This window comes from Aeromicrobium sp. MLTX1 (genome assembly GCF_046452335.1).
Lineage (GTDB): Bacteria > Actinomycetota > Actinomycetes > Propionibacteriales > Nocardioidaceae > Aeromicrobium.
In genome coordinates, this window is the sequence record NZ_JBKFDN010000001.1 from 1 (window position 1) to 57457 (window position 57457).

At 66.6% G+C, this 57457-nt stretch carries 54 protein-coding genes and 1 pseudogene; 6 read left to right on the plus strand and 49 right to left on the minus strand.

What is annotated here, in order from left to right; translation table 11 throughout:
* Positions 1-287, minus strand: a 287-nt coding sequence (locus tag ACK99Q_RS00005) for an SDR family NAD(P)-dependent oxidoreductase (RefSeq protein WP_410184211.1), incomplete at its 3' end; no start/stop codon positions are given.
* 131 nt (positions 288-418) lie between these two features.
* On the opposite strand from ACK99Q_RS00005, the gene ACK99Q_RS00010 reads away from it, so the two are divergent.
* Entirely contained in the window at positions 419-1435 is a 1017-nt protein-coding gene (locus tag ACK99Q_RS00010) for a helix-turn-helix domain-containing protein (protein ID WP_410184212.1), read from the plus strand.
* 371 nt (positions 1436-1806) lie between these two features.
* Here the strand turns inward: ACK99Q_RS00010 and ACK99Q_RS00015 are convergent, their stop codons facing one another.
* The 28 genes from ACK99Q_RS00015 to ACK99Q_RS00150 all read right to left on the minus strand — a co-directional run bounded on the left by ACK99Q_RS00015 (position 1807) and on the right by ACK99Q_RS00150 (position 28770).
* Positions 1807-2574, minus strand: a complete 768-nt coding sequence (locus ACK99Q_RS00015; protein ID WP_410184213.1) for an SDR family NAD(P)-dependent oxidoreductase — start codon at positions 2572-2574, stop codon at positions 1807-1809.
* Positions 2574-3440 carry a 3-hydroxyacyl-CoA dehydrogenase family protein gene (locus ACK99Q_RS00020; protein WP_410184214.1) on the minus strand — a complete coding sequence of 289 codons (867 nt, stop codon included), beginning with the start codon at positions 3438-3440 and terminating at the stop codon, positions 2574-2576. Before ACK99Q_RS00020 ends, ACK99Q_RS00015 begins: the two co-directional genes overlap by 1 nt.
* Positions 3437-4453, minus strand: a complete 1017-nt coding sequence (locus tag ACK99Q_RS00025; RefSeq protein WP_410184215.1) for an acyl-CoA dehydrogenase family protein — start codon at positions 4451-4453, stop codon at positions 3437-3439. Before ACK99Q_RS00025 ends, ACK99Q_RS00020 begins: the two co-directional genes overlap by 4 nt.
* Complete coding sequence (locus tag ACK99Q_RS00030) at positions 4450-5235, minus strand: enoyl-CoA hydratase-related protein (protein WP_410184216.1); 786 nt, start codon at positions 5233-5235, stop codon at positions 4450-4452. The genes ACK99Q_RS00025 and ACK99Q_RS00030 overlap by 4 nt, the downstream gene beginning before the upstream one ends.
* Position 5236: 1 nt before the next feature.
* Complete coding sequence (locus tag ACK99Q_RS00035) at positions 5237-5986, minus strand: 3-hydroxyacyl-CoA dehydrogenase family protein (RefSeq protein ID WP_410184217.1); 750 nt, start codon at positions 5984-5986, stop codon at positions 5237-5239.
* 9 nt (positions 5987-5995) lie between these two features.
* Positions 5996-6874, minus strand: a complete 879-nt coding sequence (locus ACK99Q_RS00040) for a 3-hydroxyacyl-CoA dehydrogenase family protein (protein ID WP_410184218.1) — start codon at positions 6872-6874, stop codon at positions 5996-5998.
* 50 nt (positions 6875-6924) lie between these two features.
* Complete coding sequence (locus ACK99Q_RS00045) at positions 6925-8145, minus strand: acyl-CoA dehydrogenase family protein (protein ID WP_410184219.1); 1221 nt, start codon at positions 8143-8145, stop codon at positions 6925-6927.
* On the minus strand, positions 8142-8945 hold the full coding sequence (locus tag ACK99Q_RS00050) for an enoyl-CoA hydratase/isomerase family protein (RefSeq protein ID WP_410184220.1): 804 nt from the start codon (positions 8943-8945) through the stop codon (positions 8142-8144). Before ACK99Q_RS00050 ends, ACK99Q_RS00045 begins: the two co-directional genes overlap by 4 nt.
* A complete protein-coding gene (locus ACK99Q_RS00055) occupies positions 8942-10201 on the minus strand; it encodes a CaiB/BaiF CoA transferase family protein (RefSeq protein WP_410184221.1) in 1260 nt (419 codons plus the stop codon). Before ACK99Q_RS00055 ends, ACK99Q_RS00050 begins: the two co-directional genes overlap by 4 nt.
* 15 nt (positions 10202-10216) lie before the next feature.
* Positions 10217-10966: a FadR/GntR family transcriptional regulator gene (locus tag ACK99Q_RS00060; RefSeq protein WP_410184222.1), complete on the minus strand. Its 750-nt coding sequence runs from the start codon at positions 10964-10966 to the stop codon at positions 10217-10219.
* Positions 10967-11054: 88 nt separating this feature from the next.
* Positions 11055-12197 (minus strand): acyl-CoA dehydrogenase family protein, encoded by a 1143-nt coding sequence (locus ACK99Q_RS00065; RefSeq protein ID WP_410184223.1) that lies wholly within the window; start codon positions 12195-12197, stop codon positions 11055-11057.
* Complete coding sequence (locus ACK99Q_RS00070; RefSeq protein WP_410184224.1) at positions 12194-12964, minus strand: SDR family NAD(P)-dependent oxidoreductase; 771 nt, start codon at positions 12962-12964, stop codon at positions 12194-12196. The genes ACK99Q_RS00065 and ACK99Q_RS00070 overlap by 4 nt, the downstream gene beginning before the upstream one ends.
* Complete coding sequence (locus ACK99Q_RS00075) at positions 12961-13527, minus strand: carboxymuconolactone decarboxylase family protein (protein ID WP_410184225.1); 567 nt, start codon at positions 13525-13527, stop codon at positions 12961-12963. Before ACK99Q_RS00075 ends, ACK99Q_RS00070 begins: the two co-directional genes overlap by 4 nt.
* Positions 13524-14453 (minus strand): NAD(P)-dependent oxidoreductase, encoded by a 930-nt coding sequence (locus tag ACK99Q_RS00080; protein ID WP_410184226.1) that lies wholly within the window; start codon positions 14451-14453, stop codon positions 13524-13526. Before ACK99Q_RS00080 ends, ACK99Q_RS00075 begins: the two co-directional genes overlap by 4 nt.
* A 22-nt stretch (positions 14454-14475) precedes the next feature.
* Positions 14476-15237 (minus strand): SDR family NAD(P)-dependent oxidoreductase, encoded by a 762-nt coding sequence (locus ACK99Q_RS00085; RefSeq protein ID WP_410184227.1) that lies wholly within the window; start codon positions 15235-15237, stop codon positions 14476-14478.
* Positions 15234-16292, minus strand: a complete 1059-nt coding sequence (locus ACK99Q_RS00090) for a branched-chain amino acid ABC transporter permease (protein ID WP_410184228.1) — start codon at positions 16290-16292, stop codon at positions 15234-15236. Before ACK99Q_RS00090 ends, ACK99Q_RS00085 begins: the two co-directional genes overlap by 4 nt.
* Complete coding sequence (locus ACK99Q_RS00095) at positions 16289-17179, minus strand: branched-chain amino acid ABC transporter permease (protein ID WP_410184229.1); 891 nt, start codon at positions 17177-17179, stop codon at positions 16289-16291. The genes ACK99Q_RS00090 and ACK99Q_RS00095 overlap by 4 nt, the downstream gene beginning before the upstream one ends.
* A gap of 1 nt (position 17180) precedes the next feature.
* Positions 17181-17897, minus strand: coding sequence for an ABC transporter ATP-binding protein (locus tag ACK99Q_RS00100; RefSeq protein ID WP_410184230.1), 717 nt, complete (start codon positions 17895-17897; stop codon positions 17181-17183).
* Positions 17897-18715 carry an ABC transporter ATP-binding protein gene (locus ACK99Q_RS00105; RefSeq protein ID WP_410184231.1) on the minus strand — a complete coding sequence of 273 codons (819 nt, stop codon included), beginning with the start codon at positions 18713-18715 and terminating at the stop codon, positions 17897-17899. The genes ACK99Q_RS00100 and ACK99Q_RS00105 overlap by 1 nt, the downstream gene beginning before the upstream one ends.
* 12 nt (positions 18716-18727) lie before the next feature.
* Positions 18728-19975 (minus strand): ABC transporter substrate-binding protein, encoded by a 1248-nt coding sequence (locus tag ACK99Q_RS00110; RefSeq protein WP_410184232.1) that lies wholly within the window; start codon positions 19973-19975, stop codon positions 18728-18730.
* A gap of 141 nt (positions 19976-20116) precedes the next feature.
* A complete protein-coding gene (locus ACK99Q_RS00115; protein WP_410184233.1) occupies positions 20117-22156 on the minus strand; it encodes an FAD-dependent oxidoreductase in 2040 nt (679 codons plus the stop codon).
* Positions 22153-22953 (minus strand): SDR family NAD(P)-dependent oxidoreductase, encoded by an 801-nt coding sequence (locus ACK99Q_RS00120; protein ID WP_410184234.1) that lies wholly within the window; start codon positions 22951-22953, stop codon positions 22153-22155. The genes ACK99Q_RS00115 and ACK99Q_RS00120 overlap by 4 nt, the downstream gene beginning before the upstream one ends.
* A 40-nt stretch (positions 22954-22993) precedes the next feature.
* Entirely contained in the window at positions 22994-24031 is a 1038-nt protein-coding gene (locus ACK99Q_RS00125) for a zinc-binding dehydrogenase (RefSeq protein WP_410184235.1), read from the minus strand.
* 75 nt (positions 24032-24106) lie between these two features.
* Entirely contained in the window at positions 24107-24847 is a 741-nt protein-coding gene (locus ACK99Q_RS00130) for an alpha/beta fold hydrolase (protein WP_410184236.1), read from the minus strand.
* On the minus strand, positions 24844-25206 hold the full coding sequence (locus ACK99Q_RS00135) for a hypothetical protein (RefSeq protein ID WP_410184237.1): 363 nt from the start codon (positions 25204-25206) through the stop codon (positions 24844-24846). Before ACK99Q_RS00135 ends, ACK99Q_RS00130 begins: the two co-directional genes overlap by 4 nt.
* 29 nt (positions 25207-25235) lie before the next feature.
* Positions 25236-25979, minus strand: coding sequence for a FadR/GntR family transcriptional regulator (locus ACK99Q_RS00140; protein ID WP_410184238.1), 744 nt, complete (start codon positions 25977-25979; stop codon positions 25236-25238).
* A gap of 53 nt (positions 25980-26032) precedes the next feature.
* Positions 26033-27622, minus strand: coding sequence for a long-chain fatty acid--CoA ligase (locus ACK99Q_RS00145; protein WP_410184239.1), 1590 nt, complete (start codon positions 27620-27622; stop codon positions 26033-26035).
* Positions 27623-27627: 5 nt separating this feature from the next.
* Complete coding sequence (locus tag ACK99Q_RS00150; RefSeq protein WP_410184240.1) at positions 27628-28770, minus strand: acetyl-CoA C-acetyltransferase; 1143 nt, start codon at positions 28768-28770, stop codon at positions 27628-27630.
* A 99-nt stretch (positions 28771-28869) separates the two neighbouring features.
* Between ACK99Q_RS00150 and ACK99Q_RS00155 the strand changes: the two genes are divergently transcribed.
* Positions 28870-30057 carry a thiolase family protein gene (locus ACK99Q_RS00155; RefSeq protein ID WP_410184241.1) on the plus strand — a complete coding sequence of 396 codons (1188 nt, stop codon included), beginning with the start codon at positions 28870-28872 and terminating at the stop codon, positions 30055-30057.
* Between the two features lie 835 nt (positions 30058-30892).
* On the opposite strand, the gene ACK99Q_RS00160 is transcribed toward ACK99Q_RS00155, so the two are convergent.
* The 3 genes from ACK99Q_RS00160 to ACK99Q_RS00170 are packed head-to-tail and all read right to left on the minus strand — an operon-like array spanning position 30893 to position 34743.
* Positions 30893-32926, minus strand: coding sequence for an acetoacetate--CoA ligase (locus ACK99Q_RS00160; RefSeq protein WP_410184242.1), 2034 nt, complete (start codon positions 32924-32926; stop codon positions 30893-30895).
* On the minus strand, positions 32923-33864 hold the full coding sequence (locus tag ACK99Q_RS00165; protein ID WP_410184243.1) for a VOC family protein: 942 nt from the start codon (positions 33862-33864) through the stop codon (positions 32923-32925). The genes ACK99Q_RS00160 and ACK99Q_RS00165 overlap by 4 nt, the downstream gene beginning before the upstream one ends.
* Positions 33865-33885: 21 nt before the next feature.
* Positions 33886-34743, minus strand: coding sequence for a fumarylacetoacetate hydrolase family protein (locus ACK99Q_RS00170; RefSeq protein WP_410184244.1), 858 nt, complete (start codon positions 34741-34743; stop codon positions 33886-33888).
* A 162-nt stretch (positions 34744-34905) separates the two neighbouring features.
* Between ACK99Q_RS00170 and ACK99Q_RS00175 the strand changes: the two genes are divergently transcribed.
* Positions 34906-35610: a GntR family transcriptional regulator gene (locus ACK99Q_RS00175; protein WP_410184245.1), complete on the plus strand. Its 705-nt coding sequence runs from the start codon at positions 34906-34908 to the stop codon at positions 35608-35610.
* Here the strand turns inward: ACK99Q_RS00175 and ACK99Q_RS00180 are convergent.
* On the minus strand, positions 35607-36338 hold the full coding sequence (locus ACK99Q_RS00180) for an IclR family transcriptional regulator (RefSeq protein ID WP_410184246.1): 732 nt from the start codon (positions 36336-36338) through the stop codon (positions 35607-35609). The two genes, ACK99Q_RS00175 and ACK99Q_RS00180, sit on opposite strands and share 4 nt — an antisense overlap.
* Positions 36339-36445: 107 nt before the next feature.
* Between ACK99Q_RS00180 and ACK99Q_RS00185 the strand changes: the two genes are divergently transcribed.
* Positions 36446-38041 (plus strand): FAD-dependent monooxygenase, encoded by a 1596-nt coding sequence (locus ACK99Q_RS00185; protein ID WP_410184247.1) that lies wholly within the window; start codon positions 36446-36448, stop codon positions 38039-38041.
* 68 nt (positions 38042-38109) lie between these two features.
* Complete coding sequence (locus ACK99Q_RS00190; protein ID WP_410184248.1) at positions 38110-39060, plus strand: alpha/beta fold hydrolase; 951 nt, start codon at positions 38110-38112, stop codon at positions 39058-39060.
* 81 nt (positions 39061-39141) lie between these two features.
* Here the strand turns inward: ACK99Q_RS00190 and ACK99Q_RS00195 are convergent, their stop codons facing one another.
* From ACK99Q_RS00195 to gabT, 4 genes and pseudogenes are all read right to left on the minus strand, one after another.
* Positions 39142-40302, minus strand: a complete 1161-nt coding sequence (locus ACK99Q_RS00195) for an NAD(P)/FAD-dependent oxidoreductase (RefSeq protein ID WP_410186042.1) — start codon at positions 40300-40302, stop codon at positions 39142-39144.
* A 2-nt stretch (positions 40303-40304) separates the two neighbouring features.
* Positions 40305-40496 (minus strand): ferredoxin, encoded by a 192-nt coding sequence (locus ACK99Q_RS00200; protein ID WP_410184249.1) that lies wholly within the window; start codon positions 40494-40496, stop codon positions 40305-40307.
* Positions 40493-41698, minus strand: a complete 1206-nt coding sequence (locus ACK99Q_RS00205) for a cytochrome P450 (protein WP_410184250.1) — start codon at positions 41696-41698, stop codon at positions 40493-40495. The genes ACK99Q_RS00200 and ACK99Q_RS00205 overlap by 4 nt, the downstream gene beginning before the upstream one ends.
* A 462-nt stretch (positions 41699-42160) precedes the next feature.
* Positions 42161-43497: pseudogene (gene gabT, locus ACK99Q_RS00210) on the minus strand (4-aminobutyrate--2-oxoglutarate transaminase).
* 74 nt (positions 43498-43571) lie between these two features.
* Between gabT and ACK99Q_RS00215 the strand changes: the two are divergent.
* A complete protein-coding gene (locus ACK99Q_RS00215; RefSeq protein WP_410184251.1) occupies positions 43572-44468 on the plus strand; it encodes a LysR family transcriptional regulator in 897 nt (298 codons plus the stop codon).
* 21 nt (positions 44469-44489) lie between these two features.
* Here ACK99Q_RS00215 and ACK99Q_RS00220 read toward each other — a convergent pair whose 3' ends face one another.
* The 12 genes from ACK99Q_RS00220 to ACK99Q_RS00275 form a co-directional block, all read right to left on the minus strand.
* Positions 44490-45428, minus strand: coding sequence for a 3-hydroxybutyryl-CoA dehydrogenase (locus tag ACK99Q_RS00220; protein WP_410184252.1), 939 nt, complete (start codon positions 45426-45428; stop codon positions 44490-44492).
* 71 nt (positions 45429-45499) lie between these two features.
* Positions 45500-45826, minus strand: coding sequence for a YciI family protein (locus ACK99Q_RS00225; RefSeq protein WP_410184253.1), 327 nt, complete (start codon positions 45824-45826; stop codon positions 45500-45502).
* Positions 45827-45886: 60 nt separating this feature from the next.
* Entirely contained in the window at positions 45887-46909 is a 1023-nt protein-coding gene (locus ACK99Q_RS00230; protein WP_410186043.1) for an aldo/keto reductase, read from the minus strand.
* Between the two features lie 8 nt (positions 46910-46917).
* On the minus strand, positions 46918-48054 hold the full coding sequence (locus ACK99Q_RS00235; protein WP_410184254.1) for a flavin reductase family protein: 1137 nt from the start codon (positions 48052-48054) through the stop codon (positions 46918-46920).
* A gap of 92 nt (positions 48055-48146) precedes the next feature.
* Positions 48147-49118, minus strand: coding sequence for a glycerate kinase (locus ACK99Q_RS00240; protein WP_410184255.1), 972 nt, complete (start codon positions 49116-49118; stop codon positions 48147-48149).
* Positions 49115-50098 carry a 2-hydroxyacid dehydrogenase gene (locus tag ACK99Q_RS00245; RefSeq protein ID WP_410184256.1) on the minus strand — a complete coding sequence of 328 codons (984 nt, stop codon included), beginning with the start codon at positions 50096-50098 and terminating at the stop codon, positions 49115-49117. The genes ACK99Q_RS00240 and ACK99Q_RS00245 overlap by 4 nt, the downstream gene beginning before the upstream one ends.
* A 3-nt stretch (positions 50099-50101) precedes the next feature.
* Positions 50102-51046 carry a hypothetical protein gene (locus ACK99Q_RS00250; RefSeq protein ID WP_410184257.1) on the minus strand — a complete coding sequence of 315 codons (945 nt, stop codon included), beginning with the start codon at positions 51044-51046 and terminating at the stop codon, positions 50102-50104.
* Positions 51047-51072: 26 nt separating this feature from the next.
* Complete coding sequence (locus ACK99Q_RS00255) at positions 51073-52686, minus strand: AMP-binding protein (protein ID WP_410184258.1); 1614 nt, start codon at positions 52684-52686, stop codon at positions 51073-51075.
* A 60-nt stretch (positions 52687-52746) separates the two neighbouring features.
* Positions 52747-53460 (minus strand): ABC transporter ATP-binding protein, encoded by a 714-nt coding sequence (locus tag ACK99Q_RS00260; protein WP_410184259.1) that lies wholly within the window; start codon positions 53458-53460, stop codon positions 52747-52749.
* Entirely contained in the window at positions 53453-55216 is a 1764-nt protein-coding gene (locus ACK99Q_RS00265) for an ABC transporter permease subunit (RefSeq protein ID WP_410184260.1), read from the minus strand. Before ACK99Q_RS00265 ends, ACK99Q_RS00260 begins: the two co-directional genes overlap by 8 nt.
* 78 nt (positions 55217-55294) lie before the next feature.
* Positions 55295-56176: a branched-chain amino acid ABC transporter permease gene (locus ACK99Q_RS00270; RefSeq protein WP_410184261.1), complete on the minus strand. Its 882-nt coding sequence runs from the start codon at positions 56174-56176 to the stop codon at positions 55295-55297.
* Between the two features lie 71 nt (positions 56177-56247).
* Positions 56248-57402, minus strand: coding sequence for an ABC transporter substrate-binding protein (locus tag ACK99Q_RS00275; protein ID WP_410184262.1), 1155 nt, complete (start codon positions 57400-57402; stop codon positions 56248-56250).
* Positions 57403-57457: the final 55 nt, after the last annotated feature.

Genomic DNA, 57457 nt, shown 5'->3' on the forward strand with positions numbered 1-57457 from the left:
ATGGGGACGTCCTCCAGGGCGCCGTAGGAGCCGTAGCCCGCGTTGTTGACCAGGACATCGAGGCGTCCGGCCTCGCTGATGATCTGGTCCACTCCGGCGACGAGGCTGACGTCGTCCGTCACGTCCATGCCGATCGGTCGGATGCCCGAGGTCTTGAGGTGCTCCATCCGCTCGACGCGGCGCGCAGCGGCGTACACGGTGTAACCGGCCGCGGCGAGCTCGAGTGCGGTCGCTTCGCCGATGCCGGAGGAGGCTCCGGTGACCAGTGCGATCTGGGTGTGGGTCATGAGTGCTGCCTTTGCCGATCGGTTCGAATGCTCGGTGATCCCACGCTAGGGGGCGGACGGCCCCGTGGCACTGGCTCAAGGCGCCGACCTACTTGCGATTCCCGCCAGGGCTCTCTCCGTAGGATGGCGTCGTGGCTGGCGATCGCTTCGACCTCGAGCCGAGCATGAAAGCGCTCCTGCGCGACCTGGACGTCCCGGTGTCGCGGGTGCTGCGGCGTGCTCAGCTGCCGGCGGACCTGTTCTCCCACCGACCCATCGAGCTCAGCGTGTCGGAGTACTACCGCTTCTGGGAGGCGCTCGACACCGAAGCCATGAGCGCCGGTCATCCCGACGTGGCGGTCGTCATCGGGCAGGCGATCTCGGTGGACCTGTTCTCCCCGCCGATCTTCGCCGCCCTGTGCAGTCCAGATCTGGCGACGGCAGCCGCGCGCCTGGCGGCCCACAAGCCGCTCATCGGGCCCATCCGGGTCGACGTCACCTCTGACGACCTGGGCCGTCTCGTCATCGACTACCGGTGGCCGGACGGTCCTCAGCCCCCACCCCTCCTGGCAACCGCCGAGCTCCTGTTCTGGGTCGTGCTGGCACGTATCGGAACGCGCGAGCAGGTCAAGCCGTCGCGCGTGACGGCACCGGACTGGATACGCCGCACCCCGGCACTTCTCGAGCTCCTCGGCGTCCCGGTGGGTCAAGGACAACGCCTCACCCTGGTCTTCAGCGCGCTGGACGCCCACCGCCCCTTCCTCACGGAGAACGACCAGATGTGGCGCGTGTTCGCCCCCGAGCTTCGCCGGCGCCTCTACGACCTCGAGGTGGACGCCACCGTCGCCGACCGGGTTCGCGCGGCTCTCCTGGAGACACTCCCTGCCGGCGACGCCTCGATCGACGCGGTGACCCGCAGCATGGCGGTCAGCGCGCGGACGCTCCAACGGCAGCTGAGGTCCGAGGGCACCTCGTTCCAGTCCGTCCTCGCCGACACCCGCGCTTCCCTGGCCCGCCACTACCTCGGCACCGGCGACCTGAGAACCTCGCAGATCGCCTACCTGCTCGGGTACGCGGACACCAACTCCTTCTACCGCGCCTTCAAGACCTGGACGGGATCCACCCCGGACGCGGTGCGGTCAGAGCTCGCGGCGTCGAGGTCGACGTAGCCGGCGACATCGCGCCCCTGGAGCCAGCGCGTGCAGTGAATGCACAGCGGATCACGTCCCCATAAGGGCGGGCCCGGAAATCCGTTGGATTTCCGGGACCGATTGGTAGCGGGGGCAGGATTTGAACCTGCGACCTCTGGAAGAAATCGGGGCACTTCCCGACGCTTCTCATCGATGCCTGTTCCAACGCATTTCTGCTGGAATGGCTGAAGAATCAGCGCTCTGACTCTGCCCACTGTAGCGCGCGAATCCGCATGTCTACGCATCTCAATCCGTGCAGTAAACGTGCAGTGGCTCGAACGCGCTGATCGTCGCAGGTCGCTTCGTTCCCACGGACGGCGGGCGGGGCGCCAACGTGACTCGCTGTGAGTTCAGAGTTGGTAGCCACCGTCGACGTCGATGCGCTGGCCCGTGACGTAGTGCGCCTCCGCGGCCAGGAAGCAGACCATCGCGGCCACCTCGCTGGCTTGACCAAGGCGCTTCAACGGGATGGCTCGCTCGACCTGTGCCCGCATGCTCGGTGGCACATCTCCCGTGGCCGCGAGCATGACTCCCATGCCGTCTTCCAACACACCGGGCCCGACGGCGTTGGCCCGCACTCCGTGTCGTCCCTCCTCCACGGCGACTGCATGGACGAGCGCCTCGATCCCTCCCTTGGGCACCGACGACAGTGCATCGCGCGCAGGGAAACGGCGCAGCGCCATGGTGGTCACTGCGGTCAGCGAGCCGCGGCTCGCGCGAAGGTGTGGCAGCGTCGCCCGGACCAGCTCGAAGAAGGCTGTGAGCTCCGCATCCACGTGACGGCGGAACTGCTCAGAGGTGAAGGTGCTGACGAACCGCTGATCGACGTACGGACCCGCAGCGTGGATGACCACGTCGATCTTGCCGAACCGCTCGACGACCGACTCGACGAACTCGTCGGTCTGGGCCGGACACGTCAGATCGGGGGCAGCGCTCATCACCGCTACACCCGATGCGGACACCACGTCTGACACCTCGGCAGCACGCTCGGCGTTGCTATGGAAGGTGAACGCCACGTCGTGCCCGCGTGCGGCGAGCTGCTCGCACACAGAACGACCGACACCTCCCGTGCCGCCCGTGACGAGCGCGACGGGTCGGGGCATCTCGGTCATCGTCATCAGCTCCAGTCGTAGAAGCCGTGACCCGACTTCCGGCCGACGCGCCCGGCTGCGACGTGGTCCCTCAGGATCTGAGGCGGCTCGAACCGTGACCCGAGCTCGCGATGCAGGTGCTCGGCGATGGCGAGTCGGACGTCGAGACCGACGACGTCGGTCGTGCGAAGAGGGCCCATCGGGTGCTTGTAGCCCAGCGTCATGGCCAGGTCGATGTCCTCCGCGCTGGCGACGCCCTGCTCGACCATACGCATGGCCTCGAGTGCGATGGCGACGCCCAAGCGCGACGACGCGAACCCAGGCACGTCCCGGACGGTCACCGCTGTCTTGCCCAACGCCTCGACCCACCCCTGGGCCTCGGTCACGAGATCGTCCCGTGTCTTGGCGCCGATAACGATCTCCACCAGCTCGCTGGCCGGAACGGGATTGAAGAAGTGCAGGCCGAGAAACGACTCCGGCCGCTCCAGCACATCCGCCATCGCGTCAATCGACAACGAGCTGGTGTTGGTCGCGAGCACGGCGCTCGGAGCCACGGACGCCACTCGGTTCAGGACCTCGCGCTTCAGCTCGGGGTCCTCCGGGACGGCCTCCACGACGAGACTGCAACCGGCGAGATCGGCGTGCTCGACGGACACCTCGAGGCACGACAGCGCGTCGGCGACGGTACCGTCCAGCACACCACGCGCCGCCGCCTTCTCCACGGACCCCACCACTCGCTGACGCGCCGCCTCGGCCGCGTCGGCGGTGGACTCGATCACCACCACCGGCGCCCCGGAGACCACGAAGGCGTGCGCGATGCCCGCCCCCATGCGTCCGCCGCCGACGACGCCGACCCGCTCGGGAAGGGATGAGGTGTGGTGTTCGGTCATCATCGGCTCTCCTGTGAGGTGGGTCGAAGGTCGCTGGTCACCGCGCGCAGGGAGACCGCATCGCGCAGGTGTCTTTCCGGGGCGTACTCGGTCAGGTAGCCGTAGCCGCCATGCACCTGCAGGGCCGCGGCCGCCGTCTCCACGGCGTGACCCGTCGCTGCTCCCGCGACCGCGGCAGCCGCCGCAGGCGTGTCGGCGCCCAGCAACGCGGCGAGGTCGACGCGCACGCGATCTCGCTGAGCCTCGACCGAAGCCCTCACGGAGGCAAGGTCCAGCAGCGGGCCGCCGAACTGGTGGCGCTCCCCCGCGTAGGTCGCCGCCCCGTCGGCGGCCGCGCCCCCGATTCCGGCGGCGATCGCCGCAGCCCCCTCGAGGAGCACGTGCCGAACCTGGTCGGCGCCCACCCCGAGCGGCGTCGGCGTCCCGTCGACGCCGACCGAGGAGGTCGACGCCCCGTCGAGCCCGGTGGTGCCGATCCGCTCGGTCTCGAGCGAGTCGGGCGTGAGCAACCACACCCGGTCCTCGTGCAGGACCACCAGGTGCGGGCGCTCGTCCGCGGCGTCGATGCGATCTACGGTGCCGCACACCCGGACATCACCGACGTCTAGGTGCACGTGCCGCGCCGATGTGTCGACCACCGCCACGCCAGCCGCGCCACCGTGGAGATCCTCCAGGAGCGAGTCGGCACCGCCGGCCGGCCCCAGCACCGAGGCCACGGCATGTGCCTGGGTCGAGGCCCAGGCCAACGCTGGCCAGTACCGTCCGAGCCGCTCGAGAGCCGCGATCCGCGTCGCGCGATCTGCTCCGCCGCCGCCGAACGCCTCGGGAACGCCCAGCGTCCACACGCCCAGCTCGGCGATCACTGCACGCAGCTCGTGCACCAGCGCGACGTCGTCGCTCAGGACGGTGCCGCGGTCCTGGGCGACGGCGTCGATCAGCGCCACGACCGCCGCGGCGTCCTCGGCGAGCGCGGGGCCGTGCCACGACGGCGGCGCGGCGACCAGAGGTGCGGTCACGACCAGAAGCTCTCCGGTCGGGGCGCTCGGCGCTCGCCGAACGCCTCGGAGACCTCGTGCGCCTCCTTGGTCTGCAGGTAGAGCGTGAGCTGCTGGTCGTGCGCCATGCGAGCCTGACCCGACACGCCGTTGTGCTTCGCGGAGAACGCTCCCTTCAGACCTGCGATGGCCATCGGGCTGCGCGAGGCGATCTCGGTCGCGACCTCGACCGCCCGCTCACGGGCCGTCCCGGTCGGGACGACCTCGTTGACGAGACCCATCGCGAGCGCCTGGTCGGCCGAGTACTTGTTGTTGAGGTACCACATCTCCTTGGCGCGCTTGCGTCCGATGGTGTCCTCGAGGTACCAGCTGCCGTAGCCGGCATCGAAGCTGCCGACCATCGGACCGACCTGGCGGAACACGGCGTTCTCCGCGGCGATCGTGAGGTCACAGACGGTGTGCAGCACGTTGCCGCCACCCACGGCGAACCCATTGACGGCCGCGATGACCGGCTTCGAGATCGTGTCGATCGCCTGGTAGACGTCGATGATGGGGAGCACCTGCGACTGATCGAGGGAGGTCACCGGATCGTGCTCGCCGCCGATGCAGAAAAACTTGTCGCCCACACCGGTGAGCACGGCGGCTCGCAGCTCGGGGTCGAGGCGGAAGCGCTGCAGCGCGTCGAACAGCTCGAGGCAGGTGGTGACCGAGAACTTGTTCCCGGCGTCCGGACGGTTGATCGAGAGGACGAGGACCGGGCCCTCGCGCTCGACGAGGATCTCGGTGTAGTCGGGCGTGCTCATGTCAGTTCTCCTCCTGGGTGCGGAATCCGTGGTGCGCCTGGGCGCCGAGCTCTCCAGCGGCGACCATGCGCGCCAGCAGCGGCGGCGGCGCGTACCGGCCGTCCGCGGTCGATCGGTGGGCGGCCGCGGTGGCGCCGAGGTGCTCGTCGAGGCCGATCGTGTCGAGCAGCTCCAGCGGCCCGACGCGGTATCCGAGGCCGAGCCGCAGCGCGAGGTCGAGGTCCTCGGCGCTGGCCAGGTCCTCGTCGTAGGCCTGGACTACGTCGTTCAGATAGGGCATCAGCAGCGAGTGCAGCAGCCCGCCCGGCCGATCGTCGATGACGACGACGTCCTTGTCGGGGACGAGCTCGACCAGCGTGGTCACCCGCTCCAGGACGGAGGCCGTGCTCTGGCGCCCACGGATCACCTCGACCGTGCGGGCACCGGCGACTGCATGGTGCCAGACGAGGCCGATCACCCGGCCCGGAGAGGGCAGGTCGGCGGCCAGCTCGGTCACCGAGCCACCCGTGGTCGTGGTCGCGACGACCACGTCGGGTCCGACGGCGGCCGTGACGGCCGCGAGGGCCTCGGCCTTCGCACCGTCGCGCTGGGAGACGGCCTCGATCACGAGGTCGACACCCGTCAGCCGACCGGAGTCGACCACTTCGACGACCGCGACGTCCACGCCGGGAACCGTCAATTGCTCTCCGATGACGCGGGCAAGGGCGGTGCCGCCCACCACCACGACGCTGCGGAACATGTGCTCACTCATGACGTCCTCTCACGACCCGAACAGTCGGTTGTCGTCGTACTCGTAGAAGCCACGGCCGGTCTTGCGGCCGAGATCGCCGGCGGCGACCATGCGCTCGACCATCGGCGGCGGGAAGAAGCGGGGGTCACGCAGCTGCTCGTAGAGCCTGGTCGCGACCTGCTGGTGGATGTCCATGCCGACGATGTCGAGGAGCTGGAACGGTCCCATCGGGTGTCCCAACGACCCCTTGACAGCTGCGTCGATCTGGTCGCGCGTGGCGATGCCGTTCTCCAGCGCCGTGATGCAGCTGTTCTCCCACGGGATCAGGAAGCGGTTCACGATGAACCCGGGGCGGTCCTTCGTCACGACCGACTTCTTGCCGAGCCCGGCGAGGAACTCGATCGTCGCCTCGCGGGCGCCGATCGCCGTGTGCCGACCGTCGGCGACCTCCACCAGGCTCATCAGCGGCGCCGGATTGCAGTAGTGCGTGCCGACCACGCGCTCGGGGCGTCGCGAGCCGGACGCGATACCGGTGACCGAGAGCGTCGACGTATTCGTGTGGAACAGCGTCTCGTCCGAGACGATCTCGTCCAGGCGTCCGAACAGCTCCTGCTTGAGCCCGAGGTCCTCCCACACCGCCTCCACGACGACATCGCACGAAGCGAGGTCGGCAAGGTCGGTCGTGCCCACAAGTCCGTCGGTGGCGGCAGCGGCTGCCTCGGCGTCGAGCTTGCCCAGCTTGACGCTGCGCTCGAAGAAGCCGCGTACCGTGCCGAGGCCGCGCTCGAGGTTGTCCGCGTCGACGTCGAAGACGATCGTGCGGTGTCCGGCCCGACTCATCACGGTCGCGATGCCCGAGCCCATGGTCCCGGCGCCCAGCACCGCGACGGTCTTGCGTGTGTGATCCACAGCTTCTCCTCGTGTCCGGCTGCGCTCGCCCGCCGGCGGCGCGTCGATGGTCATGACGATCGCCCGAAGGCGCGCCCGGTCTCGCGCCCGATCAGCAGGCGCTGCACCTCGTTGGTGCCGTCATAGATCTGGGTGACTTTGGCGTCGCGCAGAGCACGCTCGACGCCCAGCGCCGCCAGGTCCCCGTGCGGGCCGAGCAGAGCCGTCGTCTCCACGGCCACCTGCCAGCCCAGGTCGGTACAGGCCTGCTTCATCATCCCGATCTGACCGGGTGTCGTCCCGCCCTCGCTGTCGACCTGGCGAGCGATGGCGTGCAGCAGCAGGCGGCCCTGGAGGATGCGGCTGCGCATGCCGGCGAGCTCGGCACCGACGGTGTCGGGGAGCTTGGGGCCGTGCTGGTGGACCAGGAAGTCCACCGCGCGTCCGTAGGCCGACCGCGCCAGGCCGACGCCCTGAGCCGCGGCGCTGATGCGCGACTTGACCACGGCACCCATGACGATGCCCCAGCCCCGGCCGGTCCGGCCCAGGACGTGGTCACGGGGAATGCGCACGTCCTCGAAGAACAGCTCGGCCGTGCTCGATCCGTGCATGCCCAGCTTGTCGAACGGCCGGCCACGGGTGATCCCGCCCCAGCTCCCGTCGAGCACGAACGCCGTCACGCCGTCACGGCCCAGCGACCGGTCGACCGTGGCGAAGCAGATGATCACGTCGGCTCGATCACCGGTGGTGATGAACGTCTTCTGTCCGCTGAGCGACCATCCCTCGGACGTCCCTCGCGCGGTGGTCGACAGGCCCGAGACGTCGGAGCCGGCATCGGGCTCGGTGATCCCGAGTGAGCCGTATCGCGATCCGTCGAGGAGGCCCGGCACGTAGCTGCGCTGGAGGTCTTCCGAGCCGGCGAGCAAGATCGGGTACGCCGCGTGCATCTGCGTCATGAACACTAAGCTCGTCGACGCGCAGGCCGCGGTGACCTCCTCCATGACGGCCGCGTAGGCGACCGTGCTGTCGCCACTGCCGCCGAGGTGCTCGGGGAACAGCAGACCGCCAAGCCCAGCAGCGGACAGCGCACGAAGCCCGTCGCTCGGGAACACATGACCCTCATCGACCTCGGCGGCTCGGGGCACGAGATGCCGCGCCGCGATGTCGCGGGCGACGCCGCGCAACTCGAGCTCGCGAGGGCTCAGGGCCAGGTCGGCGGCAGGCTCGTCGATGGCGGCGGACACCCGCAGGAAGCCCTCGCTATCGAGCTGTCCGATCACGGGCGCGCTCATCGCGCCGTGCCCTCGACGCGCCGGTCCTCGAACTCCGGAGCGCGGCGTTCGAGGAAGGCCGCGATGCCCTCGCTGGACTCGTCGCCGGCGATCGCCGCCGCGGCGAGCCGGTGTTCGGCGGCGAGCCCGGCCTCGAACCCGACGTCTCGACCTTCGCCGAGGGCGGCCAACACGGAGCGCACCGCTTCGGGCCCCTGCCTGGCGATGGTGCCGGCGAGTTCCAGGGCAGACTCCAGCAGGTCGCCCGGCTCGACCGGCGCCACGGGAGTGAGGCCCAGGGCGTGGGCTCGCTCGGCGTTGAGCCGCGCGCCGGTCAGCATCAGGTGAGCGGCGACGTGCGGTCCGACGACCCGCGGCAGTCGCTGGGTGCCGCCGTACCCCGGGATGAGACCCAGCAGCGTCTCGGGCAGCCCGAACGACGCACGCGTCGAGACGATCGGGACGGTGCTGGCCAGGACGAGCTCGAATCCACCTCCGAGCGCCAGCCCGTTGACGGCCGTGACGACCGGAACGTCAGTCAGCTCGATGCGGCGGAACAGGCTCTGTCCTCGACCGATCTGCGCATCGGCGGCCTGCAGGTTCATCGTCTGCAGCTCACGCAGGTCGGCGCCGGCGCAGAATGCCTTGTCGCCGGAGCCGGTGATCACCAGGACTCGGGTGCTGGCGGATGCCTCCGCCTCCTGGAGCGTGCTCTCGATGCCCGAGAGGACGGCGTCGTCGAGAGCGTTGAACGCCTCCGGACGGTCGATCGTCAGCAGCGTGATCGGTCCGCGGTGCTCGACGTGGACGGCATCGGTCATGCGAGGGCCTCCGTTGGAGTTGCGCCGTCCTGGACCACGCCGCTGGCGCAGAGTGCGTCGATGTCGGCACCGGTCCGCTTCAGCTCGGTCAGGATCTCACGGGTGTCCTCGCCCAGCCGTGGGAACCGTTCGTTGCGGGGCTCGGTCACCGAGGCCAGACGGAACGGTGCCTGCACGCTGACGAGGCGGTCTTCGGAGTCGGGCACCGGCAGCAAGGATCCCCGGGCCACCACCTGGGCGTCGGTCGCGACCTCGGACAGCGACTGAACCGGCGCGGCCGGCACGTCGGCCGCAGCGAGCGCCTCGAGCCATTCGGCAGCCGTCCTGGTCGCGAGTCGCTCCGACACCACCGCGGTGATGCGCGGCCGCTGGGCCCGGCGACCGGCGTTGTCGGCGAGCGCCGTGTCCGCAGCGAGGTCGGGCAGGTCGAGGACCGCGCAGAAGCGGGTCCACATCTGGTCGTTGCCCACGGCCACGACGATGGACCGGTCGGCGGTCTCGAACGGCTGGTAGACCGCGAGCACGGAGTCGGTGCCGCCGCTAGGTGCGGGCTCCGGCTCGCCGGCATGGAACGCTGCCATGCGCGGGGCCATGAGCGCCAGGTCCGTGTCGAGCAAGGAGACGTCGATCATGTCGCCGCGGCCCGAGGTGCGCTGTCGCACCAGAGCGGCGTTGATCGCGAGAGCAGCCGTCATGCCGGTCACGATGTCCGACAGCGCCGTCGAGACGCGCTGCGGTGGGCCGCCCGCCGCGCCGGTGACCGACATCAGACCCGATCGCGCCTGGGCCACCAGGTCGTAGCCCGGCAGGGAGCTGTCGGGGCCATCGAGACCGAACCCGGACATCGCGCAGTAGACCAGGCTCGGGTTGCGGGCCAGCAGCGTCGGACCGTCGATGCCCATCCGCTCGAGCTTCGCGGGGTTCATGTTCTGCAGGAACACGTCGGCGTCGGCGAGCAGATCCTTCAGGATCTCCTGCCCCTGGGTGACCCGGAGGTTCACGGCCAGGGAGCGCTTGTTGCGATTGGCCGAGGCGAACCAGGCCGAGGCGCCGTCGACGAACGGAGGCCCCCAGGCGCGGGCGTCGTCCCCATGCGTGGGGCGCTCGATCTTGATGACGGAGGCGCCGAGATCAGCCAGGTACATCGAGGCCGTCGGGCCTGCGTAGCTGGTGGTCATGTCGACGACCTTGACACCCGTCAACGGTCCAGAGACAGCGCGATCTTCCACTCCTCCATAATGTTGGACATTAACCATCTTGTCAATAGTGGATCAATCTGTGCGTTTCGCGCGGGCGTCCGCCACCAGGTGCCGCTGCAGGTACGTCAAATGCTCCACGATCGCCGCCTCACCTTCGTCGGGATCCTGCGCCTCGATTGCGCGGAGGATCCGCACGTGCTGCTTGACGGTCTCGCGTCCGACCTCGGGCGACAGGTCCAGATAGTTGACCGGCTCCGTGGCGTGGTGGAGCGCTGCGACGAAGGAGGCGAGCACGCGGTTGCCCGAGGCTCCGGCAATGCCAACGTGGAACCGCCGGTCGAGATCGGGCACCTCGGGGTCGTCCACGGAGGCCGCTCGCTGCTGGTTCACAACCGAGCGCAGTTCGACCAGGTCCTCCTCCGTGCGACTGGTCGCCGCTAGCCGCACGGAGGGGACCTCGAGGTGACGGCGGACATCGGCCACCTCAGAGAAGTCGATGCTGCCCAGGGCCAGCAGGTTGTCGACTGACTCGATCACGACGGTGCCGAGCGACTCGTGATCGATCGACTGCACGAAGTTGCCGCCACGTGCTCCGGGGACCTTGTAGATGAGGTGTTGGGAGGTCAGGACCCGTAGCGCCTCGCGGAGGGTGGTGCGACTGACATTGAACTGCCGCGCCAACTCGGACTCGGGCGGGAGAGGATCGCCGCTCTTGAGCTCACCGCTGAGAATCGCGGACTTGATCCGCTGTTCGACCTGCTCCCGGGGGCGCATCACGGCCTGCCCGATGGATTTGGGGGGCACCGCTCGCGTGGTCGTCATGCCGGACCTTTCCTCGAATGTTCGACATCTAATGTCGGACAACATACCGGAATGTCGACTCGCTGAGAATGACTTGAGCGCCTGATCCTCACATCGAGCGCGCCACGAGCTCCTTCATGACCTCGTTCGCGCCCCCGTAGATGCGCTGCACCCTCGCTCCGGCGAAGAGCCGGGCGATGGGGTACTCCATGATGTAGCCGTAGCCGCCGAACACCTGCAGGCAGCGATCCGTCACGCTGAACAGCACGTCGGTACTGAGCATCTTGATCTGCGAGGCTCCCGCGGCGTCGAGCCGACCCCGCCCATGCTCGGCGATGCAGTGGTCCAGGAACACGCGAGTCGCCCGGACCTCGGTGGCGCACTGGGCCAGCACGAAGCGCGTGTTCTGCAGATCCCACAGGGTGCCACCGAAGGCCTCACGACTCTTCGCGTGCTCGACCGCCAGCTCCACGGCCAGCTCCGCCTGGGCGACGGCGCCGATGGCGATGGCGAGTCGCTCCTGGGGCAGCTGTGCCATCAGCTGCGCGAATCCCGTCCCCTCCTCGCCCAGGAGGTTCCCCACGGGGACCCGGACACCGTCGAACGACAGCTCGCGGGTGTCCTGCCCACGCTGACCGATCTTGTCCAGCGCCCGCCCCCGCGTCAGTCCGGGCACGTTCTCGCCCTCGACGACGATGATCGACAGACCGCGGGCACCCGGACCGCTGGTGCGCGCCACCAACAGGATCAGCCCGGCCATGGATCCATTGGTGATGAAGGTCTTCGCGCCGTCGATGACGTACTCGTCGCCCTCCCGCCGCGCCGCGGTGCGGATGGTCTTGAGGTCGGATCCGGTGGAGGGCTCCGTCATGGCGATGGCGCCGACGAGCTCCCCGCTGGCCAACCGGGGCAGCCAGCGCATCTTCTGCTCGGTCGTGCCGGAAGCCGCGACGTAGTGAGCCACGATCGTGCTGTGGATCGCGTACGGCAGCGTGTCGTCCCCGACGCGACCCTGTTCCCACAGCACCGCTGCCTCGTGCAGGAACGTTCCGCCACCGCCACCGAACTCCTCACTGACGCTCGGGCACAGCAGCCCTTGGCGACCGGCCTCGAGCCAGGTCTCGCGATCCACGCGGTGCTGGGTGGCGAACCGCTCCTGGTGCGGCATGACCTCGGCCTGGAAGAACTGTCGCGCCATCGCGGCGACGTCCCGCACCTCGTCGTCATGCCACGCCGGCGTGTAGGCGCTCATCCGATCTCCATCCCGCCATCGATCGCGTAGGACGCACCCGTCACGTACGAGGCGGCCTCGGAGGCGAGGAACACCGCGAGCGGACCGATCTCCTCCGGCTCGGCGACACGGCGCTGCGGAATCGCCGAGAGGATGTGCCGGGCAGTGTCCGGGTCATCGAGGCCCTGGCGGGTGATCTCCGTCGCGAAGTAGCCGGGCGCGAGCGCGTTCACGGTGACACCGTGGCGTGCCCACTCACGCGCGAGCGACCGGGTGAAGTGTGCCAGCGCCGCCTTCGAGGTGACGTAGGCCGAGTGCCGCGGGATCGCCTTGGTGGCCCAGGACGACGTCACGTTGATGACCGTGCCGGCCCCCTGCCGAACGAGCTCACGACCCACGTGCCGCGTGAGGTTCACGACCGACACCAGGTTGACGTCGAGGATGGTGAACCAGTCCTCTGCCGAGGACTCGAGCAACGGTGTCTCGTAGTGGACGCCGGCGTTGTTGACCAGCACGTCGATCGAGCCGAATGCCTCCAGCGTCCGCGCGACAATCGCCGCACCGGCCTCGGGGTCCTGGACGTCGGCGACGATGCTGAGGACGCGCTCGCCGGTCGGGTCGGCCAGCTCGGCCACTTCGGCGAGCGCCTGCTCACTCCGGGCGACGAGGGCGACGCGCGCTCCGGCCTGCGCGTAGGCAATCGCGATGGCGCGACCGATGCCGCGGCTGGCGCCGGTGATGATCGCGACACGGCCCTCGAGGGAGGTGGCGGTGGACAGTTCGGTCATGCGGGATCCTCCGGATCAGGGTCGGGTGTCGGCTCGGCTACCACGCCGGCGCCGTTGAGGGTGAAGGCGAGCAGGTGGTACTGCCCGACGAGCATCAGGCACGTCACAGCCAGCGACGGCCCCAGCCGCTCGACCACCGTGGTCCAGGTGGAGTCCGAGACGGTTGCATGGTCGTGCAGCTCGTCCACGAACGTCACGAGGCTGCGCGTCCAGCGATCCAGGCCGAGGGGCTCGTCGTGCGTCAGGGCGTCCAGCTCTGCTGGCGAGATCCCCACCTCGGGAGCCTTCGGCGCGTGCTTGAGCCACTCGTAGGCCGATCCGCACCGGTGCCCGGTGCGCAGGATCAGCACCTCGCGATCGCGTGGCTCGAGCCCCGGCGTCTCGAGGAAGTAGTCGCACAGCGGCAACCAGGCATTCAGGGCGCCGGGAGCGTTCGCCATCAGCCGGTAGACCGCCAGCTCGGAGCGGCGGTCCGGGAACTCCACGGGCAACGGAGCCACCACTGCAGCGGCAGTATCGGCCGGGCTGACCAGCGGAACGCGGAGAAGTTCGTCGTCCATCATGCGGTGCCCCCTCGGCCGTAGCCGTCTGTCAGTGGTCGACCAAGCCGCGTCTGGACGACGGCCGGGTAGTACGCGTCTCCCAGACCTTCGGCGCTCGCGGCCTCCAGGAGCTCACGAGCCGCCCGCAGGGCGCCCGTGATGTCATCACCGGCGAGCGCCTCCGCGAGGCGCGCATCCTTCAGGGCGTAGTCGACCGCGAACTTGCCCGAGGGAAAGGATCCAGTCTCGAGCGCACGTCCCGGCTCTCCCGACAGGGCGAAGCTACCTGCCGAGCCGGACCGCAGGACACGGACGACCGTCGTCGGATCGAGCCCATGGCGGTCTGCGATCGTCATCGCGTCCACGACGGCATTCACGTTCATCATCAGAACCATGTTGTTGAGGATCTTGACGGTCTGGCCAGCGCCGACGTCACCACAGTGCACGATGTCGCTCGCGACGACCCGCAGGATCGGCCGAAGCCGCTCGAGCACCTCGGTCGAGCCGCCCACCATCATCAGCAGTTCCCCCGCCGCCGCGGCCACCCGGCCGCGAGCGACCGGGGCGTCGAGGAAGTCCACGCCGTGTCTCGCCAGCAGCAGGGCCACCTCCCGCGATCGCTGGGGATCACTGGTGCTGATGTCGACCACGACGGCGGGCAGGACCTCGCCCTCGATGATGTCGGAGATCACCTGCTCCACCTGCTGGATGCCGGGCAGGCAGGTGATCACCACTCCATCGGCGACGACGCCTTCGCGCACCGATGCCATCCGACGAATCGTCCCGGCACCGGGAACCCGCCCGGCGACATCAGCGTCGAAGCCGGCGAGCCGGACGTCGCGAGCACGTCCCAAGTTCGCCGCGATCGGCCCGCCCATGGCACCGAGGCCAACCATAAGGACGTCATGGACCCTGTCCTCATGCGCCGAGTCATTGTGGTCGGACATCAGCACCGCGTCTCACACCACATCACGCCTGGTGTCCGTAGGACAGCGGACGAGCGAGTGCGGTGAAGCCACCGTCGACGAACAGCACCTGACCCGTGACGAAGGAGGCTGCGCCCGACAGCAGGTAGTGCACTGCGTCCGCGATCTCGTCCGGACGGCCCGTCCGTCCCAGCGCGTGCAGGTCACCCACGGTGGACCCGACCCCGGAAGCTTCGGACGAATCCCGCATGGCCTGTGTCTCGATGTATCCCGGCGCAACGCAGTTGACGCGGATGCCGTCACCAGCCCATTCGACGGCCAGGCTACGCGTGAGCTGGTGGATCGCCGCCTTCGCGACACAGTAGGCGGTCATCTCGGGAAAGCCCCGAGTCCCGCAGATCGAACCGAAGGTGACGATGCTGCCGCCGCCGTGAGAGCGCAGATGCCGACCGACCATGGTCGACCAGAGCATCGTGCCCGTCACATGAGTCCCGAGGACCGAGTTCCACGACTCCGGAGTCAGATCGTAGGCGAACTCGCGTTCGACCTGCCCTGCCACGGCGGCCAATTGCGTGACGCGACCGCCGGCCCAGTCCAGCGCGACGTCGAACGCCCGCTGGCTGTCCACCGGCGAGGACACGTCGCACGGCACCACCAGCACGCCGGGGTCGCCCGGGTCGCGCTCGACCCGATCGATCACGACGACCCTGGTGCCGTTACGCCGCAGCCGCTCCACGACGGCCGAGCCGATCCCACCCGTGCCACCGGTGACGATCGCGACGTCCACCGGCTCGGCGGCGCTCATCGCATGACCGCCGGGGTCGCGGTCTTGCTGGATCGTCGATGCCGGAGCTGATCGAACACCCCCACGATCCCCTTGGGGGCAAGGAACACCACCAGCAGGAAGACCACGCCAAGCACCAGGTCGGGCTCGCCGAGGACCTCCGCCAGCAGGTGCGGAGCATTCGACTCGTCCAGCGCGGCACCCACTGCCGGAAGTCGCTGCGACAGCAGGGTGTAGACGACACCGCCGATCACGGCACCGGCGAGCCGTCCGGATCCGCCAATCACGACCATGAAGATCAGCGAGAGAGCGAACGTCATGCCAACCGTCTCCGGATCGGTGCCGCCGAGGGCGATCACGAAGAAGACGCCGCACAGTGCCGCGAGGGTCGACGCCAGCACCGAAACGCCAAGCCGCACGAGGTACACGTCGTAGCCGAGGATCTGCATGCGCAGCGCGTTGTCACGGCAGCCACGCAGGGCGAGACCGAAGGGGCTGCGGATTACCAGCCACGCGATCGCCACCACGACGATCAGCAGCGCCAAGCAGGCCCAATAGACGTTGGCGATGTTCTGCAGGCCAACGAACGCCGTCGGGAACGTGTCGACTGGTGCCCGCAGGCCACTCTCGCCGCCGGTCCCGAAGTAGTTTCGGTGGACCGCCACGGCAGCGAGCTCCGCGAAGGCCAGAGTCACCATCGCGTAGGGGATCCCGTCGATGCGCAGCGCGACCAGGTTGAGTAGGACGCTCACCACCATCGTGCCCACGATCGCGATCACGGCGGCCGGGATGAACGAGAGGTCGGTGTAGGCCAGAAGCATCGTGAACACGTAGGCGCCGAGCGCGAAGTAGAGCCCGTGCCCCAGTGACATCAGACCGGTCTGGCCCAGCAGCAGATCGAACGTCACCGCAAGGGCAGCCAGCACGAAGACCTTGCTGAGGAGGTCGAGGGAGCTGGCGGAACCGGTCTCGCCCGGCAACAGGCCCACGCCCGGCCACCACGTGTACGGCAACAGGAACAGGGCGACGACGAGTGCCACCAGGGCACCGATCTTCACCAACACGACGCGATTCACACGACCCTCCCAGTCTTGCCGAACAAGCCCTGCGGACGAAGCAGCAGGACAGCGGCGAGCAGCACGAGGGCGAGCAGGTCGCCCGCGCCTCCTGTGATGTAGTAGTTCGCGAACTGCTGGACCAGCCCGACCACGACGGCCGCGGCCAGCGTTCCCGACAGCGATCCGACGCCACCGATCACGATGACGATGAACGCATAGATCAAGTACTGGTCGCCCACGTGCGGGGTCGCCGAGCGGACGTAGACCAGCGCAAGCGCGCCGGCCAGTCCGGCGGCGAGACCGCCGATGGTGAAGACCAGCGAGAAAGAACGCGTGACATCGATGCCCAGGCCGCGAACCATGTCGGCGTTCTCGACGCCGGCGCGCACGATGAGGCCATGGCGCGTGCGTCGCAGGAACAGCAGGAGCCCGACGTGGAGGATGAGCGCGGCGGCGATGACCACCAGCGCACTGACCGGGATGTAGATCCCGCCCAGGTCCACGGCACCGGCCACGGAGGACGGCAACGGCATCTGGACGTTGTCGGGACCATACCGGATCGTCAGGATCGCGGTCAGGACCAGTCCCACGCCCATGGTGACGAGCAGTTGGGGCAGATGCCCCCTGCCGTACATCGGGCGCACGAAGAAGCGCTCGACGCCGAACGCCACCGCCGCGCCGACGAGCATCGAGGCGATGACGGCCAGCAACAGACCGCCGATGGTCGCCGTCTGGAACAGGCCCATCGTCTCGATCGCGACATAGGCGCAGATCGACAGAAGCGCGCCGTGGGCGAAGCTGAGCACGTCCATGAGGCCGAAGATCAGGCTCAGGCCGGAGGCCAGCAGGTAGTACAGGGCCGCGACGCTCAATCCCGTCGCGAGGATCAGCACGAAGGTGTTCAACTCAGGCCTCCTTGTCGTGACCGCTACGGGCGACGCCGAGGTAGCGGCGTAGTTCGTCGCGATCGGCCAGCAGGTCGGTGGATCCGGTGGTCGCGATGCGCCCCTCGCTCACGATGACGACGTCGTCGGCCAGCTCGCTGGCCGCCTTGAGGTTCTGCTCGACCATGAGGATCGTCGAGGCCTCGCTGACCTGCTTGAGGACGGCGACCACCTCGTTCACCACGCGGGGCGCGAGGCCCTTGGTCGGCTCGTCGATGATGAGCAGTTTCGACTCGGGCAGCAGGCCGCGAGCCAGCGACACCATCTGCTGCTGGCCGCCCGACAGCGAGCCGGCGAGCTGCTCGGCTCGCTGCTTCAGCTCGGGGAACAGGTCGAAGACCAAGTCGTAGCGAGCCTCACCGACGCGCGGCTCAGCCAGCCGCAGATTCTCCGCGACCGTCAGGCCCTGGAACACGTCCCGGTTCTCCGGCACGTAACAGATGCCCCGCTGGACGCGTTGGTGCGTCGACAGGTCGGAGATCGTCGCGCCCTGGAGCAGGACGTCGCCGGTGCAGTCGAGATATCCCAGGATGCTGCGCATCAAGGTGGTCTTGCCGACGCCGTTGCGCCCGAGCACGGCGGTGGTGCTGCCCTCGGACACCGTCAGGTCCACGCCGTGCAGGATCTGGGACGTGCCGATCGTCGCGCGCAGGTCGCGCACCTCGAGTGTGTTGGTCATCAGAGCTCCTCGCCCATGTAGGCCACCTGGACCTGCTCGTCAGCCATCACGTCGTCCGGGGTGCCCACGGCGAGCGTCTCGCCGTGATGCAGTACAGCGACGCGATCTGCCAGGTCGAGCACGACGTCCATGTGGTGCTCCACCAGCACGATGGAGCGGCCACCTCGGGCATAGACCCGGATGATCTCGACCAGGTCGGGGACGTCCTCGGCGCTGACGCCCGCCATCGGCTCGTCCAGCAGGAGGACTTCCGCGTCACTGACGAGCGCCATCGCGATCTCGACCTTGCGTCGTTCGCCGTGCGAGAGCGATCCGACCTGCGCTGATCCGCGACCGCCCAGACCGACCTGGGCGAGCGCGTCGTCGACCGCGGGACGGGCGTCACCGCCCCGCGTCCCGCGGGGAGCCCGGTCGGCCAGCTGGAGGTTGTCCTCCACGCTCAGCTCGTTGAACAGGTAGGACGTCTGGAACGTGCGGCCCAGCCCGTGGCGCGTCCGCTGGTGCGGTCGCATTCGGGAGATGTCCTGGCCGAGGAGGGTGATCGTGCCGCTCTGGGGCCGGACCGTGCCGCTGATGGTGTTCATCAGCGTCGTCTTTCCGGCGCCGTTCGGGCCGATCACGCAGAGTGTCTCGCCGGGAGCCACGTCGAGGCTCACGTTCGTGAGAATGCGAGCCGCGCCGACTGAGAAGCTCACGCCGGCGACGGACAAGGCAGGTGTTGTGGTCACGTGGTCACCTTCGATGACGGATTGAGGGAAATCGTCCGATGAGACCCGGCCCGTGCGACCGAAGGGGTGCGCGCGGGCCGGGCCGGTCATCGACCGGATCTACTACTTGAGGGGCTTGACCACGGCAGGCGTGATGTCCTTGGACGGGACCACGTGATCGAGCTCCACGTCCCACGCGCCGTCCTTCTTGACCAGGTTCACCACGGCGTAGGGGGGAATGACCTGGTTGTCCTCGCCCCGGATCGTGACGTCGCCCATCGGACCCTCGAACGTCCAGTCCTGCAGCGCGTCGACCATCGAGTCGGTGTCGCTGGGGTCTCCCTCGCTCAGAGCGCGGTAGACCATCTCGGCGGACGACCAGCCGTAGGCTCCGTCGCCGTCCTCGACCTTGTGATCCTTCTTCTTCGAGTAGTCGAGCAGGAACTTGGCCTTCTCGGTCTCGTCGTAGTGCGGGTAGTACATCATCGCGAAGTGCGCGTCCTCCACCTGATCGCCGAGCGCCTCACCGATACCTTCCCAGGCCGCGGACTCGAACAGCGTCGTGAAGAACGTGGTTCCCTCGAGCGCCTTCTGCGATGCGAGCGCGGAGTAGAGCTGCGTCTGACCGGCGCCGATCCAGTTGGTGTGGACGTAGTCCGGCTGGTCCTTGCGGATCTTGTTCGCGACGGCTGAGAAGTCGACGGTGTCGAGCGGCAGCATCGTGGAGTTCACCGTGATGCCCTCGGGCTCCAGCATGGTCTTCATCTCACGGGCTTGGGCCTGACCAAAGGCGTAGTCCTGGTTCACCGTCGCCATCGTCTTTCCGTCGGTGTCGTCGCCGAGGAATTCCTTGTAGACGTACGTTCCGGCGGGCGAGTTCCCGTTGGTGAGGAATACGCGCTTGTCATAGCCCACGAGGTCGGTAGTACCCGCGCCCCCCGAGACGAACAGCACGTCGTTCTGAATCGCAAGATCCGCGACCGGCACGGCCACCGCAGAGGTCGCGGGACCGACCAAAATGCGAGCACCCTCGCTCAGGTGCTTCTTGGCGACCGTCGTACCGACCGAGGCCTCGCCCGTGTCGTCGCCCTTCAACAACTCGATCTTCTTGCCGTCGATCTCCATGGTCCCGTCGGTCAGATACTCCAGGCCCGCCATGAAGCCGTTCTCCCATCGCGCGCCCACCGCGGACAGCAGGCCGGTCTGCGACGTGACGATGCCAACCTTCAGCGTGTCGCTGTCATCGGAACGGGCGCCGCTCGGGGTCCCACATCCGGCCAGGGCCACCGCGGCTGCTGCGGCGAGTGCGGTGGCCGCACGCCACCGACGACGCGACGGGACCGAACCCGACGTGTGATTGCTCGTTCGCATGTCTTTCTCCTGATCTTGTCTCGGTTCCGCGGACCGAGCACACGCTCGCCGCCGTCCCCCCCTGTGATGTACACCATATGGCGGGCTGGTCATTCGCGTCAAGGTCCGACATTTAACTTAACAAAGAAATATTCGACCTTGTCACAGCCCGCGCGCCACCTGCACTCCTTCGAGGAATGCGTCGTCGGCCTCACGGGGCGATAGCGAGTCGCCAAGACGATGGATCTCCAGGCTCGGACGAAGTCCGCGCAGGGTCTCAAGAAGGTCGAGCACCGGCTCGCGGTGCAGGCACGTCACGACCGTGTCCGCCTCGACGTGTTCGAGCGCGGCGGTGATGGACGAGCGCAGGAACACCCCCGTGCGATCAATCGCTTCGACGGCGGTGCGGGTCGTGATGGGCACCCCGTGACCCAAGAGTCGTGGCATCACGAAGCTGGCCTCACCGGTCAGGACCGCCTGGTCCCCCACACTCGCTCGTGGCGTCACCAGATGCACACTCACGCCGTGCTCCAGCAGGAGCTCGGCGACTCCAAGGGGTGCGTAGCCGCCAGTGTCGTCGATCACGACAACTCGCTCCCCCAGCTCGTCAGGATGCTGGGTCGCCTCGTCCGGTCCCACGACGCGTGCGTCCGGCGCGACGGCGGGCGCCGGATGGTGGGCGTGCACGTACGACCACCCATTCGTCAGCCATCGGCTACCCGTCGCTAGCAGAACGACGTCCGGGTTCTCCGCAAGCACCACCTCACTCGTCGCGGTCACCCCCGTCCTGACATCGACCCCGAGGTGCGCGAGCGATCGCTCCAGATCCTCCGCGGCGAGCAGCCACGACGAACGGCCGGGCAATGCCCCGGCGTGTCGCAGTTGCCCGCCCAGCCGCTCGCCACGCTCGAAAAGCGTCACGTGGTGACCTCGCGAGGCGGCCACTTCAGCCGCCTTCGCGCCGGCTGGTCCGCCTCCCACGATCACGATGCGTCGAGGCCGCGTCGTCGGGACCTCAGGGCCCCACGCGAGCTCGCGCCCGGCGGTCGGATTCACCGTGCACGTGACCCCTTGACGTGTCTTGATCCCACGCCAGCAGCCTTGATTGCCACGGATGCAGTGCCGCACCTCGTCGGCGCGTCCGGTAAGTCCCTTGACCACGAGCTCTGGGTCGGCGATCTGCGAGCGCGTCATGCCCACGACGTCGGCAACGCCCTCGGTGATCAGTTCCGCGGCCCGCTCCAGCGCCATGACCGACCCGGTGAGCATGATCGGGAGATCAGGGCCGAGTACCTCGCGCGCCACACGGGCGCTGTCGGCAAACACCGCATCGCGCTGGGCGCTTGACGGAGCGACAGTCTCGTCGAGCGTGGCGTACACCCCACCACTGATGCTGAAGGCGTCGAACTGGCCACTGCCGCGCAGCGCACGCAGCAGGCCTCGCGACGAGTCCGGGGTCAGCCCTCGATTGCCGATCCGCTCGTCGAGAGAGAGTCTCAGCATCACGGGAAACGCGGTACCGCACCTCTCCTTGATGGCTGCGCCAACCTCGATCGCGAAGCGCGCCCGGTTCTCTTCGTTTCCGCCATACTCGTCCTCACGACGGTTCATCCACGGGGAGAGGAACGCGTGCACCAGGTACCCATGTGAGGCGCTGATCTCGACACCGTCGAACCCCGCCAGTTGCAGGTGACGGGCCGTGGTGGCGAACCCGTCGATGATCTCGGCGATGTCGTCGCGATCGGCGGCCTTCGGGATACGTCCCGAGGGAGGTTGGGCCACCGCCGACGGGGCGATGGCGACGTGCTGGTGGTGGAACACCGAGTTGCCGGGATCGTTCGGCCCACCGTGGAAGATCTGGCTGAACACTGCCCCCCGGCGGCCAAGCCGCGCCGCCACCGGCGACGCCTCCGCCGCGGCACGCACCGTGTCCGCGATCTCGGAGAGGATCTCCACGCTTTCCGGCCGCCAGGCCTGGACCAACAGCGGGTTGCTCATCGAGGACGGGTGTACCGGTACGCCGCCCATGACGACGAGTCCTGCGCCGCCGGCCGCTCGGGCCGCGAGGTAGGCGGCCATCTGTCGCGGTTCGTGCGCCAGGTTGTGGGCGCTGATCGCGATGCGGTTGGGGATCTCCACGGCGCCGATCCGGGTGGGCGACCAGAGGGCACCGAGGTCCGGGCGGGCGACCGGAGTGGTCATCGGGCGACGTCGCCGACCGGTGAGACTCCGATGCCTCCGGGCACCAGAGCCGCACCCCATCCACCGTCGACGGCGACATCTGCGCCGGTCACGAAGCGCGCGTCCGGACCGATGAGGAACGCGATGACGTCCGCGACGTCCTCCGGCTCGCCAATGCGGCCCAGCGGAATGGTGGCCGCCCGAGCCTCGCGCACGGCGGAGTCGGCGAAGATGTTGGAAGTCAGTCCCGTCGCGGTGGAGCCGGGCGAGACGCAATTGACGCGGATGCCGTCGCCGCCCCACTCGCGAGCTAGCTGGATGGACAGCATGCGCACGGCGGCTTTGCTCGGCGAGTAGGCACCCATCCCGCCCGTCGCCGCCGTGGCCGCGAGCGAGGCGACAATGACCATGGAGCCACCGCCCTCCGCGAGCGAGTCGTGGCAGACACGGCCCAAGAGCCAGGCGGCCCGAGTGTTGACGTTGAACGCCAGATCCCAGTCCTCGACGCTGAGCTCGGTCAGCGGTCCGGACAAGATGATGCCAGCGTTGCTGACGACCGAATCGAGAGCGCCCAACCAAGCGATGGCGTCCGTGGCGGCTTGGTCGACCGAGGCCGGGATGGCCAGATCGACCTCGAAGGCTCGGGCTTCGGCGGCTTCTCCGTTCAACTCCTTGACGACGGCCTCCAGGCCTTTCGTGTCACGGTCGAGCAGTGCGAGTCGCGCCGGCTCGCCGGTTCGGACGGCGTCCGCCGCGAGCCGACGGGCGAGCTGACGTCCGATGCCGGACGCGGCGCCGGTGATGAGCACGTGGTTCATGAGTTCGATTCCTGTCGTCGAGTGGAGCGGTTCGGGGATGTCATGAGGTGGCGGCGCGGTCGAGTCTGACGCTGACCTTGCCCACCGTGCGTCCGGCGAGGAGGTCGGCCATCGCGGTCGGAGCCGCGTCGAGGCCGTCATAGACGGTCATGTCGAGCGAGAGTCGACCCTCGGACATCAGTCGCTGGGCTTCGGCGTGGAACTCGCCCCAGCGGGCCCGATGGTGCCGCACCATGAAGCCCTCGAGGCGCACCCCTTGGTAGATCGCGCGCATCAGGTTGCGTGGACCGGACAGGTCACCGTTGGCGCTGGAGACCTGACCGCACAGCACGACACGGCCCTCGGGTCGCAGGTGCTCGAGGGCGGCCTCGAGGTGGGCCCCTCCGACATTGTCGAAGTACACGTCGATCCCGCCGGGGGCCGCCGCGCCGAGCTGACCCACGAGGTCGCCGTCGCGGTGGCTGAAGGCAGCCGCCGCACCATGGCGGCGCGCACTCGCGACCTTCTCCTCCGAGCCCGCACTCGCGACGACGCGATGGCCCCAGGCGGTCGCCAGCTGGGTCGCCACGCCGCCGACCGCGCCCGCCGCAGCGGACACGTAGACGACGTCATCGGCTCGCAGCCGGGCGACCTCGCGCAGTCCGACGTACGCCGTCAGGCCGGAGACGCCGAGGACGCCCAGGAACAGCTGCAGGTCGAGACCGTCGGGCGCATCGACTCGCAGCGGATCGAACCAGCCGCCGTCACCGGCGTCGCACAGCACCATCTCCTGCCAGGCACCCGAGTTGAGCACCACGTCACCCGGGGCGAAGCCCGGGGACCGCGAGACGACGACCCTTCCGACCGCGGAGCCATCGAGCGGCTCTCCCAGGACGAAGGGAGGCACGTGGGCCGCACCCGTGCGCTCCCCCATCCGCATCCGCATGAGCGGATCGACGGACATGCCGACGTTCTCGATCAGCACCTGCCCCGGCCCCACCTCGGGCACCGGCTCGATCGTGATCTGGAAGTCCTCCGGCACGGGTGGACCATCGGGACGACGCGCGAGGCGGATGACGCGGAAGTGGTCGCGGCTCACGTGTCGACTCCCCGGCGACGTGATCTGAACCATGAAAGCGTCATGGCTCAATATTGTTGGACAATAGCCACGGTGTCAATCGACGGCTTCCGTTCCCAACGCCTCCGCCTCGGCCAGGACCAGGTCGGCGACCTCGGTGGGCGCCAGGACCATCGCATCATGGCCGGTGGCGATCTCTCGCATCGGCCAGCCATAGCGACCGGCACGGCGTCGCGAGCTCTCCAGGCTGCTGAGGATCGGATCGGTGCACACGACATAGGTGGCCGGCAGGCCGTTGCCGACGGGGTGCTCCAGGCTCAGCACGCCCTCGTAGTAGGCGAAGGGCAACGGCGTCATGTGCGCGCGCACCCAGGCCGCGCGAGGGTGATCGGCGGGGATGCCCAGTGCCTCGAGCGGCATGTCGGGCCAGAAGATTCCGTCGCCTTCAGTGAGCGCCAATTCCCGCCGCTGGGCGGTGACCTCTGCAGGAACGATCGCCGCCCACGACTCGCCGTCTTCGACGAGGACGCTGTCGAGGTAGATGAGCTGCCGAATGCGCTCGGGGACTCGATCGGCCACGCCGCTCACGATGATTCCGGCAAGGCTGTGACCGACCAGCACGACATCGGTCATATCCGCCATCTCCAGGTGGTTCACGATGTCCTGCACCCCCGTCTCGGGTCCGGTGACCGATCGGGCGAGGTGTCGACGCTCCCCCAGACCCGTCAGGGTGGGAGTCGTGACGCGGTGCCCGGCTGACTCCAGTCGCGCGACGACCGATTCCCAGCACCATCCGCCGTGGAAACCGCCGTGGACGAGGACGAAGGTGTACGTCATGCCGGGGAGAAGGCCACGCGCAGCTGGCCGTAGTCGATGGCGGCCGAGCGGCCGAGCGCCGGGCCCGACCGCACGCCGTCCCACGTCTCTCGAGCGTCGCCAGCAACGTGATAGACGGCCAAGGAACGAGCGACGCCGCTCCCGGTCTCGCGCACCTCGCCATGGATTCTGGGAGACCCGAGATCGAACCGCTCGACGCCGACGATGGCGGCGTGCTTGCTCATGATCTCCGGAATGTGCTCATCGTCGTACCAGGACTGAAACTCGGTCTCGGCACCCGCCTGGGAGCTCGCGAGGACGTAGAAGGTCTCGACAGCGGTCTCGTCTGATATCTGCACACGCACAGTTTTGTCGGACATTTGGATGGCGTCAAGACATCCCGCAGGGATTAGCTCTGCTCACGCCGATAGGCGCTGATGTGGTCGTGCAGGTAGTCGAGGTGCTCGACGATCGCCGCTTCCGCAGCGTCGGCGTCACCAGTCGCGATCGCCGCGACGATCGCGCGGTGCTGCTGCACCGTCGTGCGTCCAACTTCCGGCGACAACTCCAAGTAGCCGACCGGCTCGGTCGCGCCGTGAAGCGCCTGGACCAGCGCGGTCAGCACCCGGTTTCCCGAAGCGTGCGCAATCGCCGTGTGAAACTCGGCGTCAAGTTCGGCGACGCGAGGGTCCTCCACCGAGATCGACTTCTGCGTGTCGACGATCCGTTGGAGCTGGGCCAGGTCCTCGTCACTGCGACTCCGGGCCGCCTGCCGGACGGACGGGACCTCCAGATGCCGGCGGACGGCAGCCACCTCATCGAAGTCGATGCTCCCGAGCGCCAACAGGTTCTCGACGGCCTCGGTGACGACCCCGCCCAACGAGGAGGACGTCACCGACTGCACGATGCTGCCCCCCTGCGCTCCGGGGACCTTGATGATGAGACGTTCCTGCACCAGTGTCCGCAGCGCTTCACGCAAGGTCGTGCGACTGACGCTGAACTGCCGGGCGAGCTCGGTCTCCGGCGGAAGCATCTCTCCGCTGGCGAGCTCGCCGGACAGGATCGCTTGCCGCAAGGTCTCCTCGACTTGCTGTCGCGGCCGCATCACCTTGGTGCCGATGACCTTGGCCGCAACGCTCCGATCCACGCTCATGGAGCGAACTCTAGACGCAGTCCCGCCCGAAAGGCGGGACTGCGCCGTCCGGCTCACCCGCGTCTGTCGGTCGCCACCTGCTCGCGCAGACGCTTCTTGTCGAACTTGCCGACGCTCGTCTTGGCGATCTCGCCGACGATCTCGATGTCCTGCGGAATCCACCACTTGGCGACCCTCTCCTGCAGGAAGGCCTTGAGATCGGGGACGTCGAGCGACGCTCCCGCACGGGGCACCACGAACGCGTAGGGGCGCTCGCCCCACCGCTCGTCCGGGATGGCCACCACGGTCGCCTCGGCAACGGCCGGGTGCATCATGATCGCGTTCTCCAGCTCCACCGAGCTGATCCACTCCCCGCCCGACTTGACCAGATCCTTCGTGCGGTCGACCAGGCGGAGCAGCCCGTCGCCGTCGCGCGTCACGATATCGCCGGTGCGCATCCAGCCGTCCTCGGTGAACCGATTACTCTGCTCGGCGGTCGCGCGGTAGTAGCCGCTCGCGACCGTGTTGCCCGAGAGCAGCAGCTCGCCGCCGACCTCCTCGTCGACCTCGACCCCCACGAGCGGCATCGGGCGTCCTTGGCTCAGTCGCGCCGACATCCACGCCGGATCAGCCGGGTCGAGCCGCGCCGGGGGCCGGCCGACACCGAGCAACGGATTGACCTCCGTCATGCCGAAGCCCTGGATGGCCGTGATCCCGATCGCGTCGAGGTCTCGCAGCAGGCTCTCGCTGACGGGAGCGCCGCCGGCCACGGCCTCGCGCAACGAGCTGACATCGGGAACGGTCGACAGCTGCGAGATGCCGTGCCAGATCGTGGTGATGGCGGCCGCGAACGTGACCCGCTCCGCCTCGATCAGTCGAGCCACGTCGGCCGGTGCCGCGATCTCCCCGGGCAGCACCAACTTGGCACCGACCATCAGGGCGGCGTACGGCAGGCCCCACGCGTTCGCGTGGAACATCGGCACGATCGGCAGGATCGTGTCGGACTCGCTCAGGCCGTATGCGTCGGGAAGCGACTGCAGCAGGGTGTGGAGCACGGTGGACCGGTGCGAGTACACCACTCCCTTCGGTGCACCGGTCGTACCGCTCGTGTAGCACATCGCGGCCGCCGAAGTCTCCGGGACGGAGACGAACGGGAACTCGGGGTCCCCTTCGGCGATCAGCTGCTCGTACGACAGCGCACCGTCGCGCTCACCGCCTCCCATGACGACCTCGTGCTCGACGCAGTCGACGCGCGGCAGCCGGTCCGAGAGCGAATCGTCGACGAACATCACGCGGTCACCGGCGTGGTCGACGATGTAGCTGATGTCCGACTCGTGGAGGCGAATGTTCACGGGGTGGAGCACGGCCCCCATGGCGGGCACCGCGATGTAGAGCTCGAGGTGCTCCTGGGTGTTCCACGCGAAGGTGCCCACTCGGTCGCCGACGCCGACGCCGAGGCGCGACAGCGAGGATGCGAGGCGGCGCGCGCGCTCGACCGTCTCGGCCATGGTGCGTCGCGTGATACGTCCGGCGCGATGGCTCACCACCTCTTGGTCTGGAAACACCCTGGCCGCGCGCTCGGCGAAGTCCGTCAGAAGGAGGGGGCGATGCATCATCAACCCCGGGAACACCACGTTCTGGTCCATGTCTCGTCCCTTCGACATCGGCGTCAGAGCCGTTCGATGATCGTCACGTTCGCGAGTCCGCCACCCTCGCACATGGTCTGCAGCCCGAATCGCCCACCGGTGCGCTCGAGCTCGGCGAGAAGGTCGCCCATGATGCGCACGCCGGTGGCGCCGAGCGGATGGCCGAGCGCAATCGCTCCGCCGTTGACGTTCGTCTTGTCCAGTGGCACCCGGGTCTCGCGCAGCCACGCCAGCACCACGGGGGCGAAGGCCTCGTTGATCTCGAACAGGTCGATGTCGTCGACCGAGAGTCCGGTGCGCTCGAGCGCCCGAGCCGTCGCCGGGATGGGCGCCGTCAGCATCATCACGGGGTCGTCGCCCAGCACCGTCATGTGATGGACGCGCGCGCGTGCGGCCAGCCCGTGCTCGGTGAGTGCCCGCTCCGAGGCGATCAGCATCGCCGACGCTCCGTCCGACACCTGGCTCGCGGTGGCTGCGGTGACGATGCCGTCGGCCGCCAGCGTGCGCAGTCCGGCCATCTTCTCGGCCGTCGTGTCGGGTCGGGGAGTCTCGTCGCGCTGCAGCCCGGCGACCGGCACGAGGTGGGCGTCGAAGCGCCCCTCCGTGACCGCCCGGTCGGCCAGCCGGTGGCTGCGCAGCGCGAACTCCTCGAGCTCTGCCCGCTCGAGCGACCACTTCTGCGCGATCAGCTCGGCGGCACGGAACTGCGTGATCTCCTGGTCCCCGTACCGAGTCGCCCACCCCGTGGATCCGGCATAGGGAGTGGGAAACCCGTCGCTGTGCCAGCTCTCGGCGATGGGCACGGCGCTCATGCTCTGGGTGCCGCCGGCAACCACGAGATCAGCGGTACCGCTCATGACGGCCTGGGCCGCGAAGTGGACAGCCTGCTGCGACGAACCGCACTGGCGGTCGATCGTGACCGCGGGCACCGACTCGGGCAGGCCGGCGGCGAGCCAACTCGTGCGGCCGACGTTCGCCGCCTGGGGGCCGATGGGATCGAGGCAGCCAAACACCACGTCGTCGATGCGCTCGGGGTCGACCCCGGTTCGCGCCACGAGAGCACCCAGAACCGCGGCCCCGAGATCCGCGGGGTGCACGTCGGCCAGCGAACCGCGCCGCCGTCCGAGTGGTGTCCGTACGGTGTCGACGATGTACGCCTCAGTCACGTCAGCTTCCTTTCATCGGCATCTACTTCTTCCGCGAGATGCACAATACGTATAATGTCGGACATTCAAGATGTCGTCAATGACGCAAGGAGAGCTGCCATGACTCCCGCCTTTCTCTACTCCGCCGTTCGGACCCCGTTCGGACGATTCAACGGGGCGTTGGCCTCGGTCCGACCGGACGACCTCGCTGCGACCGCGCTGACTGGTGCGCTGGAGCGCGTGCCCGACCTCGATCCCAGCGCGATCGGCGAGGTGGTCTGGGGCTTGGCGAATGGCGCTGGAGAAGATAACCGCAACGTCGGGAGGATGGCCGTCCTGCTCGCTGGCCTGCCGACCTCAGTGCCTGCGACGACCGTCAACCGTCTGTGCGGGTCGAGCCTCGACGCCGCGATGGCTGCGTCGCGGACGATCGAGTCCGGCGACGCCGACATCGTCGTGGCGGGCGGGGTGGAGTCGATGACCCGGGCCCCCTGGGTGCTGCCGAAGCCGTCCCGGAGCTTCCCCGCCGGTGACGTCACCGCCGTCTCGACGACCCTGGGCTGGCGCTTCATCAACCCGGCCATGCCGTCCGAGTGGACGGTGTCGCTGGGTGAGTGCAACGAGCAGCTTCAGCAGAAGTTCGCCATCTCGCGCGACCGCCAGGACGAGTTCGCTGCGCGTTCGCACGAGCTGGCGGACCGGGCTTGGACGGAGGGCTTCTACGACGACCTCGTGGTCTCCGTTCCCGGTGTCGAGCTCGACCGTGACGAGAGCATCCGCCCCGGCACGACGGCCGACAAGCTCGGTGGACTCAAGCCCGCGTTCCGCTCCGACGGCACCATCACGGCTGGAAACGCGTCTCCGCTCAACGACGGGGCCTCCGCGGTCGTCCTCGGCTCGGAGTCCGCGGCCGAACTCATCGGAGCCTCGCCGGTCGCCCGCATCGCCGGACGCGGCACCTCCGCTCTCGATCCTCAGCTCTTCGGCTTCGCGCCGGTCGAGGCGGCCAACCAGGCACTGCAGCGAGCCGGGATCAGCTGGTCCGACGTCGGAGCGGTCGAGCTCAACGAGGCGTTCGCCGTGCAGTCCCTCGCGTGCGTCGACGCCTGGGGCATCGATCCCGACATCGTCAACACTCGTGGCGGAGCCATCGCCATCGGCCACCCGCTGGGCGCCTCGGGCGGACGCATCCTCGGCACCTTGGCGCACGTGCTGCGCGAGCGGAACGAGCGCTGGGGCCTGGCCGCGATCTGCATCGGGGTGGGCCAGGGACTCGCTGTCGTACTCGAGAACCCGAACGCGTCGTGATCCGCTGCCTGTCATGCCATCGCCCGTTGGTTCTGAGCTCCACGGCCCGTGTCAGCGCAGACACGGAGGTCGTCGTCGCACAAGTGGGCGGACCTTCAAATGGGGCAGACCTGAGCCTCGAACTGCTATCTAGCCGTGAGAACCCGGCCTGACTCGCTCCCCGATGGACTCGAACCAATAACCCTTCGATTCAGCGAGCCCCTCAGAGCACACTGGCATGATGGCCGTTGCGCATTGCTGATGGAAGCCGGCCGAAGATGCGGAATGTTGCGCTGACCTGCGCAAACGCTCCGATCTCTCGCGAACCTCTCGACCCATCAGACTCGTCTCTCGGTTGCCTCAGGCTGCGCGTCAGTGAGGCCGATTGCGTTGATTATGGACACAATTCTGACACCTCGACCCATCCGACGAGAGATCCTGCGCGCGGCCTTGCGCACAAGGACCAGTCCCAGACCGATCGCTCTCCCAGCCACTCCCCGACCTGCTCAGGGACGTTCGGGTTCACCGAGTGGGCTGCCTTGATGTCACAGGAGAGGACTCTCGAGGTCCTTGAGCAGACCGGCAGCACCCCGTAGCTCAACTTCAGTGCGGACGGTCACGCCTTGCCCACCGTGCTGACTGCCACGTCGGCCAAGTCAGGCCAGCCTGCGAGGAAGCCTCTCCCCTCGAATCCGTATTGCTCGAACTTTGCGTATTCCGAGCCGTGGCACCGTCATTCAGATGACGAGCACGAGCGGGAGATCATCCACAGAAAAAGGTGCTCTCGAGATGCGACACAAGCGCTCGTCCCTCGCGGACGGCACGCCACCTGCAATCACGCGAGATTGCTCATGATTCAACTCGTACTCCGTCGCTCCAGTCCGCTCGCATCCTTGCCCAACCATTGTCCGGCGAGTTCGACGTAGTAGGCGACCAGTTCCGGCCGGTCGACGGCACCGATGCTCAGCACCTCTTCGACGGGGGCCCCTTGAAGGATCCGCTTGAGCGGTACCTCCAGTTTCTTGCCGGTCTTGGTGTGCGGGATCGCGTCGACGATGTGAAACTCGTCGGGTACGTGTCGAGGCGACCCTTCGGTGCGCAGTCGAGCACTCACGTGCTCCACCAACTCGTCGACGTCTACGACGGCGTCCTCGACGGCCAGGAACATCGGCATCCGGTAGGTCCCGTCGCGCATCTCGATCCCCAGCACCAGCGCCTCGGCGACTCCGTCGACCGCCTCGGCAACGTGGTAGAGATCGGCAGATCCGATCCGCACGCCGTTGCGATTCAGCGTCGAGTCAGATCGACCGTGGACGACGAAGCCGCCTGACTGTCGGTGAGTGATCCAGTCGCCGTGGCGCCAGACACCCGGATAGCTGTCGAAGTACGCCTCGCGATACCGGGCGCCGTCCGGGTCGTTCCAGAACCCGACCGGCATCGAGGGCATCGGAAGGGTGACCACGAGTTCCCCGACCTGATCCTTGACCGCTCGACCTGCCTCGTCCCACGCCGCGACCGCCACTCCGAGCAGCGGGCCCGGGATCTCTCCGGGCCGGACAGGTACCCCTGGACTGCCGCCGACGAACGAGCTCACGACGTCAGTCCCACCGCTCGTCGACAGCAGTGGGACGTGCTCGGAGACGAAGGACTCGACCCAGCTGTTCAGCGTCTCGGGAACCGGCGCACCGGTGACCAGAATCTTCGTGAGCGAGCTGAGGTCGTGCTCGGTCCCCGGGGCCAGCCCGGCCGAAACGGCCGCTTGGAGAAGGCCCGGACTGGTGCCGAACTGCGTGACGCCCTCCTGCTCAACGATTCGCCAGAGCACGTCGACATCGGGGTACATCGGACTGCCCTCATAGGCCACCGTGGTCACGCCGAGTAGAAGGGCGCCGACGACGATGTTCCAGAGCATCCAGTTGGTGGTCGTGTACCAGAAGAAGACATCACGCTCCCCCAGATCCTGATGCAGGCCCAGGCTTGCGAGGTGAGTCACCACGACGCCCGCGTGCCCGTGGATGATTCCCTTTGGCACACCAGTGGTTCCGGAGGAGAACAGTACCCAGAGCGGGTGGTCCGGCTCGACTTGTTCGGTGACGAGATCCGGTCCGAGGTCATCACCTCGGACCGCGTCGGCCCAACTCATCCACTGCGCTCGTGTGGGAGGTCGCTCGTGGTCCACATCCAGACCGCGCCGGCTGACAGTGATGACGACGTGCGGGTCGAGGAGCTCCGCCAAGTTGGACAGGACGTCCCTTCGATCGCGCAGAACGCCCCCGAACTCCACGGCCGTGGCGCCCACCAGCACGGTGGGGGCGAGTTGCTGCAGTCGGTCGGCTGCAGCCACGGCCCCGTAGTCGGGTGCACAGCCGGCCCACGTGGCACCGACCGCAGCCGTCCCCAAGAAGGCGATGATGGCCTCGTCAGCGTTCGGCAGGTAGCCGACGACCCGGTCGCCGGGGGTGACGCCCACGGCACGGAGGGTTCCCGCGAAGGCTGTCACACTTCTCTTGAGCTCCGCCCAGCCCACCTCTTTGCGGCTGCCGTCCTCGGCAACCACGATGATGGCCGGACGCGAGGTCGTCGCGGCGTGTCGGAGTACTTGGTCCACGTAGTTGAGGCGTGCCCCGTCGAACCATCGGGCGCCGGGCATCTCACGACGGTCGAGCACCGAGTCGTACGGCGCAGACGCGACAACGCCGAAGTGCTGCCATACCTCGGCCCAGAACCGCTCGGGATGTTCGACCGACCATTCGTAGAGGTCTGCATAGCTCGACACCGTCACACCGTGCCGCTCTGCAACTGCGCGGGCGAAAGTTGACATGCGGGAGCCCGCCGGGAGGGGCTCGAGAGAGCGAGCACCCACTCCAGCGTTGGCCGGGCTGTTGCTCATGCGGAGTGAGACCCCGTCATCAACGCTGCCAGGTCTTCCGGCGCGAGGAAGGAGGGAGGAGGCGGCGGACCCCAGTCGTAGAGCGCACGAGCGCCCTCCCAGACGCTGGGCTTCCACAACGCGTCGTCGACGATGCAGTCGATGTCGGAGTAGTACTCGGAGAAATTGCCGGCTGGGTCCTTCAAGTACCAGAAGAAGTTGGAGCCGATCGCGTGCCTGCCGAGCCCCCAGACGTGCCGGTCGGGGTCAGCCTCGAGCATGGCCGCCGCGCCCCGACCCACTTCGTCGACGTCGTCAACCTGCCACGACGTGTGATGCAGCAGGTCGACCGGTGCAGCCTGAACGAGAACATTGTGGTGATCGGTGGAGCACCGCATGAAGGCCGCAGCACCCTTGACCGTGTCGCTGACCTTGAATCCGATCCCCTCGGTGAAGAAGCGTTGCGAGGCCTCCTGCTGAGTCGAGCCCAGCACGACGTGGCCGAGCTTTCTCGGGCGGACCTTGCCCTCACGCGTCACGCTCGACGCACGCTCGTTGAGACGCTCGACCGCGCCCGGACGGTTGTAGAGCGCGGTCGGCCCGGGCTCAGACGCAATGCGGTCGGCGATCTCCACCCTCACGAGCACCTTGGTGCCCGGGTCCGTCGCCTCGACGGTGGTCGCCGTGCGCCGCACCTCCACCTCGAGCGTCTCGAGCGCCCGAGCGACCCGGTCGAGGTCATCGGGGTCGTCGACGCCGACACCCAAGCTCACGAGACGACGCCGGTCCGACTTGGTGATGGACAGTTGCTCACCTCCGTCGAGCGTCCTGAACCGGGGAGCAGCGCTCCCGTTCGCAGCCGAGTCCACTCGGTCGAGACCGAAGTCCTCGTAGTACGCCGCAGTGGTTGCCACGTCCGGGACACCGAGCGTGACACTCGTGAGTCGATGCAAAGCCATGATGCGGTCTCTCCTTCTAGGTCAGCTCGCGGAAACGCAGGTCTGTCGAATCTGCCCCAGTCCATGGATGGACGTTTCGACAACGTCTCCATCGGTCAGGAAGCGCGGTGGCTTGCGCGTTCCGCCCACGCCGGCTGGGGTTCCGGTGAAGATGACGTCGCCGGGCAACAGCGGCAACACCGACGAGAGGTGGGCGATGATCTGTGGCACGGAGAAGATAAGACGTCCCGTCGTGCTCTTCTGAACGATCTCACCGTTGATTCGGCACTCGATCGCCAGGTCGTCGGGGTCGTCCACTTCATCGATAGTGGTCAGCCATGGGCCCTGCGGCGCGAAGCCCACAAAGGACTTACCGAGCGAGAACTGCGGCGCCGGTCCAGTCAATTGAAGGGCGCGCTCGGAATAGTCCTGACCCACCGTCAGGCCCGCGACGTGACCCCAGGCAGTCTCTGCCGACACGCGATCAGCACGCCGGCCGATCACCACGACCAGTTCGGCTTCCCAATCGACCGTCCCCGTCGGGAGCGCGAGGCTCTGCTCGGGTCCGGCGAAACTCCCCACCCATTTGGTGAAGGTGGGTGGAACTTCCGGATAGGCCAGATTGGCCTCGTCTGCATGGTCTTGGTAGTTCAGCCCGATGCCGAAGACCTGCCGTGGCGCTGGAGACGGCGGTCCAAGTTCAGCTGGCACCAGCGCATCAGCGAGGTCGGTCAGGCTCGGGGCGGCTCCCCGGAACCACTCAACAAAGTCGGTCCAATGCTCGAACACCGTCTGCACGGCGGGTCCGAACAGGCCGCCGGAGGCAGACTCCACGTCGACGGTGGAGGACAGGTCGGACGACACCAGGACGGCGCGCCCTGCTCGGTTCGCGAATCGCACTGCGGCTCTCGTTTCTCTCAGTTCAGGTCCACTGGGCAGGCGCCCGGCGCGTTCCCCTCGCTGACGCAATCATGAAGACTTCGACAAGTCAAGAAAATTTCGAAATCTCGAAGTGGGGTTCAGATTAGCTGCGGTCATCCTCTCGTTCGATATGATTCCGGCATGCCGAACGCTCGGACGCGCCCCTCTGTCCCCACGCGAGCCGACACGTTGCTGGCCCAGATCCGTTTGGACATCCTCAACGGGCGACTTGCCCCCGGGGACCGGCTCGGATTCTCCGACCTGGGCGCTCGATACCTCGTCAGCACGGGTGTCCTGCGTGAGGTCCTCCCCCGATTGGTCGAACAGGGTCTGGCGACATCCGAGCCACAACTGGGGTTTCGCGTCATCGATGTCTCAGTCGATCAGCTCACGCAGTTGACCGAGGCGAGAGTCGCGATCGAGACACTCGTGACTCGATCAGCGATCCACGACGGGGACTTGGCGTGGGAGGCCGACATCGTCGCCAAGCATCACGCGCTCGCACGGCTGACCGAGTCAAGCGTCGATCAGATTCCCGAGGCATGGATCAGCGCGCACGAACAGTTCCATCTCGCGATCCTGCGCGGATGCGCCAACCCCTACCTCGTCGACACCGCTCAGCGGCTTCGCTCGGTTGCAGAGGTCTACCGATGCTGGTCCGCCCCCGCACAGGAACTCGCGCACCGCGACGTCGCAGCCGAGCATCGCGGCTTGATGGAGGCAGCGATCGCCCGGCAGGCCGACCAGGCAGCCGAACGCACCGAGGCTCACATTCGTCGAACAACAGAGCTGTTGATCGCAGGACGTCCCCAGTCCGGCACCACCACATCGTCTACGACGGTCTAACCGGCAGCCTCCAGCACCCGCGAGATGCCGAGGCTTGCCGTCCTGAGCGCCACCTTGAGCGCGTTGACGCCCGCGCGCCCACCTGGCTGGACGACCGAGAGCGCACCCACTGCAGTCCCCCGCCCATCGAGAATCGCGGCGGCGACCGTCGTGACTTCGCGCGGTCCGACCCCTACCGGGTTGGCTGCGGTCAAGGCGACGACACCGTCACGACGCGCGACCGCCAACAGTTGACGCACACGCCGCTGGTGCGCGGCCAGTCGGGCATCGGTGGCCGGCCCACCGAGAACCTGCCGAAGGATCGCATCAGGGGCTGACGCGAGCAGCGCGAGACCCACCCCCGTCTCGTCCAGCGGAAGCCTGCCGCCGACTCGGTGAGCGACAGCGATCGCACCGCGAGCGGAGAGTCGCTCCACCAGCACCGCCTCGCTGCCCTCCCTGACCGCGAGCTGAACATGCTGGTCCGTTACTCGGTGCAGATCCTCCATGTACGGCAACGCCGCACTTCTCAGACCATGACCACGAGGAGCCATGGTGGCGAGCTCCAACATCCGCAGGCCGACGACGAACCGGCCGTCCTCTCGCCTCTCAAGCGCGCCCAGATCGACGAGTTGCGAGGCGATACGGAGCGCGGAGCTCTTGGGGACCCCCGCTCTCGTCGCCAGGGCGCTCAACGTGAGCGACTCACCAGGGGCCCGAAACGCCTCGAAGATCCGAAAGGCGCGCACCAGAAGTGGCTCGCCCTCGGGAGGACGGCCGGACGCCCGTCGACCTTCCGTGCCACTCATCGGAATCCAGATCGTGTGTCTGCCGTCACATGGCGAACCATACAGACATGAACTTCGCTGCTGAGCCGGACCGCATCACCCACGACATCGTCATCATCGGTGGCGGACCGTCGGGGCTGGCCACTGCGGCCGAGCTGGCGCATCACGGCGTCCGGTCCGTTCTGCTGGAACCTCGCCTGACCGTGACGCACGATCGCCCCCGCGCCAAGACCACCAGCATCCGTACGATGGAGCACTTCCGCCGATGGGGCGTGGCGGATGCGGTCCGCGATCGGTCACCACTCAAGCCGCAGTGGTGCCAGCGAGTGATCTTCTGTGACACCGTGACCGGAACGGTCATCACGGAATTCGACCAAGCGTTCGGCCTGTCGGCCGACGCGCCTTCCTTCGCGTCCGAGACCAGCCAGCAGGTACCGCAGCCCGTGGTCGAGGAGGTTCTTCGCGGGCACTTGCACGCGACCGAGCTGGTCGACATTCGCCTCGGTCACAGCGCGGTCAGAGTGGTGGAGAAGGAGGACCTCGTCGAGATCGACGTCGAGAAGGCGGACGGCACCACCGAACGAATGGCCGCGCGATACGTCGTCGGGTGCGACGGGGGCTGGAGCCCGACCCGAGAGTCGATCGGTGCACGACTCGAAGGAACATCGGCCCCGCATTCCAACCTGAACGTGGTGTTCACCTCCTCGAACCTTGTCCCCACCGTGGGCGACGCGGTCCACTACTGGGTTGTCGGCCCGACGACGCCCGGTGGCATGGGGCGATTGGACCACGAGGGACGTTGGTGGGCCTCCTTGGCCGGGGCAGGCGACATCACAGACCCCGACCGCGTCAATAAGCTGATCGCCGACCTTGTCGGCATCCCGGCCGACGCGCTGGACGCCGAGATCCACTCCATGGATCCATGGACACCACGCATGCTGCTCTCTGATCGCTTCGGAACGCGGCGCGTCTTCCTCGCCGGCGAAAGCGCCCACCTCAACCCCCCGTTCGGAGGACACGGGTTCAACACCTGTGTCGGCGATGCCGTCAACATCGGCTGGAAGCTCGCCGCCGTTGTCCAAGGATGGGGCGGCAGCGGATTGCTGGAGTCCTACGAGCACGAGCGGCGGCACGTGGCGAAGGAGACCATCGACTCAGCGGCCACGAACCTTCGAGCCTCCGGCGTCGGCATCGCTCGGACGGCGGAGGGGCTCCAGGCGTCGAAGGCCGAGGAGTTCTACTCCCTCGGCCTCGTGCTCGGCTACACGTATGCCGGTTCGCCCATCGTCAGCCCGGGTCCACAGACGCCGCTCGATGACGTCACCCTGTACGAGCCGAGCTTCGCACCCGGTTCACGCCTGCCCCACACGTGGCTGGGCGACGACCACTCGCTCTACGACGACCTCGCCGTCGGGTACACCCTGCTCACCTCGTCGACCGCGAGAGCTGAGACGCTCACGACGCTCGTCCGGGAGTGCGCCCACCGATCGGTGCCGCTGGACGTCATCGGCGCGCCGGCTTCTGCACTCGGGGATAACGACTTCGTCCTCGTACGACCGGACCAGCACATTGCATGGATCGGCGACGACCCATCCGACATCGACCTCGATCGCATCAGCGGGCATCCCTCCACCGCACACGCCGAAGCGGCTCGAGTCCATTGACCTCCATACGCACCACATCCACCAACACCGGGGCGAGTGCTCCGGCGTCCACCACGAAGGGAATCGGAATGACCAAGAACGACAGCACCAGGCACGGAGCGCCCGAGAGTGTCTTCGTACCTCACGGGTACGAGGAGAAATCCGTCGACCTCGGCGAGATCGACCTCAACTACGCGGAGGCCGGCTCTCCCGACAAGCCGGCGCTGCTGCTGCTGCCGTCGCAGAGCGAGTCGTGGTGGGGCTACGAGGAGGCCATGGGCCTGCTGGCGGACCACTTCCACGTGTTCGCGGTCGACCTGCGCGGCCAGGGTCGCAGCACCTGGACTCCCGGTCGATACAGCCTCGACAACTTCGGCAATGACCTGGTTCGCTTCATCGACCTGGTGGTCGGCCGGCCAGTGATCGTCTCGGGCAATTCCTCGGGCGGTGTCCTCGCCGCGTGGCTCGCAGCGTTCGCCAAACCGGGACAGATCCGTGCCGCCGTCGCGGAGGACGCTCCGTTCTTCGCGTCGGAGCTCGATCCGAAGGTCGGTCACACCATCCGTCAGGCAGCCGGACACATCTTCGTCAATTGGAGGGACTACCTCGGCGACCAGTGGTCGGTGGGTGACTACCGCGGCTATGTGAAGGCGATGCGGTCATCGCAGATCCCGATGCTGCGACAGGTCCCGCTCCCTGACGAGGCCCCCCAGAACCTTCTCGAGTACGACCCGGAGTGGGGTCGCGCCTTCTACGAGGGAACGGTCGCGCAGACCTGCCCCCACGACTACATGCTGTCCCAGGTGAAGGTTCCGATGCTCGTGACCCACCACGCGCGGTTCATCGACGAGGAGACCAGTGGCCTCGTGGGTGCCATGTCGGACCTGCAGCTGAGCAAGGCCGTCGAGATCATCCGTGCCGCCGGCGCGCCGGTCGAAGTCATCGACCTTCCCGAGGCTCCGCACATCCTGCATTTGCTGGCGCCGAAGCAATACGTCGAGATCGTCAAGGACTGGGTCGCGACCCTGCCGAGCGCCTGAAACACACGACCATGGGCGGTGGGTGCCCCGACATGGAAGTCGGGGCACCCACCGCCCTCACTGCGTTTAGGCGGAGACCGGTCAAGAACGTGTGCGCGTCAGCGGAGCCGGGCTCCGGGTCATGCGCTTGAGCTGTGCGGGTCGAACGGGGTAATTCCAGCCCAGGACCCGCCGAGCGGTGCCCTCTGGTCCCCATCGCAGGAGCGCGCCGCCCTCTGCACACCACCACTCCCTCTCGGCGACGAGGTCGGCATCAGGAGCCCACGGTCCGCTGACCTTGATGTCCAGGCCGAACTGCTCCGTCCACGCGTAACAGGACGGGTCGTAGGCAGGGGCGTCATCGCCTCGCAGCAGGGCCCGTGCAGCGGCGCGAGCCTGATCGACCGCGTTGGTCCAGGTCGGGATTCGTTCCGTCCCGCCACCACTCGTGGTGCGACGGGCCACATCACCTGCCGCGACGATGTCGTCCCGGACCCTGGCACGCGAGTCGACTTTGACTCCGTCCATCACGTCCAGTCCGCTGCCGGCAAGCCACTCGACATTTGGCACGTCCCCGACCGCAGAGACCACCAGGTCGGCCTCGAAGACGCCACCGGAAGCCGTGCGGGCTCCCCGGGGGCGCGCTCCGGGCTCGCCAAAAAGCGATACGCCCCCTGGATCGACGTGAAAACGCACCCCCGCCGACCGTGCGACCTCCTCGACTCGACTCGCCACGGACTCTCCAATCAGCCTGCGCAGTGGAGGCTCACGGTCGAAAACCGTGACGGACTTGCCCATCGCATTCAAGGTCGACGCGATCTCCATCCCGAGGAACCCGCCGCCGACGACCAGGACCGTTGACGCCGTAGCCACCTCGCGCCTCAGAGCGATGCAGTCGCCGACGTCCCGCACGACCAATTCGTCGAGTTCAGGCGCGATGCGTCGGGCACGTGCACCCGTCGCGATGACCAGGCCATCCCAACCGAAGGTCTGCGACGACGTTCGCAGGCGCCGTCGGCTGACATCGAGCTCCACGGCCCGAACTCCCAGGCAGAGATCAATGTCGTCGGAGACCGACGGGAGCGTAATCTCGTCAAGGGATTCTCGGCCAGCAAGCACGGCTTTCGACAAGGGCACGCGCGTATAGGGCTCGAACACCTCTTGACTGATAATCGTGATGGAGCCCTCAAATCCCTCCAGCCTGAGGGACTCCGCCGCCGTGACCGCTGAAATGGATCCCCCGACGACAACGATCTGCCGCATCGTCACTTGAGAACCTTGAGCGCAGCAACGGGACAGACCCTCGCTCCTGCTTCCGCGACTTTCTCCAACGACGCAGGCACATCGGGATGAGTGATCACGACGATGGCATCGTCGTCCAGCTCGTACATCTCGGGAGCGACCTCCTCACACAGGCCGTGCCCTTCGCAACGATCGAGATCAGCGCTGACCCTCATGCGCTCACTCCCACGGCTTCGCGGTCGAGATGAAGCCGGATTGGCAGTTCCACGTAGGCACGGGTGGTGTTGTTGATCAACACCTGGGGTTCCCCGGCGGGCTCGAACCGGCTGATCACCTTGGCGAGCCGCGTTATGAGCGTGCTGAACTCCAGACGTGCAAGCCCCTGGCCCGCGCAGCCGTGCAGCCCGTGCCCCAACGCGAGATGGTCCGCATTCGCGCGGGTGATGTCGAACTCGGCGGCGCGGTCCCACTTCCGCTCATCACGATTGGCCGACCCGAATAGCAGCAGCGTCCGCGAGCCCGCGGGAAGCAAGACGCCACCGACCTCGACGTCGCGCACCGCGACACGGCTGAATCCGCGAATGGGCGACTCCAGGCGAATCGCCTCGTTGAACGCGCCACCGACGAGACTGGGATCCGTTCTCAGCAAGTCCCACTGGTCCGGATGCTGCGAGAACAACGCGATCGCCGAGCCGATGGCGCTCACCGTAGTCTCGAGCGACGGCCCAAAGTAGTCGAGCATCAGGCTGGGGCACTGCTCCGCCTCGATAACGCCGGCGTCAGCCGCCTTGAGAACGTCCTCACCCAAGGAGTCCGGCAGCACCCCGCGAGTCTGGGTCAGACGGCCGATGTACTCGACCATCTCCATCGCGTGCCCGAGCGCCTCAGGCGTGCGCTCGCTCGCGGGACCGCCCAGATCCGCACTCGACTTCGCCCACTTCAACAGGTGAGGTCGACACTCCTCTGGAAAGCCGAGGAAGTCCGGCACCACGGCCATGGGCATCGCCTGCGCGATCAAAGGAACGGCGTCCACGATGGCGCCGCCGTGGCGGAGTACGGACTCGACCACAGCTTCAGCCTTGGAGTCCACGTGATCCCTCTGCTCGCGCAGCGCTCTGGGAGTGAGCCGGTGAGCGACGACCTGCCGCAGATGGTCGTGAAGCGGAGGATCGCTCGCGACCGTGGTCCCGCGACTCATCTCGTTCACCTGCTCATTGAGCATGACGCCCTGCCCCGAAACGAACGTCTCGTGATCGTCCAGAGCTTGGCGCACGTCGTCATACCGACCAACCGCGTACACCTGCTCGCGCGGCATCCATACGGCTGGACCCAGATCACGGATCTCCCGATAGCACTCGTACGGCTCACGAATAGCCGCATCACTGAACAGGTTTCCTTCGTAAACCGGGGCTTCCATCGTGCGTCCTACTTTCAGGCCGGTACGCGACACACCCGATCCGTGGCCCCTGATTTCCAGGAGAAGAATCGACGGCAGTGCCGCTCGCTTGGCCGCTGATCGCGACCCTGTGACGTGAGCCATACAATCACCTGTCAATTCGATATGACAAGTGAATTTCGAAATCTAGTGCCGCGCTGTCTGGTATTAGTCGTTCGCCCCGAGCCCAACCGTGGGCCATGGCAGCACGTGGGGGTCAGCGGGCGCAGCTTCGTCAAATTCCGCGCTAGCTCCGAACCGTCTCGTCGCGTGTGACGCCGGTCGAACAGGTCATCGCGCGCCTCGTCCGAACGGAAGGCTTCCCATCACCTCACGCGGCGAAACTGGGAACATCCGGAGGGTCCTCTGTCATTCCGGGGACGCACATCTGCGAACTGCCTGAGCGCGGCGTCGAGAGGGTCGAGATGGGGCCCGTCATCACCGTCATCGGATGACCTGGAAGGTCTGGGCAAGTACCTCCAACGCATCGTTCAGCAGGTCGTCGGAGATCGAGAGCGGCGGCAGGAAGCGGAGCACGTTCCCGTATGTGCCGCAGGTGAGCGCGATCACGCCCTTGCGGTGCGCCGCGCTGACGACCTCCTGCGCCAGAGCTGGGTCGGGGACGTCGGTGCCGGCGCGCACCAACTCCACGCCGAACATGGCGCCACGGCCACGGATATCACCAATGCGGGCGTCGAAAGCCCCGATACGGTGGAGCCGGTCGAGCAGAATCGCCTCGATCTCCCGGGCGCGCCCAATCAGATTCTCCGCCTCGATGGTTTCGATCGCGGCGAGTGCTGCGGCGCAGGCCAGCGGGTTGCCGCTGTACGTGCCACCGAGGCCGCCAACGTGAGCGGCGTCCATGATCTCGGCGCGACCTGTGACCGCAGACAGCGGCAGGCCGCCCGCAATGCTCTTCGCGGTCACGATCAGGTCAGGAATCACGCCCTCGCGGTTGCAAGCGAACATGTCGCCGGTGCGTGCGAATCCGGTCTGCACTTCGTCGGCCACGAACACGACGCCGTTGTCGCGACACCATGCGGCTAAAGCAGGGAGGAAGCCCAAAGCCGGTTCGATGACCCCGCCCTCACCCTGGATCGGCTCAATCACGACAGCAGCTAGGTTCGCGGCACCGACTTGCTTCTCGATCATGTCGATCGCGTGGAGCGCGGCGATGGCGCCGTCGGTGCCGCCGTCGCGGTAGGGGTAGGAGACTGGTGCCCGGTAGACCTCGCTCGCGAATGGGCCGAAGCCATGCTTGTAAGGCATATTTTTCGCGGTCATCGCCATTGTGAGGTTGGTGCGGCCGTGGTAAGCGTGATCGAACACGACGACCGCTTGTCGACCTGTGTGAGAGCGCGCAGTCTTCACGGCGTTCTCGACGGCCTCGGCGCCAGAGTTGGACAGCGCGGTGCGCTTGTCGTGATTGCCCGGCGCCAGGCGGTTTAGCGCCTCGGCAACAGCGACGTAGCCCTCGTACGGCGTGACCATGAAGCACGTGTGTGTGAAGAAAGCCGCCTGCTCGCGAACGGCCTCGACCACCCGGGGGCGTTCGCACCGACCGTCGTCACGGCGATGCCGGATCCGAGGTCGATGTGATGATTGCCGTCAACGTCCACCACAACTCCGCCGCCGGCGCGCACTGCGAAGACCGGCATCGTCGTACCGACGCCCGCGGCAACCGCCGATGCCTTGCGGGCCATGAGGGCTCGCGACTCCGGACCCGGCACGCTTGTCTTCAGCACTCGTCGCTGTTCGATTGTCGTCTCGACTGCGGTCATGCGTCGATAATGAGCAACGACCACGTATGCTGTCTAATACTTCTTAATGCATCTCCCGTTGCCCTGGAGGCATAGTGAAGCTGCGCCACGTCAAATACTTCGTCACGATCGCCGACTCGGGCAGCGTCAGCAGTGCCGCAACACGTCTGCACATCACGCAGCCAGCGATCTCACGACAACTTCGGCAACTCGAGCAAGAGCTTGGCGCAGACCTGTTCGATCGGAACGCGGGACGGCTTGCGCTCAGCCGCACCGGGCGCGCGCTTCTCCCGAAGGCTCGCGAATTGCTAGCAGCCGCAGACCTGCTTCGCGCCGAAGCGCGTTTCCATGCTTACGGCGGTGTAGCGCGGGTAACCATCGCGGCTCCGACCGTGACCCTCACCGACGTCATCGCGCCGTTTGTCGCAACGATGACTTCGGACGATCCTGTGGTCGATGTGAGAAGCGCTGACGGCTTAAGCGTCCGGACCACGTTGGAGGAGGGGGCCGACCTCTCGATCAGCACCCACAGACCCAGCCATCCGTACACATATCGAGAACTGGCAAGCCTGCCTGTCTGGGCTTATGTGCCCGCTCACGACCCGTGGGCCGAACGGTCCAGCGTCACCTTGCTCGACTTGCTGAAGCGTCCTCTGGTCGCGCTGCCCACGACCTACACAGCACGCGAGGCTCTCGACACAGCCGTGGCGAAAAGCGGCAACTCGTACGACCAGCTATTAGAGGCTGGAAACGGCACGATCGCGCAGGCCCTCGCCGCATCTGGTCGAGGGGCCGCCGTCGTATCGGACGACCCGCGTTTCAAGCTTGAGCCGCTGGCGATCGCAACCGAGGAAGGTCCATTGGCGATCAAGCTCGTCGCCGCCTGGGACGAGCGCAGTATCGCGGCCCCCTACTTGGAGACACTGGTCGAGCTCCTCACTGACTGGATCGGTGCAAGGTATCCGGGATCAACCTCTCAATCGAGCGCATAACCCTTACTCGAGACGCTGCGGTCAACGAAGGCCTCCGGCACCGGCCTTCGGACCAGCGTCTTGGCTCTCCAAACCAGTGCTATCGAGTTGCCGCGGCCGGTACTTCGCTAGCGACTCGTGGTCGTAGAAACCCCTGCCGGACTTCCTTCCGAGGAGACCCGCAGCGACCATGCGGTCGAGCAACGGAGGGGGCGCAAAGAGCGGTTCTTTGAACTCCTCGTACATCGACAGGCCAATGGCTCGGACCGTGTCGAGGCCGATGAGGTCGCTCAGCGCAAGGGGACCCATCGGATGGCCACATCCCAGCATCATTCCATCGTCGATGTCTGCGGCTGTCGCGTAACCTGCTTCATACATTCGAATCGCCGACATCAGGTACGGCACGAGAAGGGAGTTGACCACGAACCCGGCACGGTCGGTCGCCTCGATCGCCTGCTTGCCTAGATCGGTCTCGACGAACTCCCGCATACGAGCAACAGTGTTGTCGCTAGTGGTGAGCGAGGGCACGAGTTCGACCAAAGGCATCACTGGTGCGGGGTTGAAGAAGTGCACCCCCATAACCCGATCGGCGCGGCCCGTGACCGCGCCCAACTTGACGATCGGAATCGAGCTCGTGTTCGAAACCAAGATGCTCTCCTCGGCAGTGAGTTTTCCGAGGCGGGCAAACAACTCCAGCTTGGTGGCCTCGTCCTCGGCCGCCGCCTCGATGACGATATCGCTGTCTCCAACCGCCTCGATGTCAGTGACGACGCGGATCCGGTTGAGCAGAGCTTCGCGATCCTCGACGGTGAGTTTCCCTTTCGTTTGCGCCCGCTGCGTCGACGATTCGATTCGGGAACGGGCTCGGTCCGCCGCTGTATCGTTCACTTCGACGACGACGGTCTCAACGCCAGACGAAGCTGTAACCTCGGCGATGCCCGATCCCATCAGGCCCCCACCGATGACCGCGATGCTTCTCATGATTCCCACCACTCCTCGTTTGTTCGTGCTCCACGGTGGACGTCCCTGGAGAAACGTGACGCGCCAGCCCGCTAGGGCAGTTGCGTGGTGTCGAAGCCTGCAGGGGACGACGACTCTGCAACCAGCTGGCCAAAGATTGGATCCCACTGGACGATCAGGAGGTTCTCCACGATGCCGTTGGGCCAGAACGGATCGGTGCTGATGATCGTTCGCAGCGCCGCTTCATCCTCGGCTCGCATGACCAGCCACCCTTGGCGGACCGCGGTGTTCACCGAAGGCCCGGAGGCGATGATGTCGCCGGACTCGACATGCTGCTGAACCCACTCGACGTGCGGACGGACCCACTCCTTCCAACCGGTCTCGTTCGGATGTTCAAATCGCACGATGAATACCGCCATGCCAGATTCCCTTCGTGACTGCTTGGTGGCCTTATAGACCAAGGAGAGTTGGTCTTGCGTCTACGCGTTTCGCCGGAGCGCCGTGGGCACTAGGTCGGCCTCGCCGTAACTGGTGTCTCCGGGGTTGACTGTGACGCCGGGAGCCACCAATCCATCGATCCTGTCGAGCGTCGAGGCGTCGAGTTCGACCTCCGCAGCCGGCAGGTAGGACTCGAGTTGTTCCATCGTCCGTGGACCCACGATCGCGCTCGTGACTCCGGGATGATTGATGACGAAAGCGATCGCCAACTCGATCAGGCTCAGTCCTGCGTCAGCAGCGACGAGGGCCAGTTCCTCCACGATGTCGAGCTTGCGCTGGTTCGTTGGGTTCGTGAGGTCGAATCGGACGCTGGGCCTGGCGCTCGACACCGGGCTCGATGCCGAGCCCGTGCGCCAACGCCCCGAGAGCCAACCCCCGGCGAGCGGACTGTAGGTGAGTGTGCCCATCCCGTGACGCTGCACCGCCGGGAGCACGTCCTGCTCGATTCCGCGCACCAGAATTGAGTACGGGGGCTGCTCGGTGACGAATCTGACGAGGCCGCGATCGCACGCTGCCCATTGAGCCTCAACGATCTGCGATCCCGTGAAGGAGGACGATCCCGCGTAGAGGATCTTGCCGCTCCTCACGAGATCATCGAGCGCTCCGAGGGTTTCCTCGATGTCCGTGTCGTTACTGGGCCGGTGAACCTGGTAGAGATCAATGCGATCGGTTCCCAGGCGACGCAGGGAGTTCTCGACTTCCCTGACGATCCACCTTCGTGAGCTGCCGCGGTGATTGGGATCATCGCCCATGGGCATGAAGAACTTCGTCGCGAGGAACACGTCGTCGCGACGGCCTCTGAGAGCTTCGCCGACGATCTCCTCGCTGGCTCCTCCGGAATAGACATCTGCGGTGTCGACAAAGTTGATTCCCGCTTCGAGTGCCGCATGGATGATCCGCACGGACTCGTCCCGATCGGCGTTGCCCCACGTCCCGAACATCATCGTCCCCAGGCACAGCGGGCTGACCCGTACACCGGTGCGGCCGAGCGGTCGGTGGTTCATTCCGGCGCTCATCGGCGCTGGTCCGCGGACGCGAGTTGTGCGGTGACGTCACTCGCCAGGCCGGTCAACGCCTCCGCGTAAGGGGTCAGGTCGACACAGTCGTGCGGGTAGCCCGTCATCATGAACCCCAAGGTCGGTTCCCCGTCCTGCGCGAAGGCTGGCGACCACAGGCTCACGACGTCCCCGTCATTGTCGCGAAGTCGCGTGGGCGAGAGGAGGTCCGGATCCACGACGAACTCCGCGTGGGGGCGAGTGCCGTCGATGAGACCGCGGATGGGTGAGCTGAGAGTTCGTGACCCGACGCAGACACGCGCATTCCGGATCTCCTGGAGAAGGGCCAGGTAGCGCGCAGCCACGTCCCGCGGGAGCCCGTCCGCCCAGGCCTGCTGGTACTCCTTCGAGGCAAAGGCGATCCACCACAGACCGATGACACCTGAGACCGGTACTGCTTGACCGATGACCGCCGGAGGGATCGAGCGATCGGTCGGCGTACCAGCGGTCGCGAGCATGGTGTGCTCTTGGCCGTCACAGTACGCCGCGACGATCTGTGTTCCAGTGCGCTGAGCGACCTCCTCCATCAAGCGACGCGCGCTGTCGACGACACGCAGCGGCGGACCGTACTCGGCCGCCTGGGCAGTCAGCGAGTGGGGCGAAAACCGACCGTAGCCTCCCCTGAAGAACACCATCGGCAGACCTCCTTGGCCCGCAGCCAGCGCCTCAACGCGGCCGATCACGATTTCGTGGTCACCGGCCGGGTAGACCGACTCGATTCGGCAATCAACCCAGCCGACAACGTCCTCGAGCACGGGGGCTCCGCCGGGCGAGGCAGACCAACTCACGCCCTGGAACTTGTCTCCGCCACTCGTCGCCATCGCGCGGCAGAGGTCCTCCTGGTCACTGGCGAGGAAGTTGGCGCAGAACCGCCCCGACTCGCGGATGCGCGGCCATGTCGAAGATGTCGTTGCCGGGAGAAATGCCACCAGCGGGGGGTCGAGGCTCACGCTCGTGAAGCTGCCGACGACCATCCCAACCGGTTGCTCGTTGTCGACCGCCGTGATGACCGAGACCCCAGTCGGATACTGCCCCATCACCATGCGGAAGACACTCGGATCGTCCGGAGTCGCCTCGACCGCGATCGTATGCATCAGCCATCTCCTTTCCTTATAAGCATGCTTATACTATCGGGGTCAGTCCCGCTCTGCAAGAGAGTCCTGCCCCCTCGACGGGAGGGTGGCAGCTACGACCCGTTGAGGACCGCTTCGGCGATTCGGAGTCCGGCAGCATGCATCTCAGGTAGATCCGGCGCAGTCGTGACGGAGCTGAACTCCTCGAGGAAAACGCCCACATCAGTGCCGATCGACCCCACGACCGCGTGAACCGGCCTTCCGCGAGCAGCCTTGAGGACGCCTGACACGAGCTTCCCGTGCCGACTCTGACCGTCGAGGCATCCCTCGCCTGTCACCAAGACGTCGATGTCGGCGCGGCCAGCGATGCCGGACCTCTCAATCACATACCGTGCCCCCGACTCGATCGAGGCGTCGTAGCGTGCCCAGAGGCCACCAGCAAGTCCGCCAGCGGCACCGGCTCCCTCGACGCTCCTGGGATCTCGCGGCAACCCTGCCGCGAGGGAGATCAACCGCTCCTGGATCAAAGCCACCTGTCGTTCGTTCGCCCCTTTCTGCGGAGCGAACACCGTCGCCGCATCCAGATATCCGTTCGTGACGTCGGTGAGGAGGGTGATGGGGACTTCGAGTTGGCCGATCAAGTCGTCGATCGCCGAGATGGCCCCCATGCCACCGTCGGAGGTCGCCGACCCACCGAGCGCGAGCACGACACCGGTGGCCCCGCGTTTGACCGCATCGGCGATGAGCTCCCCCACGCCGCGGGTGCTCGCGAGGAGTGGATCCCTCGCTCCGGTACTGGGAACGTGCAGTCCGATAATCCTCGCCGATTCGATGACCACCGTGCCATCGGCAGCGATCCCGTATCCGACGTCCAGCGTTTCACCCCAGGGGCCCGTCGCGGTAGTCGTCACTGGTTCAAGGCTCATCGGGCCAGCCAGCGCCGCGAGGGTGCCCTCTCCCCCGTCGGCGAGCGGTACCTCTGTCGCATCGACCCCGCCGGCTCGAACACCGCTGGCGATCGCCGACGCGACCTCGGACGCAGTAAACGTTCCCTTGAAACTGTCGGGCGCGATGATGACCGTCACCGTCGTGCACTCACGGACTGGACCTCATGTGGTGCGGAGTCTCCAGAAGCGATCGCGATCGCGTTCGTCGCAGCGAGGCGCGACATCTCATGGCGAACCCGGACGGTCGCACTGCCCAAGTGAGGCAGGAGCACCGTGTTCGGCAGCTGCGCCAAGCCCTCAGTGAGCCGGGGTTCGTCCTCGAACACATCGAGCCCGGCCCCCGCGATGTCCCAATTCGACAACGCGTCAACAAGGGCCCGCTCGTCGACCACCGGACCGCGGGCAGTGTTGATGAGGATGGCGTCATTACGCATGAGAGCCAGTGCCGCGCGGTCGATCAGATGGTGAGTCGTCTCGCTCAAGGGCACGTGCAGGGACACGAACTCGCTGTTGCGGAGGAGTTCGGTGAGTTCGACCTGCCTGACTCCCGGCATCAGTTCGTCGGGCCGTCGACGTCGATTCGCGTCGTGGACCGTCGCGAATGTGACGTCCATATCGAATCCGAGCGCGCGCTGTGCGACAGCTCGCGCAATGCGCCCCCATCCGATGAGCCCAAGCCTGCGGCCTGAGACGTCGGCCCCGAGCAGGAGTTCGGGTTCCCAGCCCACGAAACGACCGGATCGCACGAAGGCATCAGCCTCCACGCACCGGCGTGCGGTGGCGAGGATGAGCAGCATGGCCACGTCCGCCGTCGGCGCGGTGAGCACTCCCGGAGTGTTGGTGACGGTGATGCCGCGGCTTGCAGCAGCTTCGACATCGATGTTGTCGTATCCGACTGCATAGTTAGCGAACCCGCGTACGCGAGCGGTCTGGATCAGAGCAGAGTCGACCCGGTCAACGAGTTGGGTGACCACGACGTCGAAGTCACCAGACGCGCACATCGATCGGAGATCTTCGTACGACGGTGATCTGTCCAGCACCGTGGTCTCGCCCACGTCGGAAAGCATGGGAATACCGGGACCCGGCACGTCACGGGTCACCAGAAAGCGTGGGGCCATGGGTCAGGAACCACTCGCCCAGCGGAACCCCGAGAACAAAGGATCGGATTCGCCCTCGTGCTGCGGGACGGCGCCTGCATGGCGCACGAACCCGTATGCCCCCGAACCCAGGACGTCAGCGAACCAGTCGGCGTGCCCGATCAGGGCAGGCACATCGATACCGGTCTCATAGCCGAGCAGTTCGATCATCTGCACGGCATCCTCCGTACACACCCCGCCCACCCGCGCGCCGGGCATCGCAGGGTGTCCGCCGGCGCCCGTCAGTGAGGTGTCGAAGTTGCGGATTCCCAAGTCGAGCAGTTCTGCGATGACGGCCAGCCCCATACCCCGCGCGTCGTGCACCTGAATGGTGATCGACTCGGCCGGAACGTGTTGCAGCGCTGCCTCGACGGTCTCCCGAGCCTGCCGGGGGCTGGCGTATCCACACGAGTCAGCAAGGATCCATTGCGTGACTCCGATGTCGACCAACCGCCGCCACATCGGTTCAAGATCGGACGGACGCCGCGCCAGCCCGGTGGGCCCACCCCACGCAGCGATGAGATAGGTGCCAACCTCGGTCGATGTGCCATTAGCAGCCTCGGCGGCATTCGCAAGCGTCCGATATGACTCGTCGATCGACCGACCGATGTTGTTCGATGCGAAGGATTCGTCGGCCGAAAGCAGGAACCAGGCCCGGTTCACGCGGGACCCGATGGCGCGTTCGACTCCGGAGACGTTCCCGACACAGCACTCGAAGCTGACGCCCGCGGGCCGGTCGATGGCCGAGAACACTTCCTCGGCGTCGGCGAGGCCGGGAACACGATCCGCACGCACGAACGACGAGACCTCGACTGCCTTGATGCCGGTTGCCACCAGTCGATTGACGAGCTCGATCTTCTGGTTCGTCGTACCGGGCTGCGCTTGGAAGGTCAGCCGAGGCGCGATGTCGCGGATCAGGACGTCGGACATGAGATTTTCTCCTTGGAGTTCGGGAGTCACAGGTTTCGGGTCGGGGTGAGGCCGTGTGTCGTTGCGTCCCAGACGTCTGCGCCCAGGCCGCGGTCGCGGAGCTCAACCTTGCGGATCTTGCCCGTCGGGGTCTTCGGAAGACTCCCAACGACGCGGATATAGCGCGGCACCATAAAGTGCGGCATGCGCCGGTCGCAGTGCATGAACAGCTTCTCCTCATCGAAGGCATCAGGGTCCACCACCTCGACGACCACCATCACTTCGTCCTCGCCGAGATCAGACTTGGCCGCGACCGCTGCGGCCTCCAACACGCCGGGATAGGACGCGACAACCGCCTCAACCTCCTGGGAGGAGATGTTCTCGCCCCGGCGCCTCAAGGCATCCTTCTTCCGGTCGAGGAAGTAGAAGAAGCCGTCGTCGTCCACGGTTCCGGCGTCGCCGGTGTGCCACCACAGGTCGGACATGGTCGCGAGCGTCGCATCAGGATCACGGTGGTAACCCTTGAACATGATGTCGGCGAACCGCGGCCGATAGACGATCTCGCCGACCTGACCGGGCGATACTCGATGCCCACGCTCGTCGTGCACCTCGATGATCGATGATGCGGTCGGTTTGCCGAGCGAGCCGACCTTCCGACCCTCGCGGGGGTTGTAGAGGATGTTCTTGACCTCGCTCAGCCCGTAACCCTCGATGATGTGGACACCGAAGCGTGCCTCGAATCGGTAGAGGACGTCGGCCGGCGCTGGCGCTGCGAAGATGCGGGTCACCTGATGGTCACGGTCTCGGTCCGACGGTGGCTGGTTGAGCAGGACTGGAAGGACTGACCCGAGTGCGAAGAAGAACGTGGCCCGATAGGCACGGATCTCATCCCAGAACCGGGATGCGCTGAATCGCTCGGAGACACACACTGCGCCTCCTGCATAGATGGCGTGGAGCGCGACCGCGAACAGCGCTCCTCCGTGGAAGAGCGGGAGGCAGGTGTACAGACGATCAGTGCTTGTGGTCCCCATCGCAACCGCGGCCTCGCGCGCCATCACGGTGAACTTCAGATGTGGAGAGATCACCCCCTTGCTGCGCCCGGTCGTGCCGGAGGTGTAGAAGATCCCCGACACGTCGCCGGGCTGGACCTCCGGGAATACGGTTCCCGACTTGCCCGTGGCGATGAAGTCGTCCCAATCCCAGGCAGTGATGCTCTCGTGCGGGAAGGAGTCGGGGCGACCGTCGACGAACACGACATGATTGACATCTTGCGGAAGCGCTGCCAACGCGGACAGGGGTTCGGCGAGACGCGTCTCGGTAATGATCGCGCGGGCGTCGGCATGCTCGATCGCGTACAGCAGGAAGTCCTGCTTGTAGCCCGTGTTTACCGGGACGAAGGTCAGCCCCGCACGCAAGATTCCGAAGAATGCGACGAGGAACTCGATCCGGTTGGTCATGAACAGGTTGACCGCGTCACCACGTTTGAGGCCGGCGCCGATGAGGCTCGAAGCTAGCCTCTCTGCGCGCTCGTTCAGTTCTCCGTAGGTGATCTCGACGTCGTTAGATACGACGGCGACATTGTCGGGTGCGGCGGCGGCTCGTGCCGCAAGCAATCCGTGAATCGTGCCACCACCAAGATCGCGAAGATCGATCGAACTCATAGAACTCAGTGTCCCTCTCTTGCCTGTAAAAGATGTTGCGCTGACGTGGCGGTTGTGTGGCTACGACGTCCGCCGACTCCCGAGGTAGTCGCTGTGCATGACGTCGAGCTGCTCGAGGTCCACGTCATATCCGCGACCGTCGCGAATCGTGTGGGATCGGTCGCAGATCTCGGCCAAGGCACGGACGTTCTGGTCGACCAGGAGCAGCCCAGCGCCAGTGCTGTCGGCGATCGACCTCAGTGCCTCGAGCAGGTCAGTCACCACGGCAGGTGCCAACCCAAGGCTCAACTCGTCGACCATGATCAATCTGGCATCGCTCACCAGGCCTCGTGCCACCGCCACCATCTGCTGTTGCCCCCCGCTGAGAAGTCCCGCCCTCGTGCTTAGGAAGGGCTCGATCGCCGGAAACAGACCCAGTACCTGCTCCCACTGAGGACCCCTGACCTTTCGACCGAGCGCGGCTGCCCCGAGTTCCACGTTCTGTCGGACGGTCAGCGAGGGAATGAGCCCTCGTCCTTCTGGGACGTGCGCGACACCGAGCGCGGCGACTGCGTCAGGCCTTCGAGGAAGTGATGTCCCCTCGAGTGTCAAGTCGCCCGCGGTCCGAGCGATGACACCGGAGATCGCGCGCAGCGTCGACGTCTTGCCTGCGCCGTTCGGTCCGACGAGTCCCACGACTTCACCGTGATCGACGCTGAAGCTCAAGGAATCGATGACATGGGCGGCCCCGAATCGGATCGCAAGATCGTTTACGACGAACATCGGTTCAGGCATGGCTGACTCCCAGGAAGACTTCGATGACCCTCTCTTGCTCGACGACCTCGTCGGGCGAACCTTGCGCGATCGCCCGACCGAAGTCGAGGACGGTCGCCGAATGGGCCACGTCGCGCAGAAAGCCGACGTGATGCGCAATGACGACGACCGAGACACCGGAGGATGAGTTGATGTTCTGCATGGCTGCCCGGACGCGGTCGATCTCATCCTCATGTAGACCGGCGGACGGCTCGTCCAAGAGAACGAGTCGCGGGCGCGCGACGATCGCCCGGGCCACGTCAGTGAGTTTCTGCTCGGCCAGCGAAAGGCCGTTGGCCCTCTTGTTCCACAGGGCTGGCGCCAGGCCAACGAGGGTGAGCGCGTCCTCAGCGGCGGACCGCGCACGTCGATCACGATGGAGCGTGGACCGCGTCGGCAGCAGGTCGCCCAGCAGGCCGGATGGATCCTCCCCGAACATACCGAGCTCCACGTTCTCCAGCACGGTGAGGTCACCGACCAGTGACGGATTCTGGAACGTCCGCGTGATCCCGAGAGCCCGGATCTGCTGCGGTGTCTTTCCGTTTAGCTCGACATCGTCGAGCCGAATCGAACCGGCATAGCGCTGCAGCCCCGTGATGCAATTCAGGATCGTCGTCTTGCCGGCTCCATTCGGTCCCATGAGCGCGTGGATACGACCCGTCTCGACCTTGAACGCGGCCCCGTTAAGCGCGCGCACGCCGCCGAAAGCGACAGTGACACCGCTGAGTTCGAGTGACGCCCCTGCGCTCTCACCTCCTGCTCCTGCTGCCAGGACGGAGGTCCGCTGGACGGAGGGACTGGCGTGCTTTCGCTGACGCCAAGGCATGCGGCTGAACCATCGCTCGAGCTCGCCATACAGACCCTCGGGCATGAAGATCAGCACCAGCACCAGGATGACGGCGTACGCCAGTTCCCGATAGTCACCAGCCTCGCGGGTGGCTTGTACAACGAGTGTCATCACAACGGTGCCGAGGATCGGCCCAGCGATGCTTCCCAACCCTCCGACGATCACCATCACGAACAGCATCAGCGACATCATCGTCGGGAAGTTCTCCGGACTGATGTAGGCGAGGACCTGTCCGAACACGAAACCAGCTGCTCCGGCAGTCATGGCCGAATAGACGAAGGCCGTCAGCTTGGTTCGCTGGACACGGATGCCCAAGGAAGCGGCCACGACGGGGCTACGCTTGATCACTCGCAGCGCCTTGCCAGATCGGCAGTTCGCGTACCTAACGCTGATCAAAGCAGTGATCGCCAGGATCGTCCACGCGAGGTAATACAGCGCCGAACCAGAGGTGAAGCTAAGCGAGCCGAGCGTGAGAGCCGGGACGAAGACGCCAGCTTGGGCGCCGGTATACGGAGTGAGTGCATTCATTCCGACGACGACGAAGACGACGAAGCCGAAGAAGAATGTGACGAATGCACCACCGAGCTCGCCCAGACGCACCATCGGTATACCGAGGACGATCGCGACGGCGCCGGCGACGACGATGCTCGCGGGGAGGGTCAGCCAAGGGTTCCAGCCGTGAACACCGGCAAAGTAGGCAGACGCATAGGCACCGATCGCCACGAAGCCGACATTGCCGATGGAGATCTGACCTCCGTATCCGGAGAAGATGTCCAGTCCGACGGCGGCGATGGCGAACATCAACGCCAGCGTGAGGCTGTCTTGCGTCCTGAGGTCGAGTCCGAGCAGAGGCGGAAACAGCAGGATAGCCAAGAGGGCGAGGACGGGCACCAGGGTTCCGCTGCGTGCGCGAGAAGAGAGGGCCACAGAAGTTCCTTCCAAACGTGGATTAGGGCGACGGGAGTGGCGTCAGAGCCGCTCGAGCGCGGCGCGTCCGAAAATCCCCTGAGGACGCACCACCAACGAGACGAGCACGAGGGCAAAGATGAGCACGGCCGCCATCTCGTGGCTGGCGTAGACAGAACTGACGCTGCTGACGGCGCCGACGATGAGTCCGCCAACGAACGCACCACCCAAGCTGTCGAGCCCGCCAACGACAGCCGCGGCGAACGAGAACAGGAGGAAGCCGTCCATCATGTTCGACGAGACGAGGATCGACGGCGCGACCAGCACTCCGACCACCACGGCCACAAGAGACGCGAAGGCCCAGGCAATCAAGGAGAGCCGACGCGTCTTGACCCCGAGCAGCCGGGCGATCTCAGGCCGCTCGGCCAACGCGAGGAACGTGAGTCCCAAGCGAGTGCGATTGAAGACCACTCCGCATGCCGCCACAAGGATTCCCGCAACAATGATGGTGCCCACGGTCAACCAGGAAATGGCGACCTGGCCGATGTTCAATGCCACCCCGTCGGGGAACACCGAAGGAAAGCTGAACGGCTGTCCCTCGGACCAGAAGATGTTTACGACCGCGGTGATCAGCATCAAGACGCCGAAAGTCCGAATAGTGATGTTGAGGGTGCCGGCGTCGTCCATGGGCCGCAGGACGAGCGCATAGATCGCGCTTCCGATGAACACCATGAGCACTGCGGTCAGGACAATCGAGACGCCCAGCGAGAGCGAGAAGCCATCTCCGAGTTTGACGACGAGAAAACTCGCGAGCATCGCGAGGGCCCCTTGGGCGAAGTTCGCCACGCCGGTCGCCTTGTGAAGCACGACAATGGAGAACCCGAGCAGTCCATAGAGCAGGCCAAGCGCGATACCCGCAATCAAAGTGCCGATGAAGAGCGACATCGTGCAAGGAATCCTTTCGGTTCGATTCGGACCGTCCTGCGGGCGCCGAACGCGCCCGCAGGACGGAGCGTTCACGGGGAGGGAAGTTCGACCTCGAACGAAGGGATGATCTTCCCTCCATCGAAGCCCAGAACGAAGAGACTGTGGATTCCCTGGTGATCGTCACCGGAGAACGTCACGGGCGGAAGGGCCTCGGAGACCTTCTTCTCGGACCAGGCCTCAACGGCCTTCGACACGGACGCGCGCGTCGGGTTCTTCCCGGCATCCTCGAGCGCTGCGATCATCGCTTGAGCGTTGGTGCAGCCGATCAGCGACTGCGCGTCGGCAATGAGTCCGGGTGCGTACTTCTTGAATGCCTCCACACACTCCTTGCCTTGATCGCTCGCCGGAGCCGCTGTCACCGAGAACGCCAGCGTCTTGCCGTCGATCGGGACATCACCGATGCCCGAGAGGAAGGCGTCCGTGGCGGCGGTGCCTGAAGTGAGTAGGTACTTCTGCGGGAATGCGGATTGGGCATCCATGGCCTTGACCACACGAGCCTGGTCACCCGAGGTGATCACGGAGACCACGTAGTCTGGCTTGAGCGACTTGATCTTGAGGATGGTCGACGTGACGTCGGTCTCGTTGATCTTGACCACTGAAGAGCCGACGAACTCGCCACCCGCGGCCTCGACGTCCTTCTGGACGTTCTTGATGTCTTCCTCGATTCCGGGGATGGCCTGGCCGATGTAATAGACCGACCCGGAACCAAATCGATCAAGCACGTCTGCGATGGCCGGGCCCGCCTGCTCGTCCCATTCCGGCTGGAGCATGAACACATTCGGCTCCGCTGCCAAGCCCGGCGCTTGAGCCCACGGGAAGAAGTAGGCGAGGTCCGAACCCTTCAGAACCGGCAGCACAGCTTGCGTCACCGCGCTTCCGCAGCCGCTGAAGAGCGCCACGACAGAATCGTCGGCCACGAATCCGCGGACGTTGGTGATTGCCTCGGACGGGTTGAGAGCGTCATCCTCGACGATGTTCTTGATCTTCTTGCCATGGACGCCGCCCTCGGCATTGACCTTCTCAAACCACGCGGCCGAGCCGTCGGCAATGGGCTTGCACGTTGACGTCCCACCACCGCTGAGCGGCATGTCTGTCGCGATGACGATCTCACCTGAAGAACTCCCCTCGGAATCGCTTCCACATGCTGCGAGACCGAGGCCCATCACAACGATCGCGGCGGCCAATGCACATCGCCTGCCGGACCGACGGAGGCCTTGGTGCCCGGTGGACGCCACTTGA

Excerpts from the sequence above, each read along its gene's own strand:
- ACK99Q_RS00135 (WP_410184237.1), bottom strand. The coding sequence starts at position 25,206 with ATGTCCGACAAAACTGTGCGTGTGCAGATATCAGACGAGACCGCTGTC.
- ACK99Q_RS00120 (WP_410184234.1), bottom strand. The coding sequence starts at position 22,953 with ATGAACCACGTGCTCATCACCGGCGCCGCGTCCGGCATCGGACGTCAG.
- ACK99Q_RS00015 (WP_410184213.1), bottom strand. The coding sequence starts at position 2,574 with ATGACGATGACCGAGATGCCCCGACCCGTCGCGCTCGTCACGGGCGGC.
- ACK99Q_RS00020 (WP_410184214.1), bottom strand. The coding sequence starts at position 3,440 with ATGATGACCGAACACCACACCTCATCCCTTCCCGAGCGGGTCGGCGTC.
- ACK99Q_RS00145 (WP_410184239.1), bottom strand. The coding sequence starts at position 27,622 with ATGTCGAAGGGACGAGACATGGACCAGAACGTGGTGTTCCCGGGGTTG.
- ACK99Q_RS00255 (WP_410184258.1), bottom strand. The coding sequence starts at position 52,686 with ATGAGTTCGATCGATCTTCGCGATCTTGGTGGTGGCACGATTCACGGA.
- ACK99Q_RS00130 (WP_410184236.1), bottom strand. The coding sequence starts at position 24,847 with ATGACGTACACCTTCGTCCTCGTCCACGGCGGTTTCCACGGCGGATGG.
- ACK99Q_RS00070 (WP_410184224.1), bottom strand. The coding sequence starts at position 12,964 with ATGACCGAACTGTCCACCGCCACCTCCCTCGAGGGCCGTGTCGCGATC.
- ACK99Q_RS00190 (WP_410184248.1), top strand. The coding sequence starts at position 38,110 with ATGACCAAGAACGACAGCACCAGGCACGGAGCGCCCGAGAGTGTCTTC.
- ACK99Q_RS00175 (WP_410184245.1), top strand. The coding sequence starts at position 34,906 with ATGCCGAACGCTCGGACGCGCCCCTCTGTCCCCACGCGAGCCGACACG.
- ACK99Q_RS00160 (WP_410184242.1), bottom strand. The coding sequence starts at position 32,926 with ATGAGCAACAGCCCGGCCAACGCTGGAGTGGGTGCTCGCTCTCTCGAG.
- ACK99Q_RS00050 (WP_410184220.1), bottom strand. The coding sequence starts at position 8,945 with ATGACCGATGCCGTCCACGTCGAGCACCGCGGACCGATCACGCTGCTG.
- ACK99Q_RS00100 (WP_410184230.1), bottom strand. The coding sequence starts at position 17,897 with ATGACCAACACACTCGAGGTGCGCGACCTGCGCGCGACGATCGGCACG.
- ACK99Q_RS00245 (WP_410184256.1), bottom strand. The coding sequence starts at position 50,098 with ATGGCCCCACGCTTTCTGGTGACCCGTGACGTGCCGGGTCCCGGTATT.
- ACK99Q_RS00185 (WP_410184247.1), top strand. The coding sequence starts at position 36,446 with ATGAACTTCGCTGCTGAGCCGGACCGCATCACCCACGACATCGTCATC.
- ACK99Q_RS00155 (WP_410184241.1), top strand. The coding sequence starts at position 28,870 with ATGACTCCCGCCTTTCTCTACTCCGCCGTTCGGACCCCGTTCGGACGA.
- ACK99Q_RS00075 (WP_410184225.1), bottom strand. The coding sequence starts at position 13,527 with ATGATGGACGACGAACTTCTCCGCGTTCCGCTGGTCAGCCCGGCCGAT.
- ACK99Q_RS00115 (WP_410184233.1), bottom strand. The coding sequence starts at position 22,156 with ATGACCACTCCGGTCGCCCGCCCGGACCTCGGTGCCCTCTGGTCGCCC.
- ACK99Q_RS00260 (WP_410184259.1), bottom strand. The coding sequence starts at position 53,460 with ATGCCTGAACCGATGTTCGTCGTAAACGATCTTGCGATCCGATTCGGG.
- ACK99Q_RS00105 (WP_410184231.1), bottom strand. The coding sequence starts at position 18,715 with ATGACCGGCCCGGCCCGCGCGCACCCCTTCGGTCGCACGGGCCGGGTC.
- ACK99Q_RS00230 (WP_410186043.1), bottom strand. The coding sequence starts at position 46,909 with ATGAACCACCGACCGCTCGGCCGCACCGGTGTACGGGTCAGCCCGCTG.
- ACK99Q_RS00165 (WP_410184243.1), bottom strand. The coding sequence starts at position 33,864 with ATGGCTTTGCATCGACTCACGAGTGTCACGCTCGGTGTCCCGGACGTG.
- ACK99Q_RS00030 (WP_410184216.1), bottom strand. The coding sequence starts at position 5,235 with ATGAGCACGCCCGACTACACCGAGATCCTCGTCGAGCGCGAGGGCCCG.
- ACK99Q_RS00235 (WP_410184254.1), bottom strand. The coding sequence starts at position 48,054 with ATGCATACGATCGCGGTCGAGGCGACTCCGGACGATCCGAGTGTCTTC.
- ACK99Q_RS00110 (WP_410184232.1), bottom strand. The coding sequence starts at position 19,975 with ATGCGAACGAGCAATCACACGTCGGGTTCGGTCCCGTCGCGTCGTCGG.
- ACK99Q_RS00045 (WP_410184219.1), bottom strand. The coding sequence starts at position 8,145 with ATGAGCGCGCCCGTGATCGGACAGCTCGATAGCGAGGGCTTCCTGCGG.
- ACK99Q_RS00205 (WP_410184250.1), bottom strand. The coding sequence starts at position 41,698 with ATGGAAGCCCCGGTTTACGAAGGAAACCTGTTCAGTGATGCGGCTATT.
- ACK99Q_RS00195 (WP_410186042.1), bottom strand. The coding sequence starts at position 40,302 with ATGCGGCAGATCGTTGTCGTCGGGGGATCCATTTCAGCGGTCACGGCG.
- ACK99Q_RS00140 (WP_410184238.1), bottom strand. The coding sequence starts at position 25,979 with ATGAGCGTGGATCGGAGCGTTGCGGCCAAGGTCATCGGCACCAAGGTG.
- ACK99Q_RS00035 (WP_410184217.1), bottom strand. The coding sequence starts at position 5,986 with ATGAGTGAGCACATGTTCCGCAGCGTCGTGGTGGTGGGCGGCACCGCC.
- ACK99Q_RS00080 (WP_410184226.1), bottom strand. The coding sequence starts at position 14,453 with ATGTCCGACCACAATGACTCGGCGCATGAGGACAGGGTCCATGACGTC.
- ACK99Q_RS00065 (WP_410184223.1), bottom strand. The coding sequence starts at position 12,197 with ATGAGCGCCTACACGCCGGCGTGGCATGACGACGAGGTGCGGGACGTC.
- ACK99Q_RS00085 (WP_410184227.1), bottom strand. The coding sequence starts at position 15,237 with ATGAGCGCCGCCGAGCCGGTGGACGTCGCGATCGTCACCGGTGGCACG.
- ACK99Q_RS00055 (WP_410184221.1), bottom strand. The coding sequence starts at position 10,201 with ATGGTTAATGTCCAACATTATGGAGGAGTGGAAGATCGCGCTGTCTCT.
- ACK99Q_RS00060 (WP_410184222.1), bottom strand. The coding sequence starts at position 10,966 with ATGACGACCACGCGAGCGGTGCCCCCCAAATCCATCGGGCAGGCCGTG.
- ACK99Q_RS00200 (WP_410184249.1), bottom strand. The coding sequence starts at position 40,496 with ATGAGGGTCAGCGCTGATCTCGATCGTTGCGAAGGGCACGGCCTGTGT.
- ACK99Q_RS00225 (WP_410184253.1), bottom strand. The coding sequence starts at position 45,826 with ATGGCGGTATTCATCGTGCGATTTGAACATCCGAACGAGACCGGTTGG.
- ACK99Q_RS00250 (WP_410184257.1), bottom strand. The coding sequence starts at position 51,046 with ATGTCCGACGTCCTGATCCGCGACATCGCGCCTCGGCTGACCTTCCAA.
- ACK99Q_RS00220 (WP_410184252.1), bottom strand. The coding sequence starts at position 45,428 with ATGAGAAGCATCGCGGTCATCGGTGGGGGCCTGATGGGATCGGGCATC.
- ACK99Q_RS00270 (WP_410184261.1), bottom strand. The coding sequence starts at position 56,176 with ATGTCGCTCTTCATCGGCACTTTGATTGCGGGTATCGCGCTTGGCCTG.